This window comes from Arthrobacter sp. Soil764 (genome assembly GCF_001428075.1).
Taxonomy (GTDB): domain Bacteria; phylum Actinomycetota; class Actinomycetes; order Actinomycetales; family Micrococcaceae; genus Arthrobacter.
In genome coordinates, this window is record NZ_LMSI01000025.1 from 115,381 (window position 1) to 171,265 (window position 55,885).

Annotated in this window: 54 protein-coding genes and 3 tRNA genes (2 of these 57 running past the window's edge); 21 read left to right on the forward strand and 36 right to left on the reverse strand. The window is 66.8% G+C overall.

Annotated elements, in window-relative coordinates; genetic code table 11:
* The 4 genes in view from ASG86_RS19550 to ASG86_RS19565 are tightly spaced (at most 35 nt apart) and all read right to left on the reverse strand, a layout consistent with a single transcriptional unit that may run on beyond the window.
* Nucleotides 1–306, reverse strand: partial view of a CoA transferase subunit A gene (locus ASG86_RS19550; RefSeq protein WP_056338487.1) — the start only. It extends 486 nt beyond the left edge of the window; only the first 306 of its 792 coding nucleotides appear in the window; its start codon is at nt 304–306; its stop codon lies off the left edge, out of view.
* Between the two features lie 35 nt (nt 307–341).
* On the reverse strand, nt 342–1,505 hold the full coding sequence (locus ASG86_RS19555; RefSeq protein ID WP_056338490.1) for an acyl-CoA dehydrogenase family protein: 1,164 nt from the start codon (nt 1,503–1,505) through the stop codon (nt 342–344).
* A gap of 1 nt (nt 1,506) precedes the next feature.
* The gene (locus tag ASG86_RS19560; protein WP_235565243.1) at nt 1,507–3,810 is read right to left on the reverse strand and encodes an acetyl/propionyl/methylcrotonyl-CoA carboxylase subunit alpha; all 2,304 of its coding nucleotides are present in this window, start codon (nt 3,808–3,810) and stop codon (nt 1,507–1,509) included.
* Nucleotides 3,811–3,823: 13 nt separating this feature from the next.
* Complete coding sequence (locus ASG86_RS19565; protein WP_056338495.1) at nt 3,824–5,431, reverse strand: carboxyl transferase domain-containing protein; 1,608 nt, start codon at nt 5,429–5,431, stop codon at nt 3,824–3,826.
* Nucleotides 5,432–5,592: 161 nt separating this feature from the next.
* On the opposite strand from ASG86_RS19565, the gene ASG86_RS19570 reads away from it, so the two are divergent.
* Complete coding sequence (locus ASG86_RS19570; protein ID WP_056338749.1) at nt 5,593–6,246, forward strand: SACE_7040 family transcriptional regulator; 654 nt, start codon at nt 5,593–5,595, stop codon at nt 6,244–6,246.
* 15 nt (nt 6,247–6,261) lie between these two features.
* On the opposite strand, the gene ASG86_RS19575 is transcribed toward ASG86_RS19570, so the two are convergent.
* Genes ASG86_RS19575 through pdhA form a run of 3 tightly spaced genes read right to left on the reverse strand, consistent with a single transcriptional unit; the run spans nt 6,262 to nt 9,862 of the window.
* Nucleotides 6,262–7,674 (reverse strand): dihydrolipoamide acetyltransferase family protein, encoded by a 1,413-nt coding sequence (locus ASG86_RS19575; protein ID WP_235565244.1) that lies wholly within the window; start codon nt 7,672–7,674, stop codon nt 6,262–6,264.
* Between the two features lie 8 nt (nt 7,675–7,682).
* Entirely contained in the window at nt 7,683–8,693 is a 1,011-nt protein-coding gene (locus tag ASG86_RS19580) for an alpha-ketoacid dehydrogenase subunit beta (RefSeq protein ID WP_056338499.1), read from the reverse strand.
* A complete protein-coding gene (gene pdhA / locus ASG86_RS19585; RefSeq protein WP_056338502.1) occupies nt 8,693–9,862 on the reverse strand; it encodes a pyruvate dehydrogenase (acetyl-transferring) E1 component subunit alpha in 1,170 nt (389 codons plus the stop codon). Before pdhA ends, ASG86_RS19580 begins: the two co-directional genes overlap by 1 nt.
* A gap of 192 nt (nt 9,863–10,054) precedes the next feature.
* On the opposite strand from pdhA, the gene ASG86_RS19590 reads away from it, so the two are divergent.
* The 4 genes from ASG86_RS19590 to ASG86_RS19605 all read left to right on the forward strand — a co-directional run bounded on the left by ASG86_RS19590 (nt 10,055) and on the right by ASG86_RS19605 (nt 12,491).
* Nucleotides 10,055–10,528, forward strand: coding sequence for an Lrp/AsnC family transcriptional regulator (locus ASG86_RS19590; RefSeq protein WP_056338506.1), 474 nt, complete (start codon nt 10,055–10,057; stop codon nt 10,526–10,528).
* A 175-nt stretch (nt 10,529–10,703) separates the two neighbouring features.
* On the forward strand, nt 10,704–11,249 hold the full coding sequence (locus ASG86_RS19595) for a hypothetical protein (protein WP_082566866.1): 546 nt from the start codon (nt 10,704–10,706) through the stop codon (nt 11,247–11,249).
* Nucleotides 11,250–11,388: 139 nt separating this feature from the next.
* Entirely contained in the window at nt 11,389–11,793 is a 405-nt protein-coding gene (locus ASG86_RS19600) for a DUF4383 domain-containing protein (RefSeq protein ID WP_056338509.1), read from the forward strand.
* Between the two features lie 77 nt (nt 11,794–11,870).
* Nucleotides 11,871–12,491 carry a hypothetical protein gene (locus ASG86_RS19605; protein WP_082566867.1) on the forward strand — a complete coding sequence of 207 codons (621 nt, stop codon included), beginning with the start codon at nt 11,871–11,873 and terminating at the stop codon, nt 12,489–12,491.
* 133 nt (nt 12,492–12,624) lie between these two features.
* Here ASG86_RS19605 and ASG86_RS19610 read toward each other — a convergent pair whose 3' ends face one another.
* Together ASG86_RS19610 and ASG86_RS19615 are read right to left on the reverse strand one after the other, a co-directional pair.
* Nucleotides 12,625–14,241, reverse strand: coding sequence for a solute symporter family protein (locus tag ASG86_RS19610; protein WP_056338514.1), 1,617 nt, complete (start codon nt 14,239–14,241; stop codon nt 12,625–12,627).
* Complete coding sequence (locus ASG86_RS19615; protein WP_056338517.1) at nt 14,238–14,618, reverse strand: DUF485 domain-containing protein; 381 nt, start codon at nt 14,616–14,618, stop codon at nt 14,238–14,240. The genes ASG86_RS19610 and ASG86_RS19615 overlap by 4 nt, the downstream gene beginning before the upstream one ends.
* A gap of 134 nt (nt 14,619–14,752) precedes the next feature.
* On the opposite strand from ASG86_RS19615, the gene ASG86_RS19620 reads away from it, so the two are divergent.
* The 5 genes from ASG86_RS19620 to ASG86_RS19640 are packed head-to-tail and all read left to right on the forward strand — an operon-like array spanning nt 14,753 to nt 19,250.
* A complete protein-coding gene (locus tag ASG86_RS19620) occupies nt 14,753–15,934 on the forward strand; it encodes a sensor histidine kinase (protein ID WP_056338522.1) in 1,182 nt (393 codons plus the stop codon).
* 33 nt (nt 15,935–15,967) lie between these two features.
* Nucleotides 15,968–16,684, forward strand: a complete 717-nt coding sequence (locus ASG86_RS19625) for a LytR/AlgR family response regulator transcription factor (RefSeq protein WP_056338526.1) — start codon at nt 15,968–15,970, stop codon at nt 16,682–16,684.
* The gene (locus tag ASG86_RS19630; protein ID WP_056338529.1) at nt 16,681–17,052 is read left to right on the forward strand and encodes a hypothetical protein; all 372 of its coding nucleotides are present in this window, start codon (nt 16,681–16,683) and stop codon (nt 17,050–17,052) included. The genes ASG86_RS19625 and ASG86_RS19630 overlap by 4 nt, the downstream gene beginning before the upstream one ends.
* A 7-nt stretch (nt 17,053–17,059) precedes the next feature.
* Entirely contained in the window at nt 17,060–18,556 is a 1,497-nt protein-coding gene (locus ASG86_RS19635) for a sodium/solute symporter (RefSeq protein WP_056338755.1), read from the forward strand.
* 4 nt (nt 18,557–18,560) lie between these two features.
* Entirely contained in the window at nt 18,561–19,250 is a 690-nt protein-coding gene (locus ASG86_RS19640) for a hypothetical protein (protein WP_056338532.1), read from the forward strand.
* 23 nt (nt 19,251–19,273) lie between these two features.
* On the opposite strand, the gene ASG86_RS19645 is transcribed toward ASG86_RS19640, so the two are convergent.
* From ASG86_RS19645 to rpsB, 6 genes are all read right to left on the reverse strand, one after another.
* A complete protein-coding gene (locus tag ASG86_RS19645; RefSeq protein ID WP_056338536.1) occupies nt 19,274–19,858 on the reverse strand; it encodes a DivIVA domain-containing protein in 585 nt (194 codons plus the stop codon).
* A 119-nt stretch (nt 19,859–19,977) separates the two neighbouring features.
* The gene (locus tag ASG86_RS19650; protein WP_056338538.1) at nt 19,978–20,898 is read right to left on the reverse strand and encodes a phosphatidate cytidylyltransferase; all 921 of its coding nucleotides are present in this window, start codon (nt 20,896–20,898) and stop codon (nt 19,978–19,980) included.
* Nucleotides 20,898–21,455, reverse strand: coding sequence for a ribosome recycling factor (gene frr, locus ASG86_RS19655; RefSeq protein ID WP_056338542.1), 558 nt, complete (start codon nt 21,453–21,455; stop codon nt 20,898–20,900). Before frr ends, ASG86_RS19650 begins: the two co-directional genes overlap by 1 nt.
* Nucleotides 21,456–21,584: 129 nt before the next feature.
* On the reverse strand, nt 21,585–22,322 hold the full coding sequence (pyrH, locus tag ASG86_RS19660; protein ID WP_018771653.1) for a UMP kinase: 738 nt from the start codon (nt 22,320–22,322) through the stop codon (nt 21,585–21,587).
* A gap of 134 nt (nt 22,323–22,456) precedes the next feature.
* Nucleotides 22,457–23,293, reverse strand: a complete 837-nt coding sequence (gene tsf / locus ASG86_RS19665) for a translation elongation factor Ts (protein ID WP_056338545.1) — start codon at nt 23,291–23,293, stop codon at nt 22,457–22,459.
* A gap of 127 nt (nt 23,294–23,420) precedes the next feature.
* Nucleotides 23,421–24,278, reverse strand: coding sequence for a 30S ribosomal protein S2 (gene rpsB, locus ASG86_RS19670; RefSeq protein WP_018771651.1), 858 nt, complete (start codon nt 24,276–24,278; stop codon nt 23,421–23,423).
* 458 nt (nt 24,279–24,736) lie between these two features.
* On the opposite strand from rpsB, the gene ASG86_RS19675 reads away from it, so the two are divergent.
* Complete coding sequence (locus tag ASG86_RS19675; protein WP_056338547.1) at nt 24,737–25,333, forward strand: M23 family metallopeptidase; 597 nt, start codon at nt 24,737–24,739, stop codon at nt 25,331–25,333.
* A gap of 119 nt (nt 25,334–25,452) precedes the next feature.
* Here the strand turns inward: ASG86_RS19675 and ASG86_RS19680 are convergent, their stop codons facing one another.
* The 6 genes from ASG86_RS19680 to ASG86_RS19705 form a co-directional block, all read right to left on the reverse strand.
* The gene (locus ASG86_RS19680) at nt 25,453–26,643 is read right to left on the reverse strand and encodes an acyl-CoA dehydrogenase family protein (RefSeq protein ID WP_056338551.1); all 1,191 of its coding nucleotides are present in this window, start codon (nt 26,641–26,643) and stop codon (nt 25,453–25,455) included.
* A 145-nt stretch (nt 26,644–26,788) separates the two neighbouring features.
* A tRNA-Ile gene (locus ASG86_RS19685) sits at nt 26,789–26,862 on the reverse strand.
* A 74-nt stretch (nt 26,863–26,936) separates the two neighbouring features.
* Complete coding sequence (locus ASG86_RS19690) at nt 26,937–28,133, reverse strand: glycosyltransferase (protein ID WP_056338554.1); 1,197 nt, start codon at nt 28,131–28,133, stop codon at nt 26,937–26,939.
* Nucleotides 28,134–28,243: 110 nt separating this feature from the next.
* Nucleotides 28,244–29,152 carry a DMT family transporter gene (locus ASG86_RS19695; protein WP_056338557.1) on the reverse strand — a complete coding sequence of 303 codons (909 nt, stop codon included), beginning with the start codon at nt 29,150–29,152 and terminating at the stop codon, nt 28,244–28,246.
* Nucleotides 29,152–29,775: a CDP-alcohol phosphatidyltransferase family protein gene (locus ASG86_RS19700; protein WP_056338561.1), complete on the reverse strand. Its 624-nt coding sequence runs from the start codon at nt 29,773–29,775 to the stop codon at nt 29,152–29,154. Before ASG86_RS19700 ends, ASG86_RS19695 begins: the two co-directional genes overlap by 1 nt.
* A gap of 79 nt (nt 29,776–29,854) precedes the next feature.
* Nucleotides 29,855–30,706 (reverse strand): phage holin family protein, encoded by an 852-nt coding sequence (locus tag ASG86_RS19705; protein WP_056338564.1) that lies wholly within the window; start codon nt 30,704–30,706, stop codon nt 29,855–29,857.
* 180 nt (nt 30,707–30,886) lie between these two features.
* On the opposite strand from ASG86_RS19705, the gene ASG86_RS19710 reads away from it, so the two are divergent.
* The 3 genes from ASG86_RS19710 to ASG86_RS19720 all read left to right on the forward strand — a co-directional run bounded on the left by ASG86_RS19710 (nt 30,887) and on the right by ASG86_RS19720 (nt 32,819).
* Entirely contained in the window at nt 30,887–32,110 is a 1,224-nt protein-coding gene (locus ASG86_RS19710; protein ID WP_056338567.1) for a multidrug effflux MFS transporter, read from the forward strand.
* A 27-nt stretch (nt 32,111–32,137) separates the two neighbouring features.
* Nucleotides 32,138–32,347 (forward strand): hypothetical protein, encoded by a 210-nt coding sequence (locus ASG86_RS19715; protein ID WP_056338570.1) that lies wholly within the window; start codon nt 32,138–32,140, stop codon nt 32,345–32,347.
* Nucleotides 32,348–32,411: 64 nt separating this feature from the next.
* A complete protein-coding gene (locus ASG86_RS19720) occupies nt 32,412–32,819 on the forward strand; it encodes a hypothetical protein (protein WP_056338573.1) in 408 nt (135 codons plus the stop codon).
* Nucleotides 32,820–32,908: 89 nt separating this feature from the next.
* Here the strand turns inward: ASG86_RS19720 and ASG86_RS19725 are convergent.
* From ASG86_RS19725 to dusB, 5 genes are all read right to left on the reverse strand, one after another.
* Nucleotides 32,909–32,981 (reverse strand) — tRNA-Asn (locus ASG86_RS19725).
* A 123-nt stretch (nt 32,982–33,104) separates the two neighbouring features.
* Nucleotides 33,105–33,177, reverse strand: a tRNA-Asn gene (locus ASG86_RS19730).
* Between the two features lie 105 nt (nt 33,178–33,282).
* Entirely contained in the window at nt 33,283–35,226 is a 1,944-nt protein-coding gene (gene dnaG / locus ASG86_RS19735) for a DNA primase (RefSeq protein ID WP_056338576.1), read from the reverse strand.
* 103 nt (nt 35,227–35,329) lie between these two features.
* Entirely contained in the window at nt 35,330–36,643 is a 1,314-nt protein-coding gene (locus tag ASG86_RS19740) for a deoxyguanosinetriphosphate triphosphohydrolase (RefSeq protein ID WP_056338579.1), read from the reverse strand.
* On the reverse strand, nt 36,627–37,805 hold the full coding sequence (dusB, locus tag ASG86_RS19745) for a tRNA dihydrouridine synthase DusB (RefSeq protein WP_056338582.1): 1,179 nt from the start codon (nt 37,803–37,805) through the stop codon (nt 36,627–36,629). Before dusB ends, ASG86_RS19740 begins: the two co-directional genes overlap by 17 nt.
* A gap of 138 nt (nt 37,806–37,943) precedes the next feature.
* On the opposite strand from dusB, the gene ASG86_RS19750 reads away from it, so the two are divergent.
* Nucleotides 37,944–39,164 carry a globin domain-containing protein gene (locus ASG86_RS19750; RefSeq protein WP_056338585.1) on the forward strand — a complete coding sequence of 407 codons (1,221 nt, stop codon included), beginning with the start codon at nt 37,944–37,946 and terminating at the stop codon, nt 39,162–39,164.
* A gap of 31 nt (nt 39,165–39,195) precedes the next feature.
* On the opposite strand, the gene ASG86_RS19755 is transcribed toward ASG86_RS19750, so the two are convergent.
* On the reverse strand, nt 39,196–40,635 hold the full coding sequence (locus ASG86_RS19755; RefSeq protein ID WP_056338588.1) for a YibE/F family protein: 1,440 nt from the start codon (nt 40,633–40,635) through the stop codon (nt 39,196–39,198).
* Between the two features lie 141 nt (nt 40,636–40,776).
* On the opposite strand from ASG86_RS19755, the gene ASG86_RS19760 reads away from it, so the two are divergent.
* Both ASG86_RS19760 and ASG86_RS19765 read left to right on the forward strand, forming a co-directional pair.
* The gene (locus tag ASG86_RS19760; protein WP_235565246.1) at nt 40,777–41,568 is read left to right on the forward strand and encodes an alpha/beta hydrolase; all 792 of its coding nucleotides are present in this window, start codon (nt 40,777–40,779) and stop codon (nt 41,566–41,568) included.
* A gap of 12 nt (nt 41,569–41,580) precedes the next feature.
* A complete protein-coding gene (locus ASG86_RS19765) occupies nt 41,581–42,405 on the forward strand; it encodes a lysophospholipid acyltransferase family protein (RefSeq protein WP_056338591.1) in 825 nt (274 codons plus the stop codon).
* Between the two features lie 79 nt (nt 42,406–42,484).
* On the opposite strand, the gene ASG86_RS19770 is transcribed toward ASG86_RS19765, so the two are convergent.
* The 3 genes from ASG86_RS19770 to ASG86_RS19780 form a co-directional block, all read right to left on the reverse strand.
* Nucleotides 42,485–43,516 carry a GNAT family N-acetyltransferase gene (locus ASG86_RS19770; protein ID WP_056338593.1) on the reverse strand — a complete coding sequence of 344 codons (1,032 nt, stop codon included), beginning with the start codon at nt 43,514–43,516 and terminating at the stop codon, nt 42,485–42,487.
* A gap of 2 nt (nt 43,517–43,518) precedes the next feature.
* Nucleotides 43,519–44,904, reverse strand: coding sequence for a glycine--tRNA ligase (locus ASG86_RS19775; protein WP_056338595.1), 1,386 nt, complete (start codon nt 44,902–44,904; stop codon nt 43,519–43,521).
* Between the two features lie 131 nt (nt 44,905–45,035).
* Nucleotides 45,036–46,031 carry a DMT family transporter gene (locus ASG86_RS19780; protein ID WP_056338598.1) on the reverse strand — a complete coding sequence of 332 codons (996 nt, stop codon included), beginning with the start codon at nt 46,029–46,031 and terminating at the stop codon, nt 45,036–45,038.
* A 32-nt stretch (nt 46,032–46,063) separates the two neighbouring features.
* Between ASG86_RS19780 and ASG86_RS19785 the strand changes: the two genes are divergently transcribed.
* Nucleotides 46,064–46,294 (forward strand): RNA-binding S4 domain-containing protein, encoded by a 231-nt coding sequence (locus ASG86_RS19785; RefSeq protein ID WP_056338601.1) that lies wholly within the window; start codon nt 46,064–46,066, stop codon nt 46,292–46,294.
* Nucleotides 46,295–46,350: 56 nt separating this feature from the next.
* Here the strand turns inward: ASG86_RS19785 and ASG86_RS19790 are convergent, their stop codons facing one another.
* On the reverse strand, nt 46,351–47,001 hold the full coding sequence (locus ASG86_RS19790) for an alpha/beta hydrolase (protein ID WP_056338603.1): 651 nt from the start codon (nt 46,999–47,001) through the stop codon (nt 46,351–46,353).
* 78 nt (nt 47,002–47,079) lie between these two features.
* On the opposite strand from ASG86_RS19790, the gene ASG86_RS19795 reads away from it, so the two are divergent.
* Nucleotides 47,080–47,949 carry an SGNH/GDSL hydrolase family protein gene (locus ASG86_RS19795; RefSeq protein ID WP_056338605.1) on the forward strand — a complete coding sequence of 290 codons (870 nt, stop codon included), beginning with the start codon at nt 47,080–47,082 and terminating at the stop codon, nt 47,947–47,949.
* A gap of 49 nt (nt 47,950–47,998) precedes the next feature.
* The gene (locus ASG86_RS19800) at nt 47,999–48,574 is read left to right on the forward strand and encodes a hypothetical protein (protein ID WP_056338608.1); all 576 of its coding nucleotides are present in this window, start codon (nt 47,999–48,001) and stop codon (nt 48,572–48,574) included.
* Nucleotides 48,575–48,643: 69 nt separating this feature from the next.
* On the opposite strand, the gene ASG86_RS19805 is transcribed toward ASG86_RS19800, so the two are convergent.
* Together ASG86_RS19805 and mmsB are read right to left on the reverse strand one after the other, a co-directional pair.
* Nucleotides 48,644–50,128, reverse strand: coding sequence for a CoA-acylating methylmalonate-semialdehyde dehydrogenase (locus ASG86_RS19805; protein ID WP_056338611.1), 1,485 nt, complete (start codon nt 50,126–50,128; stop codon nt 48,644–48,646).
* A 35-nt stretch (nt 50,129–50,163) separates the two neighbouring features.
* The gene (gene mmsB / locus ASG86_RS19810; protein ID WP_056338613.1) at nt 50,164–51,084 is read right to left on the reverse strand and encodes a 3-hydroxyisobutyrate dehydrogenase; all 921 of its coding nucleotides are present in this window, start codon (nt 51,082–51,084) and stop codon (nt 50,164–50,166) included.
* 141 nt (nt 51,085–51,225) lie between these two features.
* Between mmsB and ASG86_RS19815 the strand changes: the two genes are divergently transcribed.
* The gene (locus tag ASG86_RS19815; protein ID WP_056338761.1) at nt 51,226–52,128 is read left to right on the forward strand and encodes a LysR family transcriptional regulator; all 903 of its coding nucleotides are present in this window, start codon (nt 51,226–51,228) and stop codon (nt 52,126–52,128) included.
* A 48-nt stretch (nt 52,129–52,176) separates the two neighbouring features.
* Here the strand turns inward: ASG86_RS19815 and ASG86_RS19820 are convergent, their stop codons facing one another.
* The 3 genes from ASG86_RS19820 to metX form a co-directional block, all read right to left on the reverse strand.
* Nucleotides 52,177–53,319, reverse strand: coding sequence for a zinc-binding dehydrogenase (locus ASG86_RS19820; protein WP_056338616.1), 1,143 nt, complete (start codon nt 53,317–53,319; stop codon nt 52,177–52,179).
* Nucleotides 53,320–53,328: 9 nt separating this feature from the next.
* Nucleotides 53,329–54,711 (reverse strand): MFS transporter, encoded by a 1,383-nt coding sequence (locus ASG86_RS19825; RefSeq protein WP_056338619.1) that lies wholly within the window; start codon nt 54,709–54,711, stop codon nt 53,329–53,331.
* A 163-nt stretch (nt 54,712–54,874) separates the two neighbouring features.
* Nucleotides 54,875–55,885 carry the 3' portion of a homoserine O-acetyltransferase MetX gene (gene metX, locus ASG86_RS19830; RefSeq protein WP_056338621.1) on the reverse strand. The gene runs 105 nt beyond the window's last position, so only the last 1,011 of its 1,116 coding nucleotides appear in the window; its start codon lies off the right edge, out of view; its stop codon occupies nt 54,875–54,877.

Consider the following 55,885-nt stretch of genomic DNA (forward strand, 5'->3'; position numbering starts at 1 on the left):
GCCCTGCGGCGTGAGCACCACTTCGAGCTCACCGGCCAGGTATTGGCGCGCGAATTCCTTGTTCTCGCCCACGTAGGAGCTGATGGTGCGGCGGATGCGCCCGTCCCGCAGCAGGATGCCCAAACCCCAGTCGTCAACGCCGCAGTTGTTGCTGACGGTTTCCAGGCCGGAGGTGCCGGCCCGGTGCAGGGCGTCGATCAGGGCAACGGGAATTCCACAGAGGCCGAATCCGCCCACCGCAAGCGAGGCGCCGTCCGGGATGTCTGCAACCGCTTGGTCAGCGCTGGCAACAACCTTGTCAATCATCAGTGATCCTCTCAGGCCGGCTACAGTCCCAGTTTCTAAAGACCCAGTTCGCGGGCGATCAGCATCAGCTGGACCTCCGTGGTGCCCTCCCCCACTTCAAGGATCTTGGAGTCGCGGTAGTGGCGTGCCACGGTGAACTCGTTGATGAAGCCATAGCCGCCGAATACCTGGGTGGCATCCCGCGCGTTGTCCATGGCCGCCTCGCCTGCGACCATCTTAGCGATGGCCGCCTGGGTCTTGAACGGCTTGCCGGCAAGCATCCGGAACGCTGCGTCGTAGTACGCCAGGCGGGCGGTGTGGGCGCGTGCTTCCATGCGGGCGATCTTGAAGGAAATGGCCTGGTACTTGCCGATTTCCTGGCCGAATGCCCTGCGCTCGCTGGCGTATTTGACGGAGAGATCCACGCAGCCCTGGGCGGCGCCGGTGGCCAGCGCGGCGATGGCGATGCGGCCCTCATCGAGGATGGACAGGAAGTTGGCATAGCCGCGGCCTTCGGCGCCCAGCAGGTTCGCTTCCGGCACCCGGACGTCCTTCAACGTGAGGGGGTGGGTGTCCGAAGCGTTCCAGCCCACCTTGTTGTACGGCTTTTCCGCCTTGAAGCCCGGCGTGTCGGTGGGCACCAGGATGGTGGAGATCTCCTTTTGCACGCTGCCATCCGCGCGCTCCTTTTGCCCGGTGACGGCGGTGACCGTGACCAGCCGGGTGATGTCCGTTCCGGAGTTGGTGATGAACTCCTTGTTGCCGTTGATGACCCAGTTCCCGTCCTCACGCCGGGCGTGGGTCTTGGTCCCGCCGGCATCCGAACCGGCCTCGGGCTCGGTGAGGCCAAAGCCGGCGAGTGCCTGGCCGGACGCCAGCATGGGCAGCCACTCCTGCTTCTGCTCCTCAGTCCCGAAGCGGTAGACGGGCATGGCGCCGAGGGACACGCCGGCTTCCAGGGTGATGGCTACGGACTGGTCCACCCGGCCCAACTGCTCCAAGGCGAGGGCCAGGGCGAAGTAGTCCCCGCCCATGCCGCCGTATTCCTCCGGGAATGGCAGCCCGAAGAGGCCCATCTCCGCCATCTGCTTCACCACTTCGTAGGGGAAGCTGTGCTCTTCGTCGTGCTTGGCCGATACCGGGGCGACGACTTCGTCGGCGAATTCCCGGACGGTGTTGCTGAGGTCCTGGTATTCCTCGCTGAGTTCAAAACCGGACATGTCAGGCTCCTTCGCCTTGGTCTGCAGCTGTGTCTGATGCTGTGTCTGATGCTGTGTCTGATGGTGTTTCTGATGGTGTTTCTGATGGTGTTTCTGTACCGGGTATTTTTGTGTCGGCGGCAGCGGGATGGATGGTGGCCAGCACCTGGTCGGCCTTCACCAGGTCGCCCGTACGGGCCGTCAGGTGCACGGTCCCTGCCAGCGGAGCCACCAGGTGGTGCTCCATCTTCATGGCCTCCACGGACACCAGGACCTCCCCTGCCTGGACCGTGTCCCCGTCGGCCACCGGGACGGCCACGACGGTTCCGGGCATCGGCGAGCGCACCTCCGGGTCGGCTGCCCCTTCCTGCCGCTGGATGGCTGCCAGCACGCGTTCCAGCCGCGCCTCCCGGGTCAGGACATCGAGGCGGCAGGACCAGCCGTCGCTGCCGAGGTAGAGCTGTGTGGGGCCGGCGGGCACAGGGTTGTCCCAGGTTGGGGCGGCGGCTCCGGAATACACCGGTGCCAGCCGGTAGGCGTGGCGCCCGCCGTCCAGGTTGAGTTCGATGCTTTTCCGGCCGGACCACTGCAGCGAGGCTGCCTGCCGCGGACCGCCGTCGACGGCGACCACGGCTTTGTCCCCCGCGTTGGCACTGCCACTGACCTGCACGGTCACCACGCCGCCGTCGGACGTTCCCAGGCTGACCCGGCGCGGCGCCGGCGCGCCGAGGCGCCAGCCAGTCCTGCCCTGCCAAGGCCCGTGCACCGGGGCAGGATTGTTCTGCGCCTCCAGGGACAGAGCGTACAGCGCGGCGGCCACCAGTTCGGGGTTGTCGATGCGCCGGAAATCCAGCCCGGGCAGCTTCCGCTCAATCAACCCGGTGTCCAGGTGCCCTGCCTGGACGTCGGGGTCGTTGACCAGGAGCCGCAGGTACTCAACGTTGGTCTCGATGCCCAACGCCGTGTAGCCGGACAAAGCCTGGTCCAGCGTGGACAGCGCCGCAGCGCGGTCCCCGGCCCAGGCGATCACCTTGGAAACCATGGGATCGTAGTGGGCGGACAGCTCCAGGCCTTCCACCAGGGAGGAGTCCACCCGGACCCGGCCCTGGGCTGTCCCGGTTTCGCTGCGTGCGGGGGCGCTGGGCCGCTGCGCCGGTCCGGGCAGCTCATCGAGCACCAGCACGGTCCCGGTGGACGGGAGGAAGTTCTTCTCGGGCACCTCGGCGTAGACCCTGGCCTCCACGGCGTGGCCGGTCAGCTCCACGTCAGCCTGCCGGACGGTCAGCTCCGCACCCGCGGCGATCCGAACCTGCCATTCCACCAGGTCGACGCCCGTGACCATCTCGGTGACCGGGTGTTCCACCTGCAGCCTCGTGTTCATCTCCATGAAGAAGAACTCGTCCGGCGCGTCATCGGAGACCAGGAACTCAACGGTCCCCGCACCCACGTACTTCACGCTGCGGGCCGCGTTGCAGGCGGCCTCACCGATCCGGGCGCGCACGTCGGGCCCGTTAGGAAGGCTCTCCAGCAGGGGTGACGGGGCTTCCTCGATGACTTTCTGGTGCCGGCGCTGCAGGGAGCATTCGCGCTCGCCGAGGTGGATGACGTTGCCGTGGGCGTCCGCCAGCACCTGGACCTCGATGTGCCGCGGGGTGGTCACCAGGCGCTCCAGGAACAGGGTGTCGTCACCGAACGCGGCGGCGGCCACGCGGCGCGCCGTGGCCAGGGCGGCGGGCAGGTCGGCCGCTTTGTCGACGGCGTGCATCCCCTTGCCGCCGCCGCCCGCGGACGGCTTGATGAGCAAAGGAAAGCCGACGGCGGCAGCGGCCTCGATCAGTTCGCTGTCCGTCATGCCGGGCTTGGCGATGCCGGGGACGACGGGCACGCCGTACCCTGACACGTGGTTCTTGGCGCGGATCTTGTCACCCATGACGTTCAGCGCTTCAACGCCAGGGCCGATGAACGTGATGCCGGCTTTCTCCAGGGCCCGGGCGAAGTCCACGTTCTCGCTCAGGAAACCGTAGCCGGGGTGGACCGCTTCGGCCCCGGAATGCCGGCATGCCTCCACGATGGCGTCGGCGTTCAGGTAGCTTTCGGTTGCCGCGGCGGGGCCGATCCGAACGGAACTGTCGGCTTCGCGCACGTGCCGGGCGCCGGCGTCTGCGTCGCTGTAGACGGCCACCGAACGGATGCCCAGGTGCCGCAGCGTGCGGATGACCCGGCAGGCGATTTCGCCGCGGTTGGCCACCAGTACGGTGCTGAAGACGGGCCTGCCGTCCACCGCCGCGGCGGCAGCCGTGCTGGTGGTGGCTGCGTTGGTTTGCATAGTCATTCCTGGCTCACATCCGGAAGAGGCCGAAGGAGGTCTCCGGCAGGGGGGTGCGGGAGACGACGTCGAGGGCCAGGCCCAGGACGGTGCGGGTATCGGCGGGATCGATGACGGCGTCGTCCCAGAGCCGGGCGGTGGAGTAGTAGGGGCTGCCCTGGTCCTCGTACTGCTGCCGGATGGGCGCCTTGAAGGCTTCCTCGTCATCCGCCGGCCAGTCCTCACCAGCTGCTTCATACTGGTCCCGCTTCACGGTGGCCAGCACGCTGGCGGCCTGGTTGCCGCCCATCACCGAAATCCTGGCGGCGGGCCACATCCACAGGAACCTCGGCGAGTAGGCGCGGCCGCACATGGAGTAGTTTCCCGCCCCGAAGGAGCCGCCGATCACCACGGTCAGTTTTGGCACCCGCGCCGTGGCAACGGCCGTCACCATCTTGGCGCCGTTCTTGGCGATGCCGCCCTGCTCGGCGTCCCTGCCCACCATGAAGCCGGAGATGTTCTGCAGGAACAGCAGGGGAATACCGCGCTGGTCGCACAGCTCAATGAAGTGCGCGCCCTTGAGCGACGACTCGCTGAACAACACGCCGTTGTTGGCCACAATCCCCACCGGGTGCCCGTGGATCCGGGCAAATCCTGTGACCAGGGTGGTGCCGTAGTCCTTTTTGAACTCGTGGAACCTGCTGCCGTCCACCAGCCGGGCAATAACCTCGTGGACGTCATAGGGCGCGTTGACGTCGGTTGGCACGGCACCATAGAGCCCCTCCGGGTCCACGGCGGGTTCGACGGCGGGTTCCACCTGCCAGGCGGGCGCGGCGGGAGGCGGCAGGGTGGAGACGATGTCCCTGACGATCTGCAGGGCATGTTCGTCGTTTTCGGCGAGGTGGTCCGTCACGCCCGAGACCCGGGAGTGCACCTCGCCGCCGCCCAGTTCCTCGGCAGTGACGATTTCCCCGATTGCCGCCTTTACCAGGGGCGGGCCGCCCAGGAAGATGGTGCCCTGGTTCCGGACGATGACCGTTTCATCGCTCATCGCTGGGACATAGGCGCCGCCGGCCGTGCAGGACCCCATGACGGCAGCGATCTGTGGAATCTTGGCGGCCGAAAGCCGCGCCTGGTTGTAAAAGATCCGGCCAAAGTGGTCCCTGTCCGGGAAGACCTCGTCCTGCTTGGGCAGGAAGGCCCCGCCCGAATCCACCAGGTAGATGCAGGGAAGCCCGTTCTCCAGGGCGACCTCCTGGGCGCGGAGGTGCTTCTTCACCGTCATGGGGTAGTACGTGCCGCCCTTGACCGTGGCGTCGTTGGAGATGACCAGGACCTGCCGGCCGTGCACCAGGCCGATGCCGGCGATGACTCCAGCCCCGGGAGCCTCGTCGCCATACATCCCGTTCGCCGCCAGGGGCGCGATCTCAAGGAACGGGCTGCCCTCATCCAGCAACTGGTCGATCCGGTCCCGCGGCAGCAGCTTGCCCCGCGCCACGTGCCGGTCCCGCGACTTCTGGGGCCCGCCCAGCGCTGCATCCGCCAGCCTCTTCCGCAGTTCCCCCGCGAGCTCCAACTGTGCTTCCCGGTTGGTGCGGAAGGCCTCGCTTGCGGGGGCAAGCCGGGTGGCCAGGGTCTCCATTGACGATCCGTCCTTGTCTGTGCCGGGCCGGCTTTCCCGCCAACTCGGTTAGTGACTAATAACTGAAATTCAGGTTAGTCTCGATTAACTGTGATGTCCAACATAGGGCTGCCTTGGTAGAATCTGCGTCGGTCCGAGGAGGAAAAGTGTCCAGCAATACTGTGCAGCCGGTACCTGCCGCCCAGCCCGTTCCAACCACCCAATCCGTTCCAACAACCCAGCGCGGCAAGGCCAAGGAGAACCGGCGACAGGCCTTGCTGTCCGCTGCGGCTTCACTGTTCGCGCTGAACGGCTTCAACCGCGTTTCGCTGGAGGACCTCGGCGCGGCGGCAGGGGTCAGCGGCCCCGCGGTCTACCGCCACTTCCCCGGCAAGCAGGCTGTCCTGGCCGATCTCCTGGTCACCGTGAGCCAGGAACTGCTCGACGGCGGGCGCCAGATGGTGGACACCGCGCCGGATCCCCTGGCCGCCCTGCGGCGGCTGGTGGAGTTCCAGGTGGACTTCGCACTCAGCAAGCCGGATGTGATCCGGGTGCAGGACCGTGACTTCAGCAATTTGTCGGAGCAGGACCAGTCCACGGTGCGCACCCTGCAGCGCAGCTACGTGGAGGTGTGGGTGGACATCCTGGCCAAGGTCCACCCAGGAACAGATGCGGCTGAGCTGCGGATGCGTGCCCACGCCACGTTTGGCCTCATCAATTCCACGCCGCACTCGGTCCGGAGCCATGGCAGGAGGCTGGCGGCCGGAGCTGCCCGCCCCCTGCTCGAACGGATGGCACTTGCAGCGCTGATGGTGGACAGCGCGCCCGCCATCTAGCTTTGGAGCCGGCCGCTAGACCATCGTGAGGACCATTCCCGGTTCGGCCAGGATGGCCCCGACGTCGGCCAGGAACCGGGACCCCTGCTCACCGTCCACCAGGCGGTGGTCAAAGGACAGGCTCAGCGTGAGCACTTGGCGCAGCGCCACCTCGCCCTTGTACTCCCACGGCATGGTCCGAACCGCGCCCAGGCCAAGGATCGCCGCCTCCCCGGGATTAAGGATGGGCGTCCCCGCGTCGATACCGAAGACGCCGATGTTGGTGATGGAAATGGTGCCGCCGGAAAGGTCTGCGGGCGTGGTCTTGCCTGCCCGAGCCGTATCTGCGAGCGCCGTCAGCGCCTGGGCCAGCTGCGGGAGCGCCATGGCGTCGGCGTCCTTGATATTGGGGACCGTGAGTCCGCGGGGCGTGGCCGCTGCAATGCCCAGGTTCACGTAGTTGAAGGTGACAATCTCCTGGTTGTCTTCGTCCCAGCGGGAATTGAGAGCCGGGTTCCGCCGGAGGGCCACCAGGACAGCCTTGGCGGCAAGCGTCAGCGGGCTCAGCCTGGCTCCGGCGAAGTCCCTGCTGTTCTTGAGTTTTGCCAGCAGCTCAAGGCTGGGCGTGACATCAACGGTGAGGAATTCGGTGGCATGCGGTGCGGTGAAGGCGCTTTGGACCATTGCCGCCGCAGTATGTTTGCGCACGCCCTTGATGGGAATCCGGGTCTCCCGCTCCCCTGGCCGGGTTCCACCGGAGACGGTCACCTGCCCTGCCGTGGCCCCGGCAGGTTCACCTGCATGCCCCGCAAAGCCCTGGACGTCTTCCCGCGTGATCAGGCCGCCGGGACCGGTGCCGGTTACCTGTGTGAGGTCCACGCCCAGGTCCTTGGCCAGCTTCCGGACGGGAGGCGTGGACCGGGGGCGCTCTGCGGGCCGGGCATGTCCCGGCCTGGTGTCGATGGAACTGGGATGGACAGGCCTGGCTTCCACGGGCTCACCCACGTCCTGCAGGATCCCGGCTGGCTCCACCGGGCCGAGGTTCCGCTGCCGCCGGGTTGGCCGGCCGGAAGCTTCCACGACGGCGCCGTACCCCACCAGGTTTGGTTGCCGCTTCGGGCTCTCGCCAGCGTCCGGCGTTTCCCCGGCGGACTCCCCCTTCACGGGCGAAAAGGCGCCGGACCCCTGTGAAGGTGACGCGCCGTCGTCGTCCGCCACTTCAAAGGAGACGATCGGCTTGCCCACCTCCACAACGGAACCGGGCTGTTCGTGGAGTTCCCTGATTACGCCGGCGAACGGCGACGGGAGCTCCACCACTGCCTTGGCGGTTTCGACTTCGGCGATGACCTGGTTCAGGCTGACGGTATCGCCAACGCCCACTTTCCAACTGAGGATTTCAGACTCTGTGAGTCCCTCGCCCAGGTCGGGGAGCCGGAATTCCTTGATCATGGTGGCGCTCATCCTTCCAGCCCGCTCAGGGAATTGGGGCGGCCCAGGGCACGGTCCACGCCGTCCAGGATGCGGTCCAGGCCCGGCAGGTGGTGCATTTCCAGCTTGGAGTACGGGTAGGGAATGTCGAAACCGGTCACCCTCACCGGAGCCGCCTCAAGGTGGTAGAAGCACCGCTCGGTAATGCTTGCGGCCACTTCCGCCCCCAGACCGCCGGATTGCGCGGCCTCGTGCGTCACCACCAGTCGGCCGGTCTTCCGCACAGACGCCACCACGGGCTCATAATCCACGGGGGCCAGCGAGCGCAGGTCGATGACTTCAAGGGAGATACCCTCGTCGGCTGCGGCGGACGCGGCATCCAGGGCTGTCTTGACCAGGGGGCCATAAGCCACCAGGGTCACGTCGCTGCCGTCGGTCAGGACCCGGGCCTTGTCCATGGGCAGGGCGGAACGCGGATCCACGGACTCGTCCACTTCGCCTTTGTCGTGGTAGCGGCGCTTGGGCTCAAAGTACAGCACCGGGTCGTCGCACGCGATGGCCTGCTGGATCACCATGTAGGCGTCCTGCGGGTTGGCCACGGTCACCACCCGCAGGCCCGAGGTGTGCGTGAAGTAGGCTTCCGGCGATTCCGAGTGGTGCTCCGGTGAGCCGATGCCGCCGCCGAAAGGGACCCTGATGGTGATGGGCATCCTGACAGCTCCGCGGGTGCGGTAGTGGAGTTTGGCCACCTGGCTGACGATTTGGTCGAACGCCGGGTAGATGAAGCCGTCGAACTGGATTTCCACCACGGGACGGTAGCCGCGGTAGGCCAGGCCCACGGCGGTCCCCACGATGGCGGACTCCGCGAGCGGGGTGTCCACCACGCGGTGCTTGCCGAAGTCTTTTTGCAGGCCGTCCGTCACCCGGAACACGCCGCCCAGGGTACCGATGTCCTCGCCGAGGAGGACCACCTTGGAGTCGCTTTCCAGCGACTTGCGCAGCCCGGCATTAATGGCACGGGCAAAGGTCAACTGGGTCATCAGCGTGCACCTTCCTTGGAAACGGCTCCATCGGGGTCGCCGAAGGACGCCAGGTAACGGGCGTAGTGGTCCTGCTGGCGTTCCAGCCAGGAATTGGGCGTGCTGTAGACGTGCTTGAAAATGTCCATTGGCTGGGGTTCCGGCATGGTGGTGCAGCCGCGGCGCATCTCCGACGCAACGGCATCGGCTTTATCCTTGACCTGCTGCTGCAGCTCCGCGGTCAGGATCCCCTTCCGGTCCAGGAGGCCGGCAAGCCGGGAAATGGGGTCCTTGGCGGCCCAGTCCTCCAGTTCGTTGGCGTCCCGGTAGCGGGTGGGATCATCGGCGGTGGTGTGCGGGCCCATGCGGTAACTGACGGCTTCGATGAAGGTGGGGCCGCCGCCCCGGCGGGCCCGGTCCAGTGCCAGCCGGGTGGCAGCCATGACCGCCAGGACGTCATTGCCGTCCACGCGCAGGCTGGGGATGCCGAACCCGGTGGCCCGGTCCGCGAGCTGGATGTGGGACTGCAGGCGCACGGGCTCGGAGATGGCCCAGTGGTTGTTCGTGCAGAAGAACACCACTGGGGCCTGGAAGCTGGCGGCGAACACCATGGCCTCGTTGACGTCGCCCTCGCTGGTGGCTCCGTCACCGAAGTAGGTAACGGCCACCGCGTCCGCGCCGTCATTCTGGATCCCCATGGCGTAGCCCGTGGCGTGCAGTGTCTGGGCGCCAATGATGATCTGCGGCGTTGCCATGTTGATGCCGTAGGGGTCCCAGCCGCCGGACGCATTCCCCCGCCACACCCGCAGGAGGTCCGTCAGGTCAACCCCGCGGCAGTACGCCACGCCGTTTTCACGGTAGCTGGAGAAGACAAAGTCGTCCGCCCGCAGCGCCCTGCCGGACCCGATCTGCGCTGCCTCCTGGCCCAGCAGCGGGGGCCACAGGGCCAGCTCACCCTGCCGCTGCAGGGCCGTTGCCTCCACGTCGATCCGGCGGATGACGGTCATGTCCTCGAAGAGGGAGCACAACTGATCGTCGGTAATGTCCCTGACCCAAAAATCGAACTCCGGGTGGCTGATGCGCTCACCCGCCGGGGTGATCAGCTGGAGGAGATCCGGTCCTTTTACATCAGGGGTTGCTGTCATTTCGGGGGTTTGTGCGCCGCCAGGGCCCGTTTCGTCTGTAGACACGATTGCCGCAACCTTCGTACGTCGTTGACCCGTGGTTTTCGGACTTTTGGCCCTGCCGCCACCGGCCTTCCGGGCGTCATTGCCCCAGATACTGTGACCCTACTCACAATGCCCATCGGGTACAACCACTGCGCATCATGTTGAGCAGAATGCCCTATCTGGCTCCCGGACACCGTGCTAGCGTTGCGCATTATGCGAGCTTTGGATGGCACTGACACCCGCCTGTTGGCAGCACTCGCGCAGGATCCGCGCCGCACCGTCGTGGCACTCGCGCAGAAGCTGGGCCTGTCCCGCAACACGGTCCAGGCGCGCATGGCCCAGCTCGAGAAAAAGCATGTCTTCCTGTCCTTTGAGCGGCGCATCAATCCAGTGGCGCTGGGGTATCCGCTCATGGCTTTCATCTCCGTCCACGTTCAGCAGCAGAAGCTCGGGCAGCTCGCGGAGGAGATCGCCGCCATCCCCGAGGTCCTGGAGGGTTACGGCCTGACGGGATCAGCGGACCTGCTGCTGCGCGTGGTGGCCAGGGATGCCGAGGACCTGTTCAGGATCAACGGCAAAATCCTTGCCTGCGATGGCGTGGAGCGGGCTGACACCGCATTGGCCATGGGTGAGCTGATCCCCTTCCGGGTGCAGCCCCTGCTGGACCGCGGTTCAGAAGGGGCGTAGTTCAGAAGGGGCACAGTTCAGAAGGGGCACATGAGTCCGCCCGGCCTTTTCCGCATGTGCTGCTTCAGGCACGACGGCGGCGGACGGGGTTATAGGCTTGGTTGCAGTCATCGCCGGGCAGGGAAGGCCCGGGCAAGTCGCCAGCGCGCAGCGCAGTTCCCGAAAGGCTCCACTTTTGAGCAGCTCCCAGGATCCGTACCAGCAGGGCCGGACGGGCTACACACCACAGCAGTTGCCGTCGCCGGCGGAACAGCCCGCCCCGTTCGGACTGCCGGGGGAACCGCCCCGGCAACGGAACCGGCGGAAGCTGTGGATCATTCTTGGCAGCATCGGCGGGGTGCTGCTCCTGGTGATCCTCGGCGTCGTCATCCTGGTGAATGTGGTGGGCAGCGCAACCAACCAGGCCAGGGGCCTCGCCGACGACTTCACCAGGAAGGTCATCGCCGGCGACACCTCCCGAGCCTACGACGAATACCTTGACCCCGCCCTTCAGAAGCAGCTCTCCAAGGAAGCCTTCATCTCCGGGGTGAAGAGCCTGGAGATGGACAGCTCCTGCCAGCCCGCGTACAACGACCTTAAGGTGTCCACTGAGAACGGGGTGAAGTCGGCCGAGGTGGTGGGCCAGATCAGCTGCACGGGCAAGAAGGTGGACATGGCGTACCGCTTCGAAGGCAAGGACCGGCTGCTCATGACCAACATCAAGCTGCGGCCGGCGGCCTAGCCGGGCGGAGAAGTGGAAAGGGTACTGATCTTTTTACCCATCCACCCGCGTCCATGAACCGAATCGCTTCCGAGGGTCCCACCCAGGGGCCCGTTGGTCCGGCGGGAACTGTTGCCCGCCCCATCGGAAGGAATTGGCCATGCGCAACTCACCCAACCGCCTCGTCGCCACCATTTTCGGAGCCGTCTACCTCTTGGTGGGCCTGCTGGGCTTCGCTGTCACGTCCGGCGTCGGTTTCACCGCCACTGAAGGCGCGAACCTGATCATTTTCGAAGTCAACCCGCTGCACAATGTCATCCACCTCGCTATCGGTGCCGCGCTTCTTTTTGCCGGGCTTCGGGGGACGGACAGCGCCCGCACGGTGAACGCGACGGTGGGCGCCGTGTACCTCCTGGTGGGCATCGTGGGACTGTTCCTGCTGAACTCGCCGCTGAACATCATCGCCCTGAACGGCGCCGACAACGTCCTCCACCTCGCCAGTGCCGTACTCCTCCTGGGCGTGGGCCTGTCCCTGGACAAGTCCCCCGCCGCTGCCCAGGCCTAACCGTGGCGACGCCGGGAATGGCATCGCTCCGGCCCGCTGCACCGGCCGGCCGGGGCGCGCCACCGCCTCTGACAGGCGTGCCGGAGGTCCAGGTGTCGCAGGCCGGCCCTGCCGTTCGTCTCTTCACCGGGTTCGCGGGCTTCGGGGCAGGATCGGTCAATCTGGCCCTGTCGTCGAGTGTCTTTGCGGCATCAGCGGGACCTGCGGCGCCACCGGCCGTTTTTGCCGGCGTGCTGGCCGGCGCCTGGGGACTGGCCCTGCTGGCCGGCGCCGTGGTGTTCCTGGCCAGGGACCGGCTGGCCGGCGGGCCCTGGGCGCGGTACGTGCTGGCCGGCGCGGCCGCCATCCATCTGGCCGCGATAGCATTCACGCCGGTTAACACGGCCGCCTCCAACCTGAGCCTGACGCAACTTTCGGCGCTGCTGCTCACGCTCATGATCATTGCGTCGCTCGGGTGGCTCCAGCGGGCCGCCGTCCGGCAACGCGGTGGTGGGCAGGCCAATGAACGGCAACTGGTTCGCGCTGCTCCGGCGGGGACGGGAGTGCGGCCGGGCCGGCTCCTGCTGGCAGCTTTCGCCGGCGCCGTCCTGGTGGCAGGAATAACGACGCCGGGACTCGCCGCTTCCACGCCCGGCCAGTACGCCGTCCCGCACAGCGGCCACAACAACCTGGTGCCGGGCAGCCACCACCAGCCCTGAACCCTCCCGGGGAACCTGGCAAGGGCCCACGGAAAGAGCCTCCAGGCCGCGGTTTGCGGCTGGAGGCTCCTCCCGTTTTACGCCCGTGCGGCCGGCGTATCGGTTAGCGGTCCACGTATTAGTGGTCCAGCTATCAGTGGTCGACGGCCTTTTCGGCTCCGATGCCCGTGAGCGAGCGGACTTCCATTTCGGCCTGCTTGGCGGGATCCTCCTTCTTCTTGTCCAGGGTGGTTCCCAGCCAGCCCAGGAAGAAGGCCAGCGGAATGGACACGATGCCCGGGTTGCTGAGCGGGAAGAGGGCGAAGTTGGCGCCCGGGATCATCGAGGTCTTGGCTCCGGAAACCACCGGGGAGAACACGATGAGCAGGATCGCCGAAGCCAGGCCGCCGTACATGCTCCACACCGCGCCCTGGGTGGTGAACTTCCGCCAGAACAGCGAGTAGATGATGGTGGGCAGGTTGGCTGATGCGGCGACGGCGAAGGCCAGCGCCACCAGGAAGGCCACGTTCTGGCCGTTGGCGAAGATGCCGCCCAGGATGGCCAGGATGCCGATCACCACCACGGTGCGCCGTGCCACCCGGACTTCCGTGGCGGCGTCTGCCTTGCCCTTGGCGATGACGTTGGCGTAGATGTCATGTGCGAAGGATGCGGCGGCCGTGATGGTCAGGCCGGCCACCACCGCCAGGATGGTGGCGAACGCCACCGCGGAGATGAAGCCGAGCAGCAGCGGCCCGCCCAGGTGGAAGGCCAGCAGTGGGGCGGCCGAGTTAACTCCGCCAGGGGCGCTCTTGATCGTGTCGGCACCCACCAGCGCTGCGGCGCCGTAGCCCAGCACCAGCGTGAAGAGGTAGAAGAGGCCGATGAGCCAGATGGACCAGACCACGGACTTGCGGGCTTCCTTGGCCGTGGGAACTGTGTAGAAGCGCATCAGGACGTGCGGCAGGGCTGCCGTACCCAGGACCAGGGCAAGGCCCAGGGACATGAAGTCCAGCTTGGAGGTGTCCGACTTGCCGTACTGCAGGCCGGGGTTCAGGACCGCAGGATTGTTGGCCGTCTCCACGGCGCCGCCCAGCAGGGCGGAGAGGTTGAAGCCGTAGATGGCGAGGACCCACAACGTCATGACGGCGGCGCCGGCGATCAGCAGCATGGCTTTGATGATCTGGACCCAGGTGGTGCCCTTCATGCCGCCAATCAGGACGTACATGATCATGAGGGCGCCGACGACGATGATCACCAGCGCCTGGCCGCCCCAGTCGCTGATACCGAGCAGGAGGGAAATGAGGCTGCCCGCGCCGGCCATTTGGGCCAGCAGGTAGAAGAAGCAGACGGCCAGCGTGGAGATGGCTGCCGCGATCCGCACCGGGCGCTGCTTCAGCCGGAAGGAGAGCACATCGGCCATGGTGAACTTGCCGGTGTTGCGGAGAAGTTCAGCCACCAGCAGCAGTGCCACCAGCCAGGCCACCAGGAAGCCGATGGAGTACATGAACCCGTCATAGCCGTTGATGGCGATGGCGCCGGTGATGCCCAGGAAGGATGCTGCCGACAGGTAGTCGCCGGCGATGGCGGTGCCGTTCTGCGAGCCGGTGAAGGAGCGGCCGGCGGCGTAGTAGTCGGCGGCGGTCTTGTTGTTGCGGCTGGCCCGGAACACGATCACCATGGTCACGGCCACGAACAGGCCGAAGATGCCCATGTTCAAAAGGGTGGTGTCCTTGAGGGCGGCGACGTCCACCGCAGCTGGAATTGCGATCATTTGTTGGCCCCGCCCACTCGGTTTCCGTCCTTATCGAATTCGTGGCCCTCGATCTCCTGCCTGATTTCGGAGGCGATGGGGTCCAGTTTCCGGTTGGAGTAGTGCACGTACCAGCCGGTGATGGCGAAGGTGGAGATGAACTGGAGCAGGCCCAGGATCAGGCCGACGTTGATGTTGCCCCATACCTTGGTGGACATGAAGCCCACCGCGTAGTCCGCGAGCAGGACGTAGGCGAAGTACCACAGCAGGAAGGCCACTGCCATGGGGAAGACAAAGCTGCGGTGACGCTTGCGCAATTCCTGGAACTGCCCGGTCGACTGGACTTGTTCGAAGTCCACGGACGCCGCTGCGTCCGGAGTATGGGCATCGTGACCCATCGTTCCTCCTCATTGAGATGTGACACCAATCACTCTGCCGTCCGTTGCCCTGTCCGTTCCATAACCTGGCCGCCCACGGTCGCTCAACGGTTGCGATGCTGCGCCTAACGGCACCCGCAGCTACGCTGGGCACCATGCCGGACTCCCCCCTCCTCACCGCTGCGGCCGTTGCGGTGATCGCCATGGCCATCGCCGTCGTCGTCGGCGTGGGCCTGAAGGTGCTCCGCTCCTTCAGGGAGCTGGGCACCGACGCCGAACGCGCCACGTACCACACGCTCCACGCGGCCTCCCAGGCCGGGCAGCACCTGCGCCGCGGCCTGAACCCGGCCGGGGCGGCGAAAGCCAGCCGTCAGCTGCGCGCCCTCCTGGCCTGCGACGCCCTGGCCATTACGGACACCTCGGGCGTACTTGCGTGGGACGGGGGCGCCGAGGACATCAGGCCGCGCCTGATGGAACTCGCTGCCGGGGTCCTTGCTTCGGGCCGGACAGCCGTCCTGTCAGCAGGCGGCGATGGGACCGGTGGCCGCCTTGCCGGCGTCATCGCCCCCGTACGGGCGGGCACGCGGATCGTGGGCGCCGTGGCCGCCTTCGCCCCTTCCGCGGGGGCAGGCCTGGTGAGGGCCACGGGGGAAGTGGCTGACTGGGTGGCGGTCCAGGTGGAACTGGCCGAACTGGACGCCTCCCGGACCCTGCTGATGGAGGCGGAAGTCCGGGCCCTGCGCGCCCAGATCAGCCCGCACTTCATCTACAACTCACTCAATGCCATCGCGTCCTTCATCAACACCGATCCGGAGCGGGCCAGGGAACTGGTGGTGGAGTTCGCCGATTTCACCCGCTACTCGTTCCGAAGGCACGGCGACTTCACCACCCTCGCCGAGGAGCTGCGCTGCATTGACCGCTACCTGCTCCTGGAGCGGGCCCGGTTCGGTGAGCGGGTACAGGTCAGCCTGCGGATCGCGCCCGAGGTACTGGGCACCGTCATCCCCTTCCTCAGCCTGCAGCCGCTGGTGGAGAACGCCGTCCGGCACGGGCTTGAGGCCAAGGCCGGGCCCGGACACATCACCATCACCGCGGAGGACGCCGGCGCTTTCGCGGAGGTCACCATCGAGGACGACGGCGTGGGGATGGATCCGGAGCAGCTCCGGTCGGTGCTGGCGGGCCACACCGACGGGGACCACGTGGGGCTGAGGAACGTGGACGCCCGCCTCCGCCAGGTGTATGGCAACGACCATGGACTGGTGGTGGAGACGGCGCCGGGCGAGGGAACGCTGATCACCATGCGGGTGCCAAAGTCCCAGCCCGGGCACGATGCGTGAGGACGGCACTGCAGCTGGAAGTACCCTAGGAGAATGATTAACGTCCTCGTCGTTGATGATGAGCTGCCCGCCGTTGAGGAACTGGCCTTCCTGCTGGGCAGGGACGAACGCATCGGAAAAGTGCTGCGGGCCACGTCCGGCGCTGAAGCGATGACGGCCCTGTCTGCCGGAAACATCGACGCTGTCTTCCTGGACATCCACATGCCCGCCGTGTCCGGCCTGGACATCGCCGGCGCCATTGCCCGGAGCAGCAATCCGCCGGCCGTTGTTTTTGTCACCGCTGACGAGGACCACGCCTTGGCGGCGTTCGAACTCGCCGCCGTGGACTACCTTCTCAAGCCGGTGCGTGCCGAACGCCTGGCCCGTTGCGTGGCGCGGGTTTGTGAACTGCGCGACGGCGGTGCGGCACCTGAGATGATCACCGTTGACCAGGGGGGAACCACCAGGATGATCCGCCGGGACGACGTCACGTACGTCCAGGCGCAGGGTGACTACGCGCGCCTGCACACCGCCGATGCCAGCTACCTCATCCGGGTGCCGCTGGCAGATCTTGAACAGCAGTGGGCGGACGCCGGCTTTATCCGCACCCACCGCTCCTACCTGGTGGCGTTGAAGCATGTGTCCTCGATGAAGCTGGCGGCAGACGGGCCGCGCGTCACGGTGGCCGGTGCGGGCCTTCCCATCAGCCGGCGGCATCTGCCCACCGTGCGGGAGAAGCTGGAGGCCACCAGGATCAGGCCGCACGCATGACCCGCGTCCGCGTCACCGCTCCCCTTGCATCCCCCCGGTCGCCGGTGGCCGGCGGGCGGAGTCCGCTTGAGTCACGGGAAGCCGCCCAGGATTCCGAAGTGGGACAGGTGTTCGTTCGTTCCCTGATCAGGTCGCAGCTGCGGCTGGCCCTGGTGGTGGCTGGCGGCTTCCTGCTGATCCTTGCCGCGTTCCCGTTGATCCTGGTGGTGGTTCCGGGCCTTGCCGAAACCCGGATCGCCGGTATCCCCTTCGGCTGGCTCCTGCTGGGCGCCGGTATGTACCCCGTGATAGGGCTGAGTGCGTGGCTGTACGTCAGGACGGCGGCCCGCAACGAGGCCCGGTACCGCGACCTTGCCGGTGAGCAGTGAGGCGCCCGTGAATGCCGGGCTGGCCATAACAGCGGTTGCGGTGGTCTCCCTCGCCACCGCCATTATCGGTTTCTACGGGCTGCGGATCTCACGCACCACGGGTGACTTCTACGTTGCCTCGCGTACGGTGCGGCCATGGTGGAACGCGTCCGCCATCGGCGGCGAGTACCTGTCCGCCGCAAGCTTCCTGGGCGTGGCCGGACTCATCCTGCTGTCCGGGACCGACGCACTCTGGTTCCCGGTGGGTTATACGGCCGGTTACCTGATGCTGCTGCTCTTCGTCGCCGCCCCGCTGCGCCGTTCGGGCGCCTACACCATCCCGGACTTTACGGAGGCGCGGCTTTCGTCCAGGACGGTCCGCAGGGTCACCAGCGTGGTGGTGGTCATGGTCGGGTGGCTCTATATCGTTCCGCAGCTCCACGGCGCCGCGCTCACCATCCAGATCTCCACGGGACTGCCGTCCTGGGTAGGTTCAGTGTCTGTCGTGGTGGTGGTGTGCCTGACGGTGGTGGCGGGCGGGATGCGGTCCATCACCTTTGTCCAGGCGTTCCAGTACTGGCTCAAGCTGACGGCCCTGGCCGTGCCCATCCTGTTCATCATCTTCGTGCTGGCCGGGAACGGCGCCGAGCCGCAGTCGCTGCCGGCGGTCAATCCCACGGACCTGGCCCCGGCCGGGCTGTACCAGAATGTGTCCCTGCTGGTGGCGCTGCTGTTCGGGACCCTGGGGCTGCCCCACGTGCTGGTGCGTTTCTACACCAATCCGGACGGCCATTCAGCCCGGCGCACCACGCTGATCGTCCTGGGCCTGCTGTCCGTGTTCTACCTCTTCCCCACCGCCTACGGCCTGGTGGCCCGCATGTACGCGCCGGGCCTGGCCCGATCGGGACAGCCGGACGCCATGGTCCTGCGGCTGCCCGGCGAACTCGTGGGCGGGCTGCCGGGGGACCTGCTCTCCGCCCTGGTGGTGGCAGGCGCCTTCGCCGCCTTCCTGTCCACAACGTCCGGCCTGGTGGTGTCCCTTGCCGGCGTCATCAGCCAGGACGTCCTGGGCGGCAGCGTCCGCGGGTTCCGCCTCGCCGCCGTCGTGTCCGCCGTCGTCCCCCTGGGTTTTGCCTTCATGACCGGCTCCCTGGCACTGGCCGGCAGCGTCGGCTTGGTGTTCGCCTTCACGGCCTCCACGGTATGCCCGGTCCTGCTGCTTGGCATCTGGTGGCGCGGCCTGACGGATACCGGGGCCATCGCCGGGATGCTGACGGGCGGCCTGCTCTGCGGAGGGGCCATGATTGTGGGCTCCCTGTCCGGTGCGGGCCTGTCCGGTTCAGGCCAGACCCCGGCCTGGCTCGCGCAGCCTGCGGCGTGGAGCGTTCCTGCCGCCTTCGCCGTCATGGTCATCGTCTCCCGTGCCACGGCCCACCGGATTCCCGCAACGATGCCCCGCACCATGACCCGCCTCCACACCCCGGAACGGCCGCTGGCAACCGAACGGGGATCGGGAGGACAATAACGCCATGTCCATCGAGGACGGCGGTACATCCCACCGGCAAGGTGCGGTCCCGGCCTCCGTGCGGGCGCAGTTGCTCGCCACGGAACACTGGGGCCTGCTCGCATCGCGCAGCACGGCCCAAGGCGAGGTGCTGACCCGGATCAGCATGTTCCTTACCTTCACCTCGGCAAGCCTGGTCAGCGTGGCGCTGGTGGGGCAGGCCACGGGGTTTTCGGATGCCTTTGTCCTGCTGGCCGTGGTGGTCCTGTTCATCGACACGGCGATCGGGCTCCTGACCCAGCTCCGGGTCATGAATGTCGCCTACGAGGACCTCATGTACGTCACCGCAATGAACAGGCTCCGGGCCGCCTACGTGGACCTCGACCCAGGCGTGGCCCCCTACCTCATGGCCGCACACCACGACGACGAGGCCGGCGCCCACCAAACCTATTATTTCTTCGGTGCCAGGGGAAGCCTGAGCCAAGTGGCCGGCAGCAGCATGATCTTCATGACGACGGCGAACGCTGCCTTGATTGCCATCCTTGCGGGCCTGCTGGTGACGTTGACCGGGGCGGGCACGGCAGCTGCCTTCGTGGCGGGCGCGGTGTGCGGAGCGGGGTTCCTCGCCGTGTCCGTCGTGCGCGGGGGCCGGCGCTACCGCGCTCTGTGGCGCCATTTCACGCCGCTCTCCCCCACTCCGCCGGCAGCGGAATAAGCGCCGATTCCGGCCGCGGACCGTCAGTCGATGGCAGCCATCAGTTCAACCACACGGTCCAGGAAGGCGTCCACCTGTGATTCCTCGTAGCCGTCCCGGCCAACCGCCGGGCGGAAGACTGCCCGGCGGACGCTGTCCACGCTCAACGGCTTGTCCTGCTCAAGGTAGGCGACAAGTTCGTGGCACAGCCGGTCGACGTCGACCGTGTTGTAGCTGCGGGCCTTCTTGCCCGCAGGCCGGCGGAAGCGGTCTCCATCGGGCCGGTGCAGCCGCCCCCGGAGGATGCCGGAGAGGTTTCCGATTTCGCGCAGCCAGGCTTCCTCGCCGTGGGCGGCAATCAGCTCATCCCGCTCCCGGCGGGCGAAGGCGTCCTCGAGCCGGTCCAGCGCCGCGTCCACCACGGCAGCGGAGTAGCCGCCCTTGACGGGGTCGAAGGACACGGCCCTGACATCGGCACTGTTGACCGGCTCTGTGGCAGCCTGCGGCGTTTCCAGGGAGACCCGTGCCCGCTGCAGGAACTGGTCCACCTGCTTGGCGTTGTACCCGTACTCATTGCGCTGCACGCGCTCAAAGGACGCAGGGATCTGCCGATGAATGTCCAATGCCACTTCGATTCCTTCAATGCTCTTCAGCCGTAGTGCTTCCGCACCAGTCTAGGATGCCGGGGCTGGTCCGGCCGCCCGGGCCCTTTTGTGTCGGATGCCCGCCTGCGCCGGGCCGGATAAGGTTATGCGCCGGCCACGAGCCCGTACAGGATGAAGGCCACCGGCGAGGCGAAGACGATCGAGTCCAGCCTGTCCATGACTCCCCCGTGTCCCGGCAGGATGCTGCTCATGTCCTTGACGCCCAGTTCACGCTTGACCATGGATTCGCCGAGGTCCCCCGCCGTGGCTGCCGCTACGGTGCCCAGTGCCAGCACCACGCCTACCCACCAGGGCTTGTCCAGCACGAAGAGGGCTGCCAGGACGCCGATCAGCATGGCACCTCCTGCGGACCCCGCGAAACCTTCCCAGGACTTCTTGGGGCTGATCTTCGGCGCCATGGGGTGCTTGCCAATGGAAGCGCCCACCAGGTAGCCGAAGGTGTCGTTGGACACCACCAGCAGCAGCATGACGGCAATCTCCCATGCCCCGATCGGGGCAACGCCGCCGGGCCAAAGCCCCAGCGGCGTAGTGCCGGCGGCATGCAGCGGCAGTGCGGCAAAGCTGATGAAGAACGGTACCCAGCCCAAAGTGAAGACGCCGGCGAAGATGCTGTTGGCCGAGCCCGCCGCACTTTCGATCGATCGCCACAGCAGGACCGCCACGGCGCTGAGCAGCAGCGCAAAGAGCTGGCTCTCGATGCCGCCGAAGTAGGCGGCGAACGGCATGGCCACGGTGCCGGTCATGACCGGCACGATGGGCATCCTGGTTCCGTTGTGCTCCAGCGCCCGGTAGATCTCCCACACGCCGAAAACGGCGAAGGCCGTCACGATTGCCACGAAAGCCAGCGGGAGGAACAGCAGCCCGCCCAGGACGGCCAGCAGCATGGCCAGGCCCACCACGACGGCGGCCGGCAGGTTCCGCCCTGCCTTTGGCGTCGGGTTGCTCCTGGGCTGCTTCCCCCGTGTGCGCGCCCTTGGTGCAGGGGCCTGATCTGCCTGGCCCATCAGACTTCGAGCAGCTCTGCTTCCTTGCGCTTGAGCAGCTCGTCGATGCCGTCCACGTGGGCCTTGGTGAGGCTGTCCAGTTCCTTCTCGGCGCGGGTGCCTTCGTCCTCGCCGGCCTCGCCGTCCTTGACCAGGCGGTCCAGGGCTTCCTTGGCCTTGCGGCGGATGTTGCGGATGGAGATCTTGGCGTCTTCGCCCTTGGTCTTGACGATCTTGACGTATTCCTTGCGGCGTTCCTTGGTCAGTTCCGGAATGGTGATCCGGATGACGTTGCCGTCGTTGGACGGGTTGGCGCCAACCTCGGAGTCGCTCAGCGCGCGTTCGATGTCGCGCATGGCGGTTTTGTCGAACGGGGTGATCAGGATGGTCCGGGCGTCCGGGATGGCGAAGGACGCGAGCTGCTGCAGCGGGGTGGGTGAGCCGTAGTAGTCCACCAGGACCTTGTTGTACAGACCGGGATTGGCGCGGCCGGTACGGATGGAAGCGAAGTCTTCCTTGGCTACCTCAACCGCCTTGTCCATCTTTTCTTCGGCCTCGAGCAAGGTTTCTTCGATCACGGTCTCTCCTGACGGTTCTGGTGCAGTCCGGGGCGCCGGTTCCCTGCACTCACGTGGTTCTTTGTTGCCGTTTCCGTTCCCGCCGGGAACGGCGGGAACGGAACTGTCCTGGATTCATCCTAGCCGCAGCTAGGCAGTGACCAGCGTGCCCAGCTTTTCGCCGAGGATGGCGCGGGTAACGTTGCCTTCACCCTCCATGCCGAAGACCACCATGGAAAGGTTGTTGTCCTTGCACATGGTCATGGCCGTCTGGTCCATGACGCGGATGTCGCGGCGCAGTGCGTCGTCGTAGCTAAGGGTTTCCAGGCGTTCCGCGGTGGGGTCCTTCTTGGGGTCTGCGGTGTAGACGGCGTCCACCCCGCTCTTGGCCATGAGGACCACGTCGGCGTGGACTTCAAGGGCCCGCTGGGCTGCCACGGTGTCGGTGGAGAAGTAGGGCAGCCCCGCACCGGCGCCGAAAATGACCACGCGGCCCTTTTCCATGTGGCGGATGGCGCGGCGCGGGATGTAGGCCTCGGCCACCTGTCCCATGGTGATGGCGCTTTGGACGCGGGTTTCCACGCCTGCCTGCTCCAGGAAGTCCTGCAGTGCCAGGCAGTTCATCACCGTTCCCAGCATGCCCATGTAGTCGGCGCGGGAGCGGTCCATGCCGCTCTGGGAGAGTTCAGCGCCGCGGAAGAAGTTTCCGCCGCCCACCACGATGGCCACTTCCACCTGCGGGACGGCCGCGGCGATCTGCTTGGCGACGTCGCGGACGGTCTCGGGGTCGACACCCAGTTTCCCGCCGCCGAAGACCTCGCCGGAGAGCTTCAGGAGGACCCGCCGCTTGTTCTTCTCGGAATGGATGACAGTGTTGACGGCTTCCATGATGCCTTCCGGTTGGTGACTCTGAAAAAAGGGTATCCTGCCGGATCCGTTGGTCGGAACCGGCCGCGCTCCATGTGGAGTGTGCGCATGCAAAAGGGGCGGCCACCGAAGTGGCCACCCCCTTGCAGAATCGACTAGGAGCCGACGCGGAAACGCGTGAACGCGGTTCCCTTGACACCGGCCTCTTCGAGGACCTGTGCCACGGACTTCTTGGCGTCCTTTGCGAATGCCTGGTCAACCAGGACCTCGCCCTTGTAGAAGCCCGTCACGCGGCCTTCCACAATCTTGGTGAGGGCAGCTTCGGGCTTGCCTTCGGCCTTGGCGGTCTCTTCCGCGATGCGGCGCTCGGACTCGACGAGCTCAGCGGGAACGTCCTCACGGGTGAGGTAGTTCGGAGCCATGGCGGCGATGTGGACGGCGACGTCGTGGGCGGCGGTGGCAGCGGCTTCGCCTTCACCGTCGACAGCGAACAGCACGCCAACCTGGGCCGGGAGGTCCTTGGAGGTCTTGTGCAGGTAAGCGTCGACCGTTGCGCCCTCGATGCGGGAGATGCGGCGGACAACAACCTTCTCGCCCAGGACGGCGCCCTCTTCGATGACGACCTCGGACAGCGGCTTGCCGTCGACGTCGGTGGCGAGCAGGGTTTCGAGGTCGGCAGCGCCGGACTCGACGGCAACGGCCAGGACCTTGTCGGCCAGCTGGATGAACTTGTCAGCCTTGGCAACGAAGTCGGTCTCGCAGTTGACCTCGATCATGACGCCGACGCCGTTGCTGACCTTGGCGGCCACAAGGCCTTCAGCGGTGGAACGGCCTTCACGCTTGGTAGCGCCCTTGAGGCCCTTGATGCGGATGATCTCGATGGCCTTCTCGGCGTCACCGTTGGCTTCGTCAAGAGCCTTCTTGACATCCATCATGCCGGCGCCGGTGCGCTCGCGCAGGGCCTTGATGTCCGCGGCAGTGTAGTTCGCCATGTGAACCCCTCTGTCTAGAAAATGTGTGGTGGTGTACGGACCGACAGGATGGCGGCCCACGGCGTGGGCTGCCATCCTGTCAGCAGTTCCGGCTGCTGACAGCGCGGAAAATCCGGATTGAAGTGTGTTACTTGGCGTCTTCGGCGGGAGCCTCGGCGGCGGCCGGAGCTTCGGCTTCTTCAGCTGGAGCAGCGGGGGCTGCAGCAGCTTCCTCGGCCTTGCTGCCTTCGAGGAGCTCGCGCTCCCACTCAGCCAGCGGCTCTTCCGGAGCTTCGGTGGCGCCCGTGCCGCGGTTGTTGCGGGCGATCAGGCCCTCGGCAACGGCGTCGGCGACAACGCGGGTCAGGAGGTTCACGGAGCGGATGGCGTCGTCGTTGCCCGGGATCGGGAAGTCAACTTCGTCCGGATCGCAGTTGGTGTCCAGGATGGCCACAACCGGGATGTTCAGCTTCTTGGCCTCGTCAACGGCGAGGTGTTCCTTCTTGGTGTCAACGACCCAGAGCAGGGACGGAGCCTTGGTCAGGTTGCGGATACCGCCGAGGTTGGACTCCAGCTTGGTGAGCTCGCGCTTGAGGAGCAGGAGCTCCTTCTTGGTGTAGGCGGAGCCGGCGACGTCGTCGAAGTCGATCTCTTCGAGTTCCTTCATGCGCTGGATGCGCTTGGCGACCGTCTGGAAGTTGGTCAGCATACCGCCGAGCCAACGCTGGTTGACGTAGGGCTGGCCCACGCGGGTTGCCTGCTCGGCAATTGCTTCCTGGGCCTGCTTCTTGGTGCCGACGAAGAGCACGGTGCCGCCGTGGGCAACAGTGGCCTTGACGAACTCGTAGGCACGGTCGATGTAGGACAGCGACTGCTGAAGGTCGATGATGTAGATGCCGTTGCGCTCGGTGAAGATGAAGCGCTTCATCTTCGGGTTCCAACGGCGGGTCTGGTGTCCAAAGTGGACGCCGCTGTCAAGCAGCTGGCGCATGGTTACGACGGGCATTCCGGCGCTCCTTATTTTTCCGGCAGGTCATTCATGAGAAAACCCGGAGGCTTCTTACCCTGCCAATAGTTGACGGTTGATCAGCGTGGCCCGGACGGGCCGTGCTCCTGGCATCCACCGCACTTCCCATCAGGATCGAAGCCTGACCGAAGGAAGCGCGATCCTCCATGGACGGCGCCGGGGCGTCGCCTGCCGGAGGGCTGGATGCGCGTAGTCAGCCGCTGCTCCCCCACACTCCTGAATGAGATGTGCCGACGCAATCCGGACAGGGGCATCTGCCGCGGGGGCAAACCACTGGGACGGGAAACGTTGAGGGCGCAGCAAACTGCTCCATCAAGTGTACTACAGGCGTCCCCGCCCGCCGGACACTGCTGCGGCCGCGGGCCGGCCCTTCACGGTTGTCCACATAGGCGCAACCGGCCCTGCCGGTACCGTACCCAGCCCGGCAGGCTGACGACATGAAACCACCAGTTCTCCTGGCCGCACTCCTGCTGCTGCCGGCATCCGTTGCCTCCGCCGGGCCGGCCCTCCCGCACAGCGCAGCCACCAATAGCGCCATCACAAAGAGCGCCATCACGCACAAGGCCGTCCCTCAGAGAAACAGTGCGACGACGGCTGCCGCAGCGGGTGCAGCGACTTCCTGGCAGTGGCCACTGGCGCCGCGCCCGCCGGTGCTGCGCGGATTCGATCCGCCGCCAAAGCCGTGGCTCAGCGGGCACCGCGGCGTAGATCTGGGCCTTGGCACAGCCGGAACCCCCGTGATGTCACCCGCGGCGGGAACGGTGAGTTTCGCGGGTGTCGTGGTGGACAGGCCCGTGATCACCATCGACCATGGCGGCGGGCTGCGCAGCAGCTTCGAACCTGTGGACAGCACCTTAGCGGTGGGCGAAGCTGTTGCTGCAGGCCAGGTGGTCGGGACCGTGCTGCCGGGACACTGCCCGGCAGCACAGTGCCTGCACTGGGGAGTCCGGGACGGAGAGGAATACGTCAATCCTCTTCAGTTTGTCCTGGACCTTCGCCCATCCGTCCTGCTTCCGCTGCCCGGCCCGCCGTAGGCGATGGGCAGCGGACATAACCGGTCCACCGCGACATGGTCCCAGCGCGCTGCATGCGGGCCTGCCGCAGCCCCGCGGCGGTCGGTGGCAGCTGGACGTTGGACGTTGGACGCTGTCAGCTAGATGATGGCGGAGATGCCCGTGATGGCCCGGCCTGTCACCAGGGTGTTGATTTCGGCCGTGCCCTCGTATGAGTAGATGGCTTCGGCGTCGGCGAAGATCTTGGCCATCTCGAAGTTTGTCACGATTCCGTTGCCGCCAAGGATGTTGCGGCCCAGCGCCACGCTGTCCCGCATGCGCGCCGTGGCGTAGGCCTTGGCAAGCGCGGACTGCTCGTCTTTGGCCGCACCCTCGTCCTCCAGCTGGGACAGCCGGACCATCATTCCCATCGAGCTGACGGTGTTTCCCAGGATGCGGACCAGCTGGTCCTGGATGAGCTGGAAGGAGGCCAGGGGCCGGCCGAACTGGTGGCGCTCCACGGCATAGCGGCGGGCAACGTCGAACGCGGCAAGCTGAAGCCCGACGGCCTGCCAGGCGACAGCCAGCCGGGTTACCTTGAGGACTTTGTTGACGTCGCGGAAGCTGTTGGCGTTGGCAAGCTTGAAGCGCTCCGGCACCACCACGTCCGTCAGGACAATGTCGGCATTCTGGACGGTGCGCAGCGAGATCTTGTTCTCGATCTTTGTGGCGCTGAACCCCTCGAGCGTGGTGTCCACCATGAAGCCCTTGACCTGGTTGTCGGCCAGGTCCCGGGCATACACCACCACCCAGTCCGAGAAGGTGGCGTTGCCGATCCACCGTTTTGCGCCGTTGAGGATCCAGTTGCCGCCGTCTTTCCGCGCCGTGGTGCGCGTTCCGCCGGCAACGTCGCTGCCACCCAGCGGTTCAGTCAGGCCGAAGGCACCGATCTTCTTCAGCGAGTAGATGTCGGGAAGCCATTCGTCCTTCTGCTCCTGGGAGGCCAGCAACTCGATGGATCCGGTGAACAGGCCGTCGTGTACGCCCAGGAAGGTGGCGATGGAGGCATCGGCACGCGTGAGCTCGGCATGCAGCATGCCCGCGAAGAGGTTGGAGTACCCCTGGCGGCGGACCGGGCTGGCGAGGTCCAGGCCGGCAAGCTTCGGCACCAGGTCCGCGGGGAACTCGCCGCGGTTCCAGCAGTCCACCGCGATGGGCTTGACCTCGCGCGCCAGGAAGTCGCGGACTTCAGCGAGCCGGTCCTGTTCCTTCCCGGAGAGGAGCTGCTCGAAGGCGAAGAAGTCCCCGTCGGCGTAGGGAAGTTCGTGGGGACCGGCTGCGGAGGTGGCCATGGGTACCTTCTTTGATGATCAGCGCTGACCATGCCGCGGAGCGGAGCACGGTATGTTACTGACCAGTAACATACCGCAGGGGGCGGGGTTAACCAAGAAAACCGCGGCCAACGAAAGATTGTTGGCCGCGGTTCCGGATTGGCGGTAGGGCTACTCGGACTTGAACCGAGGACCTTAGGATTATGAGTCCCGCGCTCTAACCAGCTGAGCTATAGCCCCAAACCCCGTGGGCACGTGGCCAAACAGGCACGCTCCGGCAGGGCAGAAACACTCTAGCAAACCCGGGAAAGGGTTCAGACCACTTTGTCCTCATAGGTGGCGCCGCGGTACAGGTCCTCGAAGGTCTGGAGTGTCCCCTGGATGCTGTGCGGCTCCACCATCTGGCGGCTGGCCCGGCCCATGGCCCGCTGTTGCTCCTTGGGCAGTTCCAGGACCTGGGTGATCTTCTTGGCAAGGTCGTCGCTGTCGTTGGGCGTGAACAGGTAGCCGTTCCCGCCGTCGCGCACCAGGTGCGGCAGGGCCATGGCGTCGGCAAGGACCACCGGGGTGGAGGCGGACATGGCTTCGAGCGTCACCAGCGACTGAAGTTCGGCCGTTCCGGGCATGCAGAACAGGTCCGCCCGGATGTAGGCCCTCCGCAGTTCCTCGTCACTGGCAAGGCCAAGGAACTTCACGCGGCTTCCCAGCCCAAGCCGGCGCACCAGGTCCTCCAGGCCGGTGCGCACTTCGCCGCCGCCCACGATCTCCAGGTGCACGTTCAATTCCGGCGGTGTCTTGCTGATGGCCTTGATGAGTACGTCAACATGCTTTTCCTCGGCCAGGCGTCCGGCGAACAGCACAGTGGGGTTTTCATGCGGCTCGATGTGCTCGCCGGGCTGGAGTTCGTAGGCTGTGGAGTCGATGCCGTTGGACAGCGGCAGGACTTTGCGCAGGAAGGCGTGCTCGTGCATCGCCTTGGCGGCCAGCGGCGTGGGCGTGGTGACGACATCGGCCTGGCCCATGACCTTGCCCATGTCCTTCCAGGAAACACGCCCGATGATGTCCTTGAACCACTGCGGGAACGGCAGGAAGGGGTTGAGGTTTTCGGGCATGAAGTGGTTGGTGGCCACCACCCGGATGCCACGTTTCACAGCTTCGTAGAGTACGTGCTCGCCGATCATGTAATGGCTTTGGATGTGCACCACGTCCGGCTTCACGCGCTCGAAGAGCAGGGTGATTTCTTTCTTGATTTCCCAGGGGAAGCATAGACGGAAGGTCTCATGGGTGAACGCCTTGTGCGAGCGGAGCCGGTGCACGGTTGCTTCCTCGCGGAACTCGGTGAAGCTCTTCCCCTTGCTGTCGCGGGACGCCAGGACATGGACGTTGTGCCCGCGGGCGGTCATTCCCTTGGCCAGGCGGTATCCGAACTGGGCGGCGCCGTTGACGTCCGGCGGGTAGGTGTCCGCCGCGATCAGGATGGTCAGGGGATGCTGGTCGGCTGGCGTGGTCATGTGGAGTACTCCTGATGGTCACGGTGCGGACAGCGTGGAACTGGCAGCACGGTTGGCCGCTGGCGCAGGCGCCGGGCTTCGCGGGATAGCTGGTCTGTGCGGGAAATGGGCTAGTGGGACGGCCTGCCGGCGGCCTTCCGCGCGTCCTTCTTGCGCTTGATGACCTCCGGGTGGTGCCGGGAAAGGGCGATAACCCCAACGATAGCAAGGCAGGCCGCCGTTCCCATCGCAATGGCCATGACGGCAGGGACATCGGGGCGCAGTTCACCCAGGATGATGATGCCGATGGCAATGCCCACCATGGGATCGATGACCGTGAGTCCGGCAATCACCAGGTCCGGAGGGCCGGTGGAGTAGGCGCTTTGGACGAACCAGGACCCCAGGCCGCCGGCGGCGATGATGGCCACCACTGAGTACCACTGCACGTTCAGCAGGAACAGGCCGTTGGGGTCCAGGAGGTGCTTGCCGATAATCCTGGTGAGCACCGCGACGAAGCCGAACAGGATGCCGGCGCCGAGGATGTAGACGAACGCATTCATGCGGTGCTTGAACATCACTGCCAGCGTGCCGAACAGGCCAACCGCCAAGGCGAGCAGCAGCACGATGGTCAACTCGTCCGCCAAGCTGACATGGTGGCTCTCCTGGGTGACGTTGACCGCGAGGAGGACAAAGAGTGCCGAGCCGGTGACGCAGGCGCCGATGGACACCGCGGTGGCGCGGTTGATGGTCAGGTCCTGGTCCCGGGCGTTGACCACCGTGGTGATCACCAGGGCGATGGCGCCGATGGGCTGGACCACCGTGAGCGGGGCGGAGACCAGGGCCACGGCGTTCATGGCCATCCCGACGCACAGCAGCAGGAGCCCGAACATCCACCGGGGATTGCGCAGGAGGCGCAGGAATCCGTTGGAACTCAGGGCAAGGCCTCCGGTGTCGGCTTTGACGGCACTGCCCTGGCGCTGGGCACCCAGGGCCAGGCAGAAGGCGCCAAGCACCGCCAGGCCGACGGCAACCCAAACCATCAGCCCTTCCCGCCGTCGTGCTGTTTCAGTTCCCTGCCCTTTCGCAGGATGGCCCAGAAGTAGTTGTAGGCGGCGACCCAGTGACCAACGAGGCCCAGCCCCAGCACCACCCAGGCGGCGACGAAGAGTTGGCCGGCATAGCCGGTGTCCAGGCGGGAGAGGACCAGCAGCGGAGTGCCCAGGAGGAGCAGCCCGGTCCGGACCTTGCCCACCACGCTGACCGGAAGATCCGGATGCCCGCGGAAGAAGGAAAGCGTGAGGACCAGCAGGACGGCGTCGGGGACCACCAGGGCGGCCAGGTACAGCCAATGCACGACGCCGGCAATCACCAGGGTGAAGGCTACGGCCAGCAGCGCCAGCCGGTCGGCGATCGGGTCAAGGACCCTGCCGAGTTTTGAGGCTTGGTCGAACCGGCGGGCGATGTAGCCATCGATCCAGTCCGTACCGGCCATGACGGCCAGAACTATTACGCCCGCCCCATACTCCTTCTGGACCAGGACGAGCCACATGAAGAGCGGGACACCCATGAACCGCACGACGGTGAGCAGGTTGGGGATGGTGAAGACGACGTCGTGGTCCACCTGCGGACGGCCGGGGCGGGCACCTGCACCAATAAACTTCACCCGTCCCCTCTCCTTCCTGCGCCGGCTCGCGGTCTTTCGGTTATGAGTCGCCCATTGGAACGCTGTGTATTGAACTGGACTAGCTGGAGCGGAGCAGCTTTCGGAGGAGGACCACCAGGACGGTTCCAGCCGCCACGAAAGCCGTCAGCGGCTTCCACCGCCTGGACAGGTCGGTGGATCCCGAGAACGCTGCAAGCCTTTGCCCCGCCGCATCCACGCCGCGCTGCGCCAGCACCTGGGTCTCGCGGGCTTTGACCTGTGCGGCGGCCAGCACGTAACGGGCCTGGGTCTTGAGGTCCAGCTCCGTGCCGAGTTCGTCGCGGACCTCGGTCAGGTGGTGGCGCCGCTGGCTCAGCCGGTGCACCAGCTCGGGCTCGGAGGCGTGCGGGAATTCCTTGTCGTGCTCGGCAGCCTTCGCTGCCTTCTCCGCCTTGGCCTTGGCCGCTGCTTCGGCCTTGGCGGCCTTCGCAGCCTTCGCCTCGGGGCTCTGCGGGTCCAGGACAGCCGGGTTGAAGGCGGACCCTTCCCGGGCAACGCCGATGTCGTGCCTGATGCCGCGGATGGTTTCCTCCGGCATCAGCGGCATGGCCTTCTTGAACCGGGCGAGCCCAACCAGTCCGCCGATAAGGGCTATCAGCAGGAAAGCGGCGGATACCAGGAGGGCCGCCAGCCAGGCAGGCATGATCGTGGCCAGTCCCATGATGGCTGCGACGATCAGGCCCACCACCAGGAACGCAAGGAAGAGCAGCGCCACGGCGAAGAATGCCGCGGCCACGCCTACCTGGATTCCCTTGCGCTTGAGTTCGATCTTGGCGAACGCGATCTCGTCATTGAGCTGGCGGGGTGCCAACCGGAAAAGGAGCCTTGCCGTCCCGGGCAGCGCAGTGATACGCAATCCCGGGCTGGTGCGCCCGCTGTGACGTCCGCTCATCGGTTCCGCCTTACTGGTCTCATGGGTCGATACTGCTTCCGTTTACTGCGGAAATGTGCAGCCGCACAGTCCACGCCACCAAAACTACCATTCAGGTTCAGGGCGAACTTGGGGGCTTGCCGGACGGCGCGGCCTACAACGCTGCAAAAACAGTCCTGGCCGGGCCTAGGATTGTTCTCCGTGACCAATCCCCCCAATCCGGGCGACCTGCTGAGCCGCCGCCGGAAGCTCCTGTACATCCTCCTCCTGGGCGCCCTCACGGCCCTCGGCCCGTTCACCATCGACCTGTACCTGCCTGCCTTTCCCGCACTGGAGGCAAGCCTGGGGGTGACCGAGGCACAGGTACAGCTCACCCTGGCCGGCACCACGGTCGGTTTTGCGTTCGGGCAGCTGGTGGTGGGTCCCTTCAGCGACAGGTTCGGGCGGCGGACCCCGCTGATCCTGGCCACGGCACTGCACATCGCCGCGTCCCTTGGCGCCGCCCTGTCCACGGACATCACCACCCTGGGAATCTTCCGTGTGCTGATGGGAGTGGGCGCGGCCGGCGGCGGCGTGGTGGCCATGGCCATGGTGCGCGACCTGTTCTCCGGTTATGCCATGGTGCGGATGTTCTCCCGCATGTCCCTGGTCAACGGGCTGGCACCGATCCTGGCCCCCGTCATCGGTTCGCAGCTGCTCCTGGTGATGCCGTGGCCGGGCATCTTCGTGTTCCTGGCCGCCTACGGGACGTTGGTGATCGTGGCGGCGCTGCTGCTGGTGCGCGAGACCCTTCCGCCGGAGAAGCGGGGCCAGAGCGGCATGACGGCGCGGCAGCGCTACAAGGCCCTCTTCAGCGACCGGATCTTCGTGGGGCTGCTGATGGTGGCCGGCTTCAATTTCGGCGGCCTCTTCACCTACCTCTCCGCCTCGCCCTTCCTTTTCCAGGACGTGTTTGGATTCTCGGCCCAGCAGTACGGCCTGCTGTTCGGCATCAATTCCCTGGGCATCGTGGCCGGCGTGCAGACCAGTGCGCGGCTGATCAGGATCGTGCCGCCGCAGTGGATCCTGGCAGGCGCCACCGCCTGGATGTTCCTGATGGCCCTGCTGATCGTGGTGTTCGACCGCGGGGGCCTGGGGCTGTGGGGCGTCATGGTCCCGCTGTGGTTTTACATCATGGGTACGGGCTTCATGTTCCCTTGCGTGCAGGTGCTGGCGCTGGCAGGCCATGCAGCACAGGCCGGCACGGCGGCATCGCTGCTGGGTGCCGCCACGTTCCTGATGGCCGGGCTCATCTCCCCCGTGGTGGGCTGGGTGGGCATTACCAGCGCCGCGCCGATGGGTTCCGTGCAGGCAGCATGCATCCTGCTGGCCATTGCCGCGCTGTGGCTGGTGGTGCGGCCGCGCACGGTTCCGTCAATCCACTGAAGCCGGACTTTCCTTGGAAGGCAGCCCATGAGCCGCAAACCGCACCGCAACGGAAGGGGACTTTTCCTCGGGGCGGTGCTTGGCGCCGTCGTCGGCTATTTTGCCGGGCGCGCCCTGGGCAACCCCGCCATGGGCATCGTCCTGGGGCTGCTGGCGGGCGCCGCCCTCCTGTACAGGGTGAATCCCGGCCCAAGGAGGCCCGGACCGGGGAACGGCGGGCCCCGGAAGCGCCGCTGATTGTTTTGCCTCGCCGGGGCGGCTTTCCCTGCCCTGCGGCTGCCTGCGGGGATAAAATAATCCCGTGCCCAACTGGCAGAACCAACCGCCACTTCCGGCCACCTGGCAACGGTGCGACGCCCGGATCCTGCCACTGTGGTGGGAGCGGCTGTGCGCGCAGGCCGGACAGCAGTCGGCGGCGCTGTACGCGGCCGGGCTGTTCACCGAAGACCGGCGCAGGCCCATTGCCCAATGGTTCAACCCCGCCTTCAATGCAGCCCTGCTGGTAGCGCCGGAGACCTCGCCGGAATGGCCTGTGCAGCGCTTCGGGATCTTCTACGCCCCGCCGGACGCAGGCTTTGTGCGGATCCACTCCGCGCCGCATGAATGGAGCCCGCGTGAACCCCGGAAGTCGCCCACCGAGAAGGAGGCCTTCGAGGCAGCGATCGCCGAGGCCGAAAGGTTCCTGCAAGTGGAGATGGACTTCGTCTAGACCGGCTTCCCCGCCGACTCCGCTTCCCGCCCCGCGAAAAGCAAAAATCCCCGTTCCTCCAGATGGAGGAACGGGGATTTTTCGTAGCGCTCCTCCTGCTGGACTTGAACCAGCAACCCTTCGATTAACAGTCGAATGCTCTGCCAATTGAGCTAAGGAGGAATGAAGCAGGTATGACATTAGCAAAGGATTCCGGCCCAAGGGAAATCGGCGGTTTTGACAGCCCGAACCGCCCTTCCGGAATACGCAAATCCCCGTTCCGGAGGCCGGAACGGGGATTGGAAGCTCCTCCTGCTGGACTTGAACCAGCAACCCTTCGATTAACAGTCGAATGCTCTGCCAATTGAGCTAAGGAGGAATGAAGCGGGTATTAGCCTAGCAAACACCTGCGGCGGAAACGAAATCGAGCCGGCAGTGATCTGCCCCACGCCCGGCCGCCACACCCTTCGGAGGCAGGCGCGACCTACGACTCCGCCCGCAGTGCCCGGCGTTCCATTTCCAGCATCATCAGTTCGCGGTTGAGCCGCTGGTAGGTTTCCGGGTCCGCTGTGGCGTCGAGGCGCTGCAGCTGGCCCATCTTGTCCGCTTTGACGCGGGTGATCTGGAGTTCGAACAGCCTGGACAGGATGTCCCGGCAGTACTTCAGCACCGCCTCCTCCGTGTGCGCGGGCAGCGGCACCACGGAAAGCTCCGAGACCAGGGGCCGGAGCGGCTCCGGGACCTCGTGCATGACCTGTTCCACCCAGCGCACGGGATCCCCCACAAGTCCGGGCCCGGTAGCCCGCATGGCGTCATGGACGGCCTGGAAGGCCGGGGTGGCAAACCCGGCGGCGGCGAAGCGGTCCCAGAACCCGCCTGCCAGCAGTGCGGGCTGCTGGAGCGCCACTTCCAGGGCCTGCCGTTCCATCGAGGCCACAGGGTCGCGCGGGTCGGGGCGGTGGTAGGAGGGCACAGCGCCCGACGCCGGTCCGGCAGCTACGCCGGGGCCGCCGGCCTGGGAGGCGCCGGGGTGCGCCGTGGATGGGTTTGGGAATCCCCCTTGCTGTTGGCCCGCCGCGGCGGGACGTCCCGTTTCGCCGCGCTTGACCGCCGCGGTGACCATGCGCAGGACCTCATTGGGGTCGGGCATGCCCAGCCAGCCGGTCAGCGCCTGGCAGTAGCCGGTCCGGGTGGAGGCGTCGCGGATGGCCGCCACCACTGGCACGGAAGCCTTCAGGCCCTGGACGCGGCCTTCCACGGTGTCCAGGTTGAACTGCTTGAGTGTGGTGCGGATGGCGAACTCGAACAGCGGACGGCGGGACTGGATCAGGGCGTGCACGGCTTCATCCCCGCGGCTGAGGCGGAGGTCGCAGGGATCGGCGCCGGTGGGTTCCACGGCCACGTAGGTCTGCGCGGTGAACCGCTGGTCCTCCTCGAAGGCACGGAGGGCCGCTTTCTGGCCGGCGGCGTCGCCGTCGAAGGTGAACACCACTTCTCCCCCGGTGCCGTCGTCGGATAACAGCCGGCGGGCGATCTTGATGTGTTCGGTGCCGAACGCGGTGCCGCAGGTGGCCACCGCCGTCGTGATGCCCGCAAGGTGGCAGGCCATGACGTCGGTGTAGCCCTCCACCACCACCAGCTGGCGGTCCTTGGCGATGCTGCGCTTGGCGAGGTCGATGCCGTACAGGACCTGCGACTTCTTGTAGAGGGTGGTTTCCGGGGTGTTGAGGTACTTGGGGCCCTGGTCGTCCTCGTAGAGCTTGCGCGCGCCAAAGCCGATGGTGTCGCCGGCGATGTCCTTGATGGGCCAGATGAGGCGGCCCCGGAAACGGTCGTAGATCCCCCGGTTGCCTTCGCTGAACATGCCGGTGAGCTTGAGCTCGGCATCGGTGAAACCGCGGCCCCGAAGGTGCTTCAGGAGGGCGTCCCACCCCTGGGGCGCATACCCGCAGCCGAAGTGTTCCGCCGCCGCCCTGTCGAAGCCCCGGCCAAACAGGAAGTTCCTGGCCTCGGCGGCACCGGGGGTAAGCAGCTGGGCGCGGAAGAACTCGTCCGCGATCTTGTGCGCGTCCAGCAGCCGCTGGCGGCGGCCCACTTCCTCGCGGTTGGGCCCGGTTCCGCCGTCCTCGTAGCGGAGCTCGTAGCCGATGCGGGCGGCGAGCTTTTCCACCGCTTCCTGGAAGGAACTGTGGTCCTGCTTTTGGACGAAGGCGATGACGTCGCCGTCCTCCCCGCAACCGAAGCAGTGGTAGCGGCCCACCTGGGGACGGACGGTAAAGGACGGCGAGCGCTCGTCGTGGAAGGGGCACAGACCCTTGAAGGTTCCCAGCCCGGCACCCTTGAGCGTGACGTAGCCGTCCACCACTTCCTTGATGTCCGTGCGCTGGCGTACTTCGTCGATATCTTCACGTTTGATCAGCCCAGGCACAGAGCAATCCTAGTCCCGGGCACTGACCTTCGTGGCCCACGGTTCGACGCCGGCTGGCACCTTGCGGCGTTCCTCACCACGGCGTTCCTCACCACAGCGTTCCTCACCACAGCGAGGGCAGGCTCCCCACCAGGCGCTCGTACATGGCCAGGGCGGAACCGTCGGTGAGGGACGCCACCTGGTCGATGACCACGCGAAGGCGGGCGCCGTCGTCGTCCGCCGCCCGCCAGTCCGCCGCGAACATCGGTTCCAGGTGCCGGTCCCCCGTGGCGCTGAGGGCGGTCACCAGGGCGTGGAGCACTTCCCGCTGGCGCTCGTAGATGGGCTGCCGGTGTTCGGTGGTCATCACGAAGGTGGTGGCAAGGCCCTTCATCACGGCGATTTCCATGACGGTCTCGTCCGGAACCATGAGTTCGGCGTTGTAGCGCGTGAGGTTCTCCGGCCCGTAGACGGCCCGGGTGGTTTCCAGGGCGCTCTGGCAGAACCTGCCGATCAGCTGGCTGGTCATGTTCTTCAGGGCCGCCATGGACTTGCGGCTGCCGTCCGCCTCGCGCACCCACACGTCCGTGGCCTCGAGCCGGGCCAGCGCTGCGTCGATGGCGGCGGGGTCGTTGTGCGGCAGGTACCACTGCTTGGCGTAGCCCACCACGCGGGCGCGGTGGTCCGGGTTGTCCATCCAGCGCAGCTGGAAGTGGCCGGCAACGATCGCGTCCTCGACGTCGTGCACGGAGTAGGAGATGTCATCCGCCAGGTCCATCACCTGGGCTTCCAGGCAGGTGCGGCGCTCCGGCGCACCCTCCCGGAGCCAGTTGAAGATGGGCAGGTCGTCCTCGTACGCGCCGAACTTGCTGGTCCGCTGGCCGTGGATCACCGGCGCTTCCAGGGCGGACCACGGGTATTTCGACGCCGCGTCAAGGCTTGCGCGGGTCAGGTTCAGTCCGGCGGGCCGGCCGTCACCGGTGAGCACCTTGGGTTCGAGGCGGGTGAGCAGGCGGAGGGTCTGGGCGTTGCCCTCGAAGCCGCCGATGGCATGGGCCACCTCGTTCAGCGCTGATTCGCCGTTGTGGCCGAAGGGCGGGTGGCCCAGGTCGTGGCTGAGGCAGGCGGTGTCCACCACGTCGGGATCGCAGCCCAGGGCCCGGCCCAGTTCGCGGCCCACCTGGGCCACTTCCAGGCTATGCGTGAGGCGGGTGCGGACGAAGTCGTCAGTGTCCGGGGCCACCACCTGGGTCTTGGCACCCAGCCGCCGCAGGGCCGACGAATGGAGCACCCGGGCCCGGTCCCGCTCGAAGTCCGACCGGTAGGTGGTCTTGGGCGGCTCCTCCACCCAGCGGGCGGAATCGTGCAGATCGTAGCCGGGCAGCGCCAAGGCAGCGGTGGGAGTTCCTGCCGTCGGTGTTTCAGCCACCGGAAACATCCAGTTCGGCGGCTGCGATGTCCCGGGACTGGTCATCGTTCAGTGCACGGGAGTCCAGCCAGTCCTTGGGCAGGGCAGGCCTCTTGGGCGAGCCGGCGCGGCCGCGCGGGCCCTCGGCGTCCACCCCGGGGTAGGGCGAATCCAGGTCCAGCTCGGCCAGGGTGTCCCGGAGCACCTCCAGGCTGGTGACCAGGGCAAGCCGGGTGCGCAGTTCCCCGCCCACCACATAGCCCTTGAAGTACCAGGCGATGTGCTTGCGGATCTCACGCAGCGCCTTGCCTTCGTCACCGAAGGTTTCCACCATCAGTTCGGCGTGGCGGTAGACGCCCTCTGCCACCTGCCGCAGGTTGGGCCGGTGGCGGACGTCGCTGCCTTCGAAGGCGGCCTGCAGGTCGCCGAAGAGCCAGGGCCGGCCCTGGCAGCCGCGGCCAACCACCACGCCGTCCACGCCGGTTTCCCGGACCATCCGGACGGCGTCCTCGGCGGACCAGATGTCGCCGTTTCCCAGGACCGGGATATCAGGGAGCGCCTCACGGAGCCGGGCAATGGCGGACCAGTCCGCTTTGCCGGAGTAGAACTGGGCGGCGGTGCGGCCGTGGAGCGCGACGGCGGCCACGCCGGCATCGCGGGCAATGCGGCCTGCGTCGAGGTACGTCAGGTGGTCATCGTCGATGCCTTTGCGCATCTTGATGGTCAGCGGAATGTTGCCCTTGGAGGCTTCCGTGACGGCGGTCTGCACGATTGAGGTGAAGAGGTCGATCTTCCAGGGCAGGGCGGAGCCGCCGCCGCGCCGGGTCACCTTGGGAACGGGGCAGCCGAAGTTGAGGTCGATGTGGTCCGCCCGGTCCTCCTCCACAAGCATCCTGACGGCGGCGCCGACCGTACCGGGATCCACGCCGTACAGCTGGACGGAGCGGACCTTCTCGTCGTCGTCATGCGAAATGATGCGAAGGGATTCGGGGGTCCGCTCCACCAGCGCACGGGAGGTGACCATCTCCGCCACGTACATGCCGCCGCCGTACTCACGGCAGAGCCTGCGGAAGGCGGAGTTGGTGATGCCGGCCATCGGGGCCAGGATCACCGGGGTGTCAACCGTGATGGGTCCCAGCTTCAGGGGCGGGAGTTCCAGCTTGGGGGCGGGAGGAGTTGCTGCAACAGTCACCTGTCCATTGTTGCAAAGCCGGGCAAATCGGTGGTTTGGCACCAGTGCCGAAGGGCCTGTCGAAGGTCTCCTGCAGGCTGTTAGCGTTTCGTGGAACCGGGCCTTGCCAGGGGGCCCTGCCTTAGAGGAGAGATCACCGTGCTGTCAGATACCGCATACCCCGTGATCCAGGCGACCCTTCCCGTGGTCGGCGAAAACATCCAGGAGATCGCGTCCCGCTTCTATGGCCACATGTTCGAGGAACACCCCGAACTGCTCAACGGCCTCTTCAACCGCGGAAACCAGGCCGACGGCCGGCAGCAGCAGGCGCTGGCCGGGTCAATCGCCGCGTTTGCCGGCTTCCTGGTCAACGACCCCACGCACCTGCCGGACCACCTGCTGTCCCGCATTGCGCACAAGCACGTGTCGCTGGGCCTGAGCCCCGAGCAGTACCAGGTGGTGCACGACAACCTGATGTGGGCCATCGTGGATGTCCTTGGCGATGCAGTGACCCCGGAAGTGGCCGCTGCGTGGGACGAGGTTTACTGGCTCATGGCCAACATGCTCATCAACAAGGAACGTGGCCTCTACGACGCCGTCCGGCTGAGCCCGGAAACCGTGTGGCGCACGTGGCGGGTGGCCGAGAAGATCCAGGAAACCGGTGATGTTGCCAGTTTCGTGGTGGAGCGGATGGACGAGCGGGAGGTCAAGCCCTCCCTCCCCGGACAGTACGTCACGCTCCGGATGCAGATGCCCGACGGCGTCCTGCAGCCGCGCCAGTACAGCCTCACCCAGGCCGACGACGGGCAGCACCGGCGGTTCGCCGTCAAGCGCGTGCGCACGGAAGGAAAGCCTGATGGTGAGATGTCCAACCTCCTCCACGACCAGGTCGACGTGGGCGATGAAGTCACCCTGTCGGCGCCCTTCGGCGACGTTGTGCTCGAATACACGGACCGGCCCGTGGTGCTGGCAAGCGCGGGCATCGGGATCACGCCCATGGCAGGGATGCTGTCCCACCTGGTGAAGGCCGGTTCGCAGCGGAAGGTCATGTTCCTGCACGCGGACGACTCTCCTGCCTCCTTCGCGCTGCGGAACCAGGTGACGGCGGACCTTGCCGCACTGCCGGATGCGTCCCTCAATACGTGGTTCCTCGATCCGGACGGCGCCCAATCCTCCACCTCGGACGCCGGCGGCACCGTGCGCTCAGGTTTCATGAATATCCGGGATGTCCAGCTGCCATCCGACGCCGAGTATTACCTCTGCGGCCCGGTGCCCTTCATGCAGGCCGTCCGGACCGCCCTGGTGGGCGCAGGCGTCCGCCCCAAGGACATCCAGTACGAAGTCTTCGGTCCGGATCTTTGGCTGGCCGACTACCAGTAGCAGCAGCTGGACAGGTTTACAGAGACGGTTTTCAGCTGCGGTCGGCGCGCCGGCCGCGCCGGGTGGCTGGTTCATTCATGGGTTCGATGGCGGTGCGCCGGGTTCGCTCCTCAAGCGCGGCGGCGGCGAGCGCCCCCGTGTCCGTGACGTCGTCCGTATGGACGTGCCCGTCGTCGTGCTTTGTACCCGTCTTTCCGTCCCGCACCGCACCGGTCACTGGCACGGCGTCTGGTGTCCTGACGCCGGTGGCCTTGACCACGAGCACGGCGATCAGGGTGGTGACCGGGATGGCCAGGACCAGCCCGATCGAACCCACCAGGGTCCGGATGACCTCTTCGGAGAGTTCGGCGCTGGTGAGGGTGTCCATCAGCGGCCGGTCGTAGAGCATGACGATGATCAGGATGGGCAGTGCGGCGCCGGCGTAAGCGAAGGCGATGGTGTACACCGTGGAGGCGATGTGGTCGCGGCCGATCCGCATGGCCGAGGTGAACAGTTTCCGGGCGCTGCTGCCCGGTGCCAGCTCGTAGAGTTCCCACACCGCCGAGGACTGGGTGATGGTGACATCGTTGAGGACACCCAGGCCGGAGATGATGAGTCCGCAGAGGATCACGCCGGAGATGGAGATGTTTGCCGAGGTGTTCACCAGGGTGGCGGCGTCGTGGCTGCCCACGCCGGCGAGGTTGGCGGCGTCGGTGGCCCAGGCAGCCAGCAGGGCGGTGATGGCGAGGCCGAAGATGGTGCCCAGGAGGGCCGTGGAGGTGCGCGCGGAGAATCCGTGGGCGAAGTACAGCACCCCGATCATGATCACGGTGGAACCCACCAGGGCCAGCAACAGCGGCGGCTTGCCCTCCACCAGGCCCGGAAGCAGGAAGTTGGCGAGCACGAAGTAGGCGCCTACCAGTCCGATCAGTGCCCTCAGCCCCCGCCACCTGGCCACGGCGATGACCACCGCCGCGTAGAGCACGGCAAGCAGGACAATCGGCAGCGTCCGGACGAAGTCCACGAAGATGTAGGCCGGGGATCCCTGCGACCCCGTGGCGCCCGGGGCGTTGGACAGATTCAGGTAGCGGATCTGGTCACCAGGCTTAACGCCATGGGAGGAGGCCACATCGGGGTTGATGACCACCTTCACCGGACTTCCACCCTTGTCCGGCTCGGTGAAGGCGAAGGTGCAGTCCGAGCCCTGGCCCGGCGGCTGCTGCATGGAACCCTGCTGGTTGCTGCCTTGTTGGCCGGTGCCCTGTTGGCCTGTTCCCTGCTGGCTGAGGCCCTGGGTGCAGTTCTCGGTCACCACGCTCTGGATGGTGCCTGTATCGAAAGTGACACCGGGGGCCGTGGAATAGGGGTTGGCCAGCGAGACACCTTCCAGGCTGCCGGACGGCCACAGCGCGGCCATCCCGGCCAGGGTCAGCAGCGCCAGCGGAATGAGCACCGCGGCCAGGATGCGGTTCGCCTTGCTGCGGGCAGCCATCGCCTGGGGCGTCGGCTCCGAATGATCCAAGGAAGCGTGGGAGTGACCGGCGCCCATCAGCAGTACAACCTCATACGTTGAACTCTACGTGGGCCGCCATAGGGTTTATAAATGGACCATCGGGATGGGGAGGAACCAGGCATGGACAACCGTGATACGCGCGAAACCGGCAGCGGGTCAGGAATTCGGGGGGCGGCCGACGGCGGAGTGCAGTCGGGCCAGGTGGCGGCGGCACCCGCCCACCAGCCTGTCCTGAGTGTCCTCGAAGCAGCAGGTGACGCCCGGGGCGTGGTCCTGGTGCTGCACGGCGGCAAGGCCCACAGCCGGGATCCGGTGGAGGCCCGGCATCTCAGCCCGGCCCGGATGATTCCCTTCGCCAGGCACCTGCACCGCGCCGGCCGGAAGCACGGACTGGCCGTCTGGTCCCTGCGCAACAGCGTCCGGGGCTGGAACGGCCCAGACATGTCACCGCTGCAGGACGCCCGCTGGGCGCTGCGGCAGATCGCCGAACGCCACCCCGACGTTCCGGTCTTCCTGCTGGGCCACTCCATGGGCGGCCTGACAGCCGTGTGCGCAGCTGACCACGCGCAGGTGGAGGCCGTGGTGGCGCTTGCTCCGTGGCTGAGCCCGGCAACTCCCGCCACCGCCGTCGCCGGACGGAAAGTCCTGATCATCCACGGCACCACGGACCACATGACCAGCCCCTCGCAGTCCCTTGCCTTCGCCCGCCGGGCCTCTGCCGATGCGGCGAGCATGCAGTACGTGGCACTCAAGGGCGTGGGGCACTTCATGCTCCGCAAGGTCCGCGTGTGGCAAACCCTCGCCACCGGCTTCGTCATCAAGTCCTTCGCGGAGAGCACGGGCGCCCCGGTCCGGCCGTCGCCGGCCTTCTCGCGGCTGCTGCCGGACTCATCTGTCCAGGTCACCCTTTAGGCAGTTTCGGACATGCCCTGGCGTCCCCCGTCCAACGACCGGTTCTATCGCCTGATCGTCCGGACCGGGCAGGTCCTGCGCTGGGCCCTGCGGCTGGACATCCAGGCGACGGGCCTGGAGCACCTGCCGGACAAGGGACCACTCAATGGGCCCTCGCGGCAGGTGGTTCCCGGAAGAGGTGCCGTGTTCGCCGTCACGCATTTCGGATACCTGGATTTCGCCGTGCTCGAGCTGCTCCTGTGGCGGCACGCCCGTGCCCAGCTGCGGTTCCTGGTGCACCAGGGGGCTGCCGACCACTGGCTTGCAGGCCCTGCCATCAGCGCCAGCGGCCACATAGTGGTGGGATACACGGACCGTTCGGACGCCTATGACGCCGCAGTGGCCAAACTGCGCAATGGCGAGTACCTCGCGGTGTTCCCGGAGGCAGGGGTCAGCCGCAGCTTCACCGTCCGCGAGTGCCGCACAGGGGCAGTCCGCATGGCTGCCGAGGCAGGCGTACCCGTGATTCCGGTGTCCGTCTGGGGCGCCCACCGGGTGTTGACCCGCGGCCACGGCTTTTCCCTGCGCCGCAGCTGGCGCGCGCCGGTGGGAGTCCACGTGGGAGCACCCATGATGTTCGCACCCGGCACCGACGCGGAAGCGGCCACCGGCATGCTGCGCAGCATCCTGCAGTCGGGAATTGACCGCTGCATCGCCGGCTTCCCGCTCGATCCCGGACCCGGTGCGTGGTGGATGCCGGCGCATCTGGGCGGGAGCGCCCCAACCGACGCCGAGCGGCAGCTGCTCGACCGAACCGACACAGCCGCCGGCCGCCGCCGTGCTCCCCGCGCTAAGTAGCAGCCCAAGTAGGTAGCGCCAAGTGCCGTTTTGAGGGGTCAAAACGACACTTGGCGCTACCCAGTTGGGGCGGGGCTGGTTAGTCCGAGACCACCAGGGTTTCAGCGCCCGCCACCCGTGCCGTGCCACGGTCCAGGAGGGGTTCGACGGCGGCACGCAGGGCGGTCATGGAATCGTCCAGTTCCAGCATGACCGGGTGCTGGTACGCGATCAGGGCAAGCATGTCGCGGACTGCCTCGGCGGCGTCATCAGCGTCCAGCGAAGGTTCATGCCCCACGAAAACGTCGGTGGGCGTTTCCGGTCCGGCCGTCTCCGTGCCCGGGGCGGCGTCAGGGTCGGCGGGGGCCGCGTAGCTGACGGCAAAGGCCCGGATGCGGCCCTTCTTAGTCGGAGCCACCCCGGCACCGAACGCGGATTCGGGCTGGGCCCGCAGCACGATGGCGCCGTGGGCTCCGGTGAGTTCGTCCAGGAACAGCTTCTGCACCTGCCCCACGGACAGGACGCCGGGAGAGTCCCAGCCGTGGATGGAGGTGTAATACCGGCCCACCACGTCGGTCAGCTCCACCGAGCCCGTTGCCAGGTCCATCACGATATCGGAGCCGGCGTTCTCGCCGCTGGCCGCGCCGCCGTCGTCCTTGGCCGGGAACACCGGAAGCCGCAGGGCGCCGGGCTCCACCACCACAAGGCGGGAACGCTGGATGGGCGCCAGGCCAAACGATTCGGCGAAGGCGGCACCCGCGCTGCCGGGCTCCACCTTGGCACGCAGTTTGGTGACGCCCGACGGCGCGTGCTCGGCTTCGCGCCGCAGCATGGCCAGGAGGCTGGCCCCGATGCCCGCACGGCGGTGGTCGCGGGCCACCTCGATATAGCACCAGAGGCGTTCCGGGTGCAGGGACGCTTCATAGACGACGCCGGCGGCCACGGGAATGCCGACGCCGTCAATGACGTCCTGGGCCACGATGCAGCGGCGCCACGGGGAGCCGTCCCTCCCGTTGGAGGAGACGGCGAGGGCACCACGGAACTGGCGGGCCTGCGCGGTGTCCGGGTCGCCCCAGATTTCCAGGAGCGCCAGGTCGTCGCCGTCCCGCCATTCGCGGTATTCGATGGCCATGCTCAGGCCCCGATCAGCCGTGCCGCCAGGTAACCCTCCACCTTGTCCAGGGAGACCCGCTCCTGGCTCATGGTGTCCCGCTCGCGGATGGTGACTGCCTGGTCCTCGAGCGTGTCGAAGTCCACAGTGATGCAGAACGGGGTGCCGATCTCGTCCTGGCGTCGGTAGCGGCGGCCGATGGCACCGGCGTCGTCGAAGTCGATGTTCCAGTTCTTCCGCAGCTGCGCGCCCAGGTCCTTGGCCTTCGGGGACAGGTCCTCGTTGCGGCTCAGGGGCAGGACGGCGGCCTTGACCGGGGCCAGGCGCGGATCCAGCTTCAAAACGGTGCGCACATCCACGCCGCCCTTGGCGTTGGGAGCCTCATCCTCGGTGTAGGCGTCCACCAGGAACGCCATGAAAGACCGGGTCAGGCCCGCCGCGGGCTCGATCACGTACGGGGTGTAGCGCTCGTTGGTGGCCTGGTTGAAGTAGCTCAGGTCCGTGCCGGAGGCCTTGGCGTGGGTGGAGAGGTCAAAGTCGGTGCGGTTGGCGATGCCTTCCAGCTCGCCCCACTCCGAGCCCTGGAAGCCGAAGCGGTACTCGATGTCCGTGGTGCCCTTGGAGTAGTGGCTGAGCTTCTCCTTGGGGTGCTCGAAGAAGCGGAGGTTCTCCTCGCGGATGCCCAGGCCGGTGTACCAGGCCATGCGCTCCTTCATCCAGTACTGGTGCCATTCCTCGTCCGTGCCGGGCTCCACGAAGAATTCCATTTCCATCTGCTCGAACTCGCGGGTGCGGAAGATGAAGTTGCCGGGCGTGATCTCGTTGCGGAAGGACTTGCCGATCTGGCCGATGCCGAACGGCGGCTTCTTCCGGGACGTGGTGAGGACGTTGTTGAAGTTCACGAAGATGCCCTGCGCGGTTTCGGGGCGCAGGTAGTGCAGGCCCTCCTCGTTGGCCACCGGGCCCAGGTACGTCTTGAGCAGGCCAGAGAACTCCTGCGGCTCGGTCCACTGGCCGCGGGTGCCGCAGTTGGCGCAGGCGATGTCCTTCAGGCCGTTCTCGGCGGGCCGGCCCTTCTTCTCCTCGTATTCTTCCTCGAGGTGGTCAGCGCGGTAGCGCTTGTGGCAGGAGAGGCACTCCACCAGGGGGTCGGAGAAGACCTCCACGTGGCCGGAGGCTTCCCATACCTGGCGGGGCAGGATCACGGAGGAGTCCAGGCCCACCACGTCCTCGCGGCCGCGGACCATGGACTGCCACCACTGGCGCTTGATGTTTTCCTTCAGTTCCGCGCCGAGGGGCCCGTAGTCCCAGGCAGAACGCGAACCTCCGTAGATCTCACCGGCCTGGAACACGAAGCCCCTCCGCTTGGAGAGGGAAATGACCTGGTCGAGGACGGATTTTGCTGCCATGGGGTAACTCCAATTTCTACAGGGCCGCTGGGTGCGGTCCGCGGGTTGTCGGGCCCCGGCCGCCGTATGCCTGGAGGCACAGTGGGCTGCCCGCCGGGGCGAATGAAGGAAGATGGTGGGAAGTTCGTGTCCTAGCGTACCGGCCGCTGCCTCCGGAGCGCGCCCCGGGGCCAGGGCAGGGTTGCCAGGATAATGGCGGCGAGGGTCAGCAGGGTCCCGAGGACGGTGGCCGGAGCGACGACGGTACCCGGCGTGGGCAGCGCAAGGTCCAGGGCCAGCGAGCCCAGCAATTGCCCGGCAATCATGCCCAGCCCGGTGACCAGCACGCCCAGGCTGCGGACCAGGAGGGCGCCGAGCCCGATAAAGACACATCCCATGGGTCCACCCAGGTAGTACCACCATTCGGTCGGCAGCGGGTTGGCGGGGCCGGCTAAGGCCAGCTTCACTGCCAGCGCGGCCCAAAGCACCGTGCAGCCGGCCACGAAGTTGACCAGCGTTGCCGCGATTGGTGTGCCGTAGTGGACGGTGGCGGTGCCGTTCATGGCTTGCTGGAAGCTCATGAGGAAGCCCGCCGCCACGGGCAGCAGGATGGGAAGCAGCAGGGCGGCGGGACCGCCGTCGGAGCCGGCCCCCGCGCCGCTGAACCGGGGCGACACCGCCCATGCCACCGCGGCGATGGTGAGGACACAGCCGATGATCCGGATGCCGGTGACGGATTTCTTCCCGGCCGGGCCGATTCCCATGCGGTCCACCAGCAGGCCGCTTACGGTCTGTCCGGTCACGGTGGCCACCGTGAAAAGGGCTACGCCCAGGATGCCCACCGTGAAGGACTGGGCAAAGACGAACAATGCGCCGATGGCACCGGCCACCACGTAGATGCGGGGAAAGGCACGGCTGCGGACTGCCGGGAGGATGCTTGCCAGCCCGGCGCGGCCGCGCGGCAGGACCAGCGAAATGATGATCATGACCAGCAGCCCTGTGCTGAAGCTCACGGCCGCGGCGGCGATTCCGTCATCGAGCCGGGCACCCAGGGCACCGTTGATGCGCCCTTGGACTGGGATGGCAAGGCCGGAACCCACGGCCAGCGGCAGGCCTGCGAGCACCGGCAGGCGGGGAGGGGAGGTCATTGAATCCACCTTAGTTCAGGCATTATTGCTGTATGAGCAACCCCATTGACGACGTCCCCATCCGCGACAGCATGATCCGGCTGGGCCAGCTGCTGAAGCTCGCCAACCTCGTGGAGGACGGGGTGGAGGCGGCGGACCTCATCAAGAACGGGCTGGTCAAGGTCAACGGCGAAATCGACGACCGCCGTGGCCGCCAGCTGCACAACGGTGACATCGTCACCGTCAACGGCCACTCGGTGAAGGTGGTGGCGCCCGAGGCCTGACCGCCGGCCCCCGGCGGCGGGCCGGCTTCCCAGGCCGCCGAGCCGCCGTCGTACGCCTATTTGTTCAGCACCTCATGGGTGAGGAATTCCCCCACGTGCCCGATCTCCTGCTGGTTGATGCCATGCCACATGCCGGTGTAGAGCACCTTGGTGAGCTTGACGTGCTTGCGGACCCAGCCCATGGTGAACTCGATTTTGTCCTGGGTGATCACCGGATCCTGCTGGTCCCGGCCCCAGAACACGGGCACGGTTCCGTCCAGTTCGTCGTCCTTGAAGGAAGGGTCGCCGGCGGCGTCCACCACAAAGCCGGAGAGTCCGACGACGGCAGCGAAGTCCGTGGGCCGCTGCCGCAGGAGCGTGGTGGCCATGGCCATGCCCATGGAAAAACCGAGCAGGGTCACGGACGGGTGCCCCACGCGGATGGTGTCGATCCAGTCGAGCACGTACGCCGAGGCCTTTTTGACCCTTTCCAGGGAGTAGTCGATGGAGGCCGTGAGCGGGAACCAGGTGAAGCCGGGGCCCATGGCGATGGGGGCCCGCACGGATGCGACGGCGAAGTCCCCGGGCAGCAGATCGGCCAGGCTGAGCAGGTCCTGCTCATTGGCGCCGTAGCCGTGGAGGAGCACCAGGAGCGGCTTGCCGGTGCGCTGGTCCTCGGGATGGGACCACAGGACAACGGGGGCAGGAAATACTTCGGCGTCAGTCATGGTTTCCATTCATATCAGTTACCCAGAGGTAACAACCTACGTTCGCGTAGGCGATGAGGCGGAAGGCAGGATAGGACCGTGACTGACACAAGTGACATCCAGGCCCTGCCCGCGCACCGCGGATCCCATCCGTGGACCCGCTACGTGGCGATGGGCGATTCCTTCACCGAGGGCATTGGCGACCCCGAACCCTCAAGCCCCGGCGGCCACCGCGGCTGGGCTGACAGGGTGGCGGAGGAGCTGGGCCGGACACAACCTGACTTCGCCTATGCCAACCTTGCCGTCCGCGGCCGCCTGCTGCAGCAGATCGTGGACCAGCAGCTTGCCCCTGCCCGGGGGCTGAAGCCGGACCTGGTCACCCTGTCCGCCGGCGGCAACGACCTGATCCGTCCCGGCGGAGACCCGGACGCACTGGCCGAGAAGCTCGATTCCGTGGTGCAGATCCTCTCCATGGGCGGCGCCACCGTGGTCCTGTTCAACGGACCGGACACGGGTTCATCGGTGCTCGGCAGGATCCGCAGCAAGGTGGCCATCTACAACGAGAACCTGCGGACGGTGGCGGCGCGGCACGACGCCATCATCGCCGACATGTGGTCGCTGCGGCAGTTGAGCGATCCCCAGATGTGGGACCAGGACCGGCTGCACTTCTCTCCGCTGGGCCACCACACCATCGCGGCCATGGTGCTGGACGCGCTGAACGTGGAGCATTCCCTGGAACCGCTGCAGCCCAAGCCGCTGCCGCCGCGCACGTGGCGCGAGGCCCGGAGCGGGGACATGGTGTGGGCGCGCGAATACTTTGTGCCGTGGGTGCTGCGCCGCCTGCGCCGCCAGTCCTCCGGTGACGGCATCACGGCAAAGCGGCCGACGCCGGGTCCCGTCTTCGGCCCGGGCGTTCCGTTGGGGTCCGGCGAGGGTCCGCTGGGAACGGCGGAGCCCAGCCGCCGTTAGGGCCACCCGGGGTTAGGCTGGAAGGACAACACTCGAGAGGCGCGGCACCGTGAGCAGCTTGTTTTTCTGGATCATCATCCTGTCCTTCGTCATCCCCATGGCCATGCGGATGTACCGGCGCTCCATGGCGCGGCGGGACCGGGACCAGGGCTTGCCCGGCCGCTTCCCGGAGCAGTTCCCGGGACAGCAGCCGGGGCAGTACGGACAAGGCGGGTACCCCGGCCAATACCCGGGCTCGGCGGGGCCGCAGAGCAACCAGCCCCGCGACGGCTACACCCAGCAGGACTACTTCTCCGGCGGCTTCCGCAGCATCCAGCGTCCGCAGCCCACGGGCAACCCCCAGCCGCTGCCCTACCAGTACGGGCAACCGCCCATGCCGGGGCCCGGCTACGGTGCCCCGCAGGAGCCGCCGTTCCAGCAGCCGCCGTTCCAGGAGCCGCCCTTCCAACAGCCGCCCGTGCAGCAGGGGCCGGGCCAGCCTTCAACGCCGGCCACTCCCCCGCCGCCGGCCGCACCGCAGGGGTTCCGTGCCCGCAAGCTCGCGGAGCTGGACCAGCAGTACAGCAATGGTGAGCTGTCCATGGAGGAGTACATGAAGCGGCGCAGCGACATCATGAACGGCTAGCTGCCTAGTGAACAGCCAGGCCGGGGACCGGTTACCGGTCCCCGGCCAGCTGTTTTAGTGCACCTGTGCTTAATCCACCTGCGGGAAGCCCAGGTCAATCACCGAGGTGGAGGGATCCGGCCAGCGCGTGGTCACTACCTTGCCCCGCGTGTAGAACCGGATGCTGTCGGGGCCGTACATGTGGGTATCGCCGAACAGCGAGTTCTTCCAGCCACCGAACGAGAAGGTGCCTACCGGGACCGGAATGGGCACATTGACTCCCACCATGCCTGCTTCGGCATCGAACTCGAACTGCCGTGCCGCCCCGCCGTCGCGGGTGAAGATGGCGGTGCCGTTGCCGAACTCGTTGTCGTTGACCAGCTTGACGGCGTCGGCGTAAGTGTCCACCCGGACCACGGACAGGACCGGACCGAAGATCTCGTCGTCGTACACTTTCATGCCTGGCTTGACGTGGTCCACCAGGCTGACGCCGATGAAGAACCCTTTTGAATCGAACTGCTGCGAGCGCCCGTCCACCACCACGGTGGCACCTTCGCCTTCGGCTCCTGATATGTAGGAAGCCACGCGGTCCCGGTGCTCTGCGGTGATCAGGGGACCCATCTGCGAGGCAGGGTCGGTGCCGGCACCAATCTTGAGGTCTGCCATGCGGCTGGAAATTGCCTTCACCAAGTCATCGGCAATGTTTCCCACGGCCACCAGGACGCTGACCGCCATGCAGCGTTCGCCGGCCGAACCGTAGGCGGCCGAAACCGCAGCGTCGGCAGCCATGTCCAGGTCGGCGTCGGGAAGCACCACCATGTGGTTCTTTGCGCCGCCCAGGGCCTGTACCCGCTTGCCGTGTTCTGCCGCCCGCTTGTAGATCGATTGGGCGATGGGCGTGGACCCGACAAAGCTCACTGCCTTGACGTCGGGGTGTTCCAGCAGGACGTCGACGGCTTCCTTGTCCCCCTGGACCACGTTCAGCACGCCCGCCGGCAGGCCCGCTTCGGCGAAGGCCTCGGCGATGAAGACGGCGGCGGACGGGTCCTTCTCGCTGGGCTTCAGCAGCACGGTGTTGCCGCAGGCCAGGGCGCTGCCGATCATCCACAGCGGCACCATGGCCGGGAAGTTGAACGGCGTAATGCAGGCAACCACACCCACGGGCTGGCGGACGGAGTGGACGTCCACTCCCGTAGAGACCTGCTCGGACCGCTCGCCCTTGAGCATGTGGGACAGGCCGGTGGCGAAATCGATGTTCTCAAGGCCGCGTGCAATTTCGCCCTCTGCGTCGGAGAGGACCTTGCCGTGCTCGCTGGTGAGGATCGCGGCAAGTTCGGACTTCCGCTGGTTCAGGATTTCGCGGACCTTGAAGAAGATGGTGGTGCGCCTGGCCAGGCTGGTGGCCCGCCAGGCAGGGAGCGCAGCACGGGCGGCCGCAATGGCTTCCTCCGTGCGGGCCGCCGAGGCAAGCGCCACCTGCTTGTCCTGTTCGCCGGTGGCGGGATTGAACACCGGACCGAACCGGTCTGCGTCGCTGATACGGGTGCCGTTGATGTAGTGCGGAATGGTTTCCAAGGGGAGTCTCTTTTCCTGCGTTGCGTGCGGCGGGGCTAGTTGGTGGACGATTCCGGGCGGGCGGTTTCGAGTGAGCCGTCCACGAGCTTGATGATCATGGAGCAGTCCTTGCCCGCATCACCTTCGTCAATGAGGCGCTGGAACAGTTGCTGGACGTGCCTACCGATCTCCAGGGGTGTGCCGGTGTCCTCGGCCGCGCTGATGGCCAACCCAATGTCCTTGTTCGCCAGTTCGGTGGTGAACGTCGGTGCGAAGTCGTTGTTTGAGGCCGCGGTGGGAACCACGCCGGGCACCGGGTACCAGGTGCGCAGAGCCCATGAGTCACCCGAGGAGACCGAGGCGATGTTCCAGAAAACCTGCTTGTCCAGGCCCAGCCGGTCGGCGAGCACTGCGCCCTCGGCGGTGGAGGCGAGGTTGATGAAGAGCATCAGGTTGTTGCAGATCTTTGCGGCCTGCCCTGTGGTGGCCCCACCCGTGGGGATGATGTTTGCGGCCATGGGGCCGATGTAGTCCGTGGCGTCCGCCACGGCGCCCTCTTCGCCGCCCACCATGAATGTCAGCGTTCCTGCCTCGGCCCCGCTCATTCCGCCCGACACCGGGGCGTCCACGAAGCGGAAGCCGGCGGCAGCAGCGGCGTCGTGCAGTTCCTGCGCCGAGGCGACGTCGATGGTGGAGGAGTCAATCAGCAGCGTGCGGGTGTCCGCGTGCGCCAGTACCCCGTCCGGGCCCAGATACACCGCCCGGGCGTGTTCCCCCTTCGGCAGCATGGTGAACACGGCATCTGCACCCTCCACCGCTTCGGCGATACTGGCGGCCCGCTTGACGCCGCCCGCCTCAGCGGCTGCCAGGGCTGCGGGATTGAGGTCGAAACCGCGGACATCGTGCCCGGCCTTCACCAGGTTCACGGACATATGGCCGCCCATGTTGCCCAGGCCGATCCAACCGATAACTGCCATGCGTAAGCTCCTTTGCTTTCAGTCCAGCCTTGCTGCCGGCGTGTCTGTGTCAACGATCACACCCTGCTACAGTGCAATCAAGGGGAAAAATCACAGAGGCCATGTGCATCGCTGCACATCTATGGAAGGACCGGCGTGGACCTGAGACGGTTGCCCAGCCCCGACGACCTGCTCATCCTGCTGACGGTTGCACGACTTGGCCGCTTCAACGCCGTGGCGGAAACACTGGGGACAACCCACACCACCATTTCCCGCCGCATCCTCGCCCTGGACAAGCAGCTGGGCGGCCGCACCCTGGAACGCAGCCCGCACGGCTGGGAACTGACGCAACTCGGCGCGGCGGCCGTGGATGCGGCGGAGGCCATCGAGAACACCCTTGGCTCGCTGTCGAGCGTGATCAACCAGGACCAAAGCGCCCTTGCCGGCCTGGTCCGTGTGGCCACCTCGGACGGTGTCGGGGCGGTGTTCGTGGCCCCGTCGCTGGTGCGGCTCCAGCAGCAGAATCCGCAGCTGAACGTTGAAATGCTCAGCGCCACCCGGAAAGTCAGCCAGAACCGGTCAGGAGTGGACCTGGAGATTGTGGTGGGCCGGGCCGACGTCACTACCGCGCAGACCATCTTCCTGAGCAACTACTACCTGCGCCTTTACGCCAGTTCCGCCTACGCCGCCCGGCATGGCCTGCCGGAAAGGCTCGACGACGTGGGGCAGCACGGGTTTGTCTCGTACGTGGAGTCCGCGCTCCAGGTAGCGGAGCTGGGGCCGCGCTGGTCATCGGAACTTCCCGTCCCCAGGACAAGCTTCCAGGCCACCAGCGTGTTCGCCCAGGTGGAGGCCGTCCGGCAGGGCGCGGGCATTGGCCTGCTGCCCAACTTCATGGTGGCGGAATCCGACACTTTCGTACCCGTCCTGGCCGCCGACTTCGAGCGGCAGCTCCCCATCTGGGCCGTTGCCCGCCCGGAGTCGCTCCGCTCCGCACCGGTGCAGGCCGTGATTGCGGCCCTCAAAGAGGAGATGAAGGAGCGCGCCGGGCTGCTGGCAGGTTAGGCCGGTCCGGAAGAGCTCAGGCCTGGAAGAGCCCAGGCCTGGAAGAGCTCAGGCCTGGAAGAGCCGCCGCACCACCTGCCCGGATGCCAGCGCGTCAAGGCCCTCGTTGATCTCGCCCAGCGGCCGCGTGTCGGTGTGCAGCAGCTCGACGGGCAGCCTGCCCTCCCGCCAGAATCCGAGGTATTTCGGGATGTCGCGGGAGGGCACCGCATCCCCCATGTAGGAGCCCAGCAGCCGTTTTCCCGCCCCGGCGAACTGCAGGGCGGGTACCGTCAACTGGGCGGACGGATGGGGCAGGCCCACCGAGACCACGGCGCCTCCCCGGGTGACCTGCTCCAGGCAGGAGGCAATGACGGCCGCCGAACCCACTGCTTCGATGGCGACGTCCACGCCGTCACCGGAGGCTTCCGCGATCAGCCGGGCCGCGTCCTCCGGCGTTCCCACCGATGTGGCCCCGGCGTCGCGGGCGAGCTGGTGCTTGCCCTGGTTTGGATCGACGGCAATCACGCTGGCTGCCCCCGCGAGGCGCGCTGCCATGACGGCGGACAGGCCCACCGCGCCGAGCCCGAAGACTGCCACGGACTGCCCTGGACTGACGCCGGCGGTGTTCAGGACGGCACCCATTCCCGTGAGCACGGCGCAACCGAACATCGCGGCAACCGTGTCCGGGACGTCGTCGTCAATCACCACCACCGATTCCCTGGCGACCACCGCGTAGTCGGCAAAGGCCGAGACGCCAAGGTGGTGGTTGATGCGCTCGCCCGCCGGCGTCCGCAGCAGCGCCGGCCCGTGCAGGAGGTCCCCGGAGCCGTTGACCTCCGCTGCGCGGTGGCACAGGGCCGGCCTGCCCGACAGGCAGGCCCGGCATTTCCCGCAGCTCGGCACGAAGACCAATACCACGTGGTCGCCCACCGACACGTCTTCCACACCTTCGCCGAGGGAGACCACCCGCCCCACGGCCTCGTGGCCGAGGGCCATGGGAAGCGGCCGGACGCGGGAACCGTCCACCACCGAGAGGTCCGAATGGCACAGGCTGGAGTAGGTGATGGCAACACCAAGCTCACCGGCGCGGGGCTCCGGCTGGTCCAGTTCCTGCACCAGCAGCGGGCCGGCGTCGGAGTAGGTCCGCTTCCCGGGGCCGGCCCCCGGGGTGGGGGCCGGAACGGTGGAGTACAGGACGGCGGCTTTCATGGGAACCTGCTACTTCTTGTTGGCGGCAAGGAGGTCGGCGGTGCCCTGGGCATCCGCGGCATCCACGTCGTGCAGCGAGATGCCGCGGGTTTCCTTCAGGAAGAAGACCGCGACGGCGGTGATGGCGCAGGCGATCAGCAGGTAGACAGCCACGGGGACGGAGGACTTGTAGGTGCCCAGGAGCGAGGCGGCGATGATCGGAGCCAGTGAACCTGCCACGATCGAGGTCACCTGGTAGCCGAGGGACACCCCTGAGTACCGCATCCGGGTGGGGAACATTTCCGCCATGATGGCAGGCTGCCCTGCGTACATGAAGGCGTGGAACACCAGCCCGATCATGATGGCGGCAAGGATGATGGCATCGTTCCTGGTATCCATCATGGGGAAGGCGAAAAAGCCCCAGGTGGCACCCATGATGGCGCCGGCCATGTAAACGGGTTTACGGCCAAAGCGGTCCGACAGCTTGCCGACCATGGGCACAACCGCGAAGTGAACGGCGTGGGCCAGGAGCAGCAGGAGCAGGATCCGGGTGGTGTCGGCCTGCACCACGGTCTTCAGGTAGGTGATGGAGAACGTGACCACCAGGTAGTACAGGATGTTTTCCGCGAAGCGCAGGCCCATGGCGGTGAAGACGCCGCGGGGATACCGCCGGAACACTTCGGCCACACCGTAGCCCTTGTGGCCGGCCTCGACCTCTTTGCGGGCCTCCAGGAAGATGGGTGCGTCGTTGACCTTGGTCCGGATGTAGTAGCCGATCAGGACGATCACCGCGGACAGCCAAAACGCCACGCGCCAGCCCCATCCCAGGAAGGCGTCCTGGGTCAGCGTGGAGGACAGGATGAACAGCACGGCCGTGGCCAGCAGGTTTCCCAGCGGCACCGCGGACTGCGGCCAGCTGGCCCAGAACCCGCGGGACTTGCTGGGGCTGTGCTCTGCCACCAGGAGGACGGCGCCGCCCCACTCCCCGCCGACCGCAAAGCCCTGGGCAAAACGCAGCACCACCAGCAGGGCGGGAGCCCAGTAGCCGATCTGCTGGAAAGTGGGCAGGCAGCCCATGAGGAAGGTGGAGACGCCCACCAGGATGATGCTCAGCTGCAGCAGCTTCTTCCGGCCGAACTTATCGCCGAAGTGGCCGAAGACGATCCCGCCGATGGGGCGGGCCACGAAGCCGACCGCATAGGTGAGGAAGGCGGCGATGATGCCGTCCAGTTCCGTGCCGGCGTTGGGGAAGAAGGCCTTCCCGAACACCAGCGTGGCGGCGGATGCGTAGAGGAAGAACTCATACCATTCCACGACGGTTCCGGCCATGGAGGCCGTTACCACCTTCTTGAGCCCTGAGGCCTTGATGTCGGTTTCCTCTGTACGCCTTGCGGCGGAGCTTTCCGTACTCATGTGAACTCCTTCGGCGTCGTCGTCGACACCACTGGGACCAGTCAATGGCGGCCGGGTGTGATGCACACCACGAACGCCGGATTTGAATGAGTATGGTCTGCCTGCGGTGCAACCTCAACGCCAATTAGTGCAGAAGGCATCTGCAGGAATGCACATGGGGGCCTCAGGCCAGGAAGCTGCCCCGCAGCTGGCCGCCCAACTGGCCGATCTCGGTCAGGAACCCGTCGTGCCCGATCGGCGCCTGGATGACGTGCACTCCGACCTCCCCGGGCAGGGCCTGGGCCAGCTCATGGGATTGGGACGGGAAATAGAGCCGGTCGGAGTCGACGGCGGCCACGAGGAAGCGTGCGGTTGACCGGGCCAAGGTCTCGGCGAGGGTCCCCCGGCCCCGGCAGATGTCATGGCTCATCAGCGCTTCGGTCAGGGCAATGTAGCTGTTCGCGTCGAAGCGCTTGACCAGCTTGTTGCCCTGGTGGTCCAGGTAGCTTTCCACCTGGTACCGGCCCCGGGCGGCCAGGACTTCACCCTTCAGGGGCGACTCGGGCGCCTGCGGCGAACGGCCGAAGCGGCCTTCCAGTTCGGCTGCTGAGCGGTAGGTGATGTGGGCGATGCGCCGGGCAAGGGCCAGCCCTTCTTCGGGGCTGGGACCGCCGTAGTAGTCGCCGCCGTTGAAATTCGGATCCTGCCGGATAGCCAGGGTCTGGGCCTGCGCGAAGGCGATCTGCTCGGCCGTGCTTGCGGCTCCCACGGCGATAACGGCGCAGCGCTGCACCCTCTCCGGGTACGTCACAGCCCATTCCAGGGCACGGGCGCCGCCCATGGAGCCGCCCAGAACCGCGAACCAGCTCTTGATGCCCAACTGGTCTGCCAGGCGGGCCTCCGCCACCGTGCTGTCGCGCAGCGTGACCAGGGGGAACCGGGAACCCCAGGGGCCGCCGTCCGGGGCGGCCGACGACGGGCCCGTTGACCCGTAGCAGCCGCCAACGATGTTGATGGACACCACGAAGAACTTGTCCGTGTCCACGGGCGCACCGGGGCCGGCCAGCTGTTCCCACCAGCCTTCTTCGTCGGTGTCGCCGCGGGTCACATGGGTGCTTCCGGTCAGGGCATGCTCGATCAGGACGGCGTTGCTGGCGTCCGCGTTGAGCGTGCCCCACGTTTCGTAGGCCAGCGT

What these genes read in the sequence shown, in the direction of transcription:
- ASG86_RS19625 (WP_056338526.1), top strand. Translation starts at nt 15,968, where the DNA reads ATGATTAACGTCCTCGTCGTTGATGATGAGCTGCCCGCCGTTGAGGAA.
- ASG86_RS19565 (WP_056338495.1), bottom strand. Translation starts at nt 5,431, where the DNA reads ATGGAGACCCTGGCCACCCGGCTTGCCCCCGCAAGCGAGGCCTTCCGC.
- ASG86_RS19690 (WP_056338554.1), bottom strand. Translation starts at nt 28,133, where the DNA reads ATGACCACGCCAGCCGACCAGCATCCCCTGACCATCCTGATCGCGGCG.
- ASG86_RS19620 (WP_056338522.1), top strand. Translation starts at nt 14,753, where the DNA reads ATGCCGGACTCCCCCCTCCTCACCGCTGCGGCCGTTGCGGTGATCGCC.
- ASG86_RS19600 (WP_056338509.1), top strand. Translation starts at nt 11,389, where the DNA reads ATGCGCAACTCACCCAACCGCCTCGTCGCCACCATTTTCGGAGCCGTC.
- ASG86_RS19790 (WP_056338603.1), bottom strand. Translation starts at nt 47,001, where the DNA reads ATGACTGACGCCGAAGTATTTCCTGCCCCCGTTGTCCTGTGGTCCCAT.
- ASG86_RS19590 (WP_056338506.1), top strand. Translation starts at nt 10,055, where the DNA reads ATGCGAGCTTTGGATGGCACTGACACCCGCCTGTTGGCAGCACTCGCG.
- ASG86_RS19780 (WP_056338598.1), bottom strand. Translation starts at nt 46,031, where the DNA reads ATGACCTCCCCTCCCCGCCTGCCGGTGCTCGCAGGCCTGCCGCTGGCC.
- ASG86_RS19630 (WP_056338529.1), top strand. Translation starts at nt 16,681, where the DNA reads ATGACCCGCGTCCGCGTCACCGCTCCCCTTGCATCCCCCCGGTCGCCG.
- ASG86_RS19580 (WP_056338499.1), bottom strand. Translation starts at nt 8,693, where the DNA reads ATGACCCAGTTGACCTTTGCCCGTGCCATTAATGCCGGGCTGCGCAAG.
- ASG86_RS19560 (WP_235565243.1), bottom strand. Translation starts at nt 3,810, where the DNA reads ATGCAAACCAACGCAGCCACCACCAGCACGGCTGCCGCCGCGGCGGTG.
- ASG86_RS19680 (WP_056338551.1), bottom strand. Translation starts at nt 26,643, where the DNA reads ATGGCCACCTCCGCAGCCGGTCCCCACGAACTTCCCTACGCCGACGGG.
- ASG86_RS19820 (WP_056338616.1), bottom strand. Translation starts at nt 53,319, where the DNA reads ATGAAAGCCGCCGTCCTGTACTCCACCGTTCCGGCCCCCACCCCGGGG.
- ASG86_RS19675 (WP_056338547.1), top strand. Translation starts at nt 24,737, where the DNA reads ATGAAACCACCAGTTCTCCTGGCCGCACTCCTGCTGCTGCCGGCATCC.
- ASG86_RS19695 (WP_056338557.1), bottom strand. Translation starts at nt 29,152, where the DNA reads ATGGTTTGGGTTGCCGTCGGCCTGGCGGTGCTTGGCGCCTTCTGCCTG.
- ASG86_RS19575 (WP_235565244.1), bottom strand. Translation starts at nt 7,674, where the DNA reads ATGATCAAGGAATTCCGGCTCCCCGACCTGGGCGAGGGACTCACAGAG.
- ASG86_RS19775 (WP_056338595.1), bottom strand. Translation starts at nt 44,904, where the DNA reads ATGGCAGCAAAATCCGTCCTCGACCAGGTCATTTCCCTCTCCAAGCGG.
- ASG86_RS19785 (WP_056338601.1), top strand. Translation starts at nt 46,064, where the DNA reads ATGAGCAACCCCATTGACGACGTCCCCATCCGCGACAGCATGATCCGG.
- ASG86_RS19640 (WP_056338532.1), top strand. Translation starts at nt 18,561, where the DNA reads ATGTCCATCGAGGACGGCGGTACATCCCACCGGCAAGGTGCGGTCCCG.
- ASG86_RS19825 (WP_056338619.1), bottom strand. Translation starts at nt 54,711, where the DNA reads ATGAGTACGGAAAGCTCCGCCGCAAGGCGTACAGAGGAAACCGACATC.
- ASG86_RS19760 (WP_235565246.1), top strand. Translation starts at nt 40,777, where the DNA reads ATGGACAACCGTGATACGCGCGAAACCGGCAGCGGGTCAGGAATTCGG.
- ASG86_RS19705 (WP_056338564.1), bottom strand. Translation starts at nt 30,706, where the DNA reads ATGAGCGGACGTCACAGCGGGCGCACCAGCCCGGGATTGCGTATCACT.
- tsf (WP_056338545.1), bottom strand. Translation starts at nt 23,293, where the DNA reads ATGGCGAACTACACTGCCGCGGACATCAAGGCCCTGCGCGAGCGCACC.
- pyrH (WP_018771653.1), bottom strand. Translation starts at nt 22,322, where the DNA reads ATGGAAGCCGTCAACACTGTCATCCATTCCGAGAAGAACAAGCGGCGG.
- ASG86_RS19740 (WP_056338579.1), bottom strand. Translation starts at nt 36,643, where the DNA reads ATGTTTCCGGTGGCTGAAACACCGACGGCAGGAACTCCCACCGCTGCC.
- ASG86_RS19650 (WP_056338538.1), bottom strand. Translation starts at nt 20,898, where the DNA reads ATGGGCCAGGCAGATCAGGCCCCTGCACCAAGGGCGCGCACACGGGGG.
- rpsB (WP_018771651.1), bottom strand. Translation starts at nt 24,278, where the DNA reads ATGCCCGTCGTAACCATGCGCCAGCTGCTTGACAGCGGCGTCCACTTT.
- ASG86_RS19615 (WP_056338517.1), bottom strand. Translation starts at nt 14,618, where the DNA reads ATGGGTCACGATGCCCATACTCCGGACGCAGCGGCGTCCGTGGACTTC.
- ASG86_RS19610 (WP_056338514.1), bottom strand. Translation starts at nt 14,241, where the DNA reads ATGATCGCAATTCCAGCTGCGGTGGACGTCGCCGCCCTCAAGGACACC.
- ASG86_RS19715 (WP_056338570.1), top strand. Translation starts at nt 32,138, where the DNA reads ATGAGCCGCAAACCGCACCGCAACGGAAGGGGACTTTTCCTCGGGGCG.
- ASG86_RS19770 (WP_056338593.1), bottom strand. Translation starts at nt 43,516, where the DNA reads ATGGCCATCGAATACCGCGAATGGCGGGACGGCGACGACCTGGCGCTC.
- ASG86_RS19755 (WP_056338588.1), bottom strand. Translation starts at nt 40,635, where the DNA reads ATGGCTGCCCGCAGCAAGGCGAACCGCATCCTGGCCGCGGTGCTCATT.
- mmsB (WP_056338613.1), bottom strand. Translation starts at nt 51,084, where the DNA reads ATGGCAGTTATCGGTTGGATCGGCCTGGGCAACATGGGCGGCCATATG.
- ASG86_RS19765 (WP_056338591.1), top strand. Translation starts at nt 41,581, where the DNA reads ATGCCCTGGCGTCCCCCGTCCAACGACCGGTTCTATCGCCTGATCGTC.
- ASG86_RS19555 (WP_056338490.1), bottom strand. Translation starts at nt 1,505, where the DNA reads ATGTCCGGTTTTGAACTCAGCGAGGAATACCAGGACCTCAGCAACACC.